The organism is Ramlibacter sp. (genome assembly GCF_035548915.1).
Lineage (GTDB): Bacteria > Pseudomonadota > Gammaproteobacteria > Burkholderiales > Burkholderiaceae_C > Ramlibacter.
In genome coordinates this window covers 1-56907 of the sequence record NZ_DASZSE010000053.1, presented here as the reverse complement: position 1 = coordinate 56907, position 56907 = coordinate 1, and the positions used below count along the sequence as shown (strand labels likewise).

Here is a 56907-nt window from a genome sequence, read left to right as displayed (position 1 = left end):
AGCGCAAACGCGCGGGCGCGCGGATCGCGAACGATGCGCGCATCGCGGCGGACGACATCCTTCGCTTTCCGCGCGGCGCGCGCGCGGGCGAATGCCTGCACGCGGTCTTCGAGTCGGCCGACTTCGGCGACGATTCATCCTGGCCGGATGCGATCGCGAGGACGCTTCGCACACGTCCACCGGCGCCGCGCGCGCAGTCCGGCGAGCTCGCGCCGATGGTGCGGCGCATGCTCGCCGACGTGCTCGCGGCGAGGCTTCCGGGCGGGCTCGTGCTGCGCGAGGTGCATGCGGACAAGCGCCGGGCGGAATTCGAATTCAGCCTGGCGACACCGGCACTGGACATGCGGCGAATCACCGCGGCGCTGCGCCGCCATGGCATCGCGGCGGGCAGCGGCACTCAGGCGCTGCAAGGCTATCTGCGCGGCTTCATCGACCTCGTGTTCGAGCAGGGCGGGCGCTTTCACATCGTCGACTGGAAGTCCAACTGGCTCGGCGCCGACGCGGCGGACTACTCGCCGCTGCGGGTGCGGCAGGCGATGGACGAAGGCGGCTATCACCTGCAGTACCTGCTGTACACCGTCGCGGTGCATCGCTGGCTCGCGCGCAGGCTCGCTCGCTACGACTACGACAGCCACTTCGGCGGCGTGTATTACCTGTTCGTGCGCGGGGTGCGGCCGTCGTGGGTGGCCGAAGATGGATCGGCCGCCGGCGTGTTCCATACGAGGCCGCCGCGCGCGCTGGTCGAGGAGCTCGACACGATGCTCGGGCGGCCGCGGGAGACCCGCGCATGAGCGCGATGCCCGAACGCGATCCGGCCCGCGACCTCGCCGACGGCTTCGCCGCGCAGGTGGCGCGCTGGGCGAAGGCGCATGAAGACGTCGCGCGTGCGGTCGCGCGCGAGCTGAGCCTCGCGACGAGCCGCGGGCACGTGTGCATCACGCTGGAAGAGCTCGTCGCGGCCGATGCGCAGCTCGCGCCGTCGCAGGCGCTGCGCGAATGCCTGCTCGCAAGCGGCGTCGCAGGCACGTCGCAGGCGCCGCGCGCCTTTCCCATCGTCGTGGACGACGACGGGCGCGTGTACCTGCACCGCTACTTCGACTACGAGCGTCGGCTGGCACGGCGCCTCGCCGCCGCTGCGCGAATGCCGGCTCGCGAGCCCGGTTCGGCCGCGCGCGAGCTGCTGGGCACGCTGTTCGCGGCGTCCTCTGCGACCAGCGAAACCGATTGGCAGAAGATCGCCGCGGCGCTTGCGCTACGCAACGGGCTCGTCGTGATCAGCGGCGGGCCGGGGACGGGCAAGACGACGACGGTCGTGAACCTGCTCGCGTGTCTGCTCGCGCAGGATCCGCACAGCCGCATCGCGCTCGCCGCACCCACGGGCAAGGCCGCGGCGCGCATGACGGAAGCGATTCGCCTGCGCTCGGATCATCTGCCGGCCGCGCTGCGCCAGCGCCTGCCCGAAGAGGCCTTCACGATTCATCGCCTGCTGCGCTTCCACCCGCGCCACGGCTTCGGGCATGACGCGAACGATCCGCTTCCGATCGACGTGCTCGTGGTGGACGAGGCGTCGATGCTCGATCTCGCGCTGGTCACGCGCCTGCTCGAAGCGGTGCCGCCGCGCGCGCGCGTCGTGCTGCTGGGCGACAAGGATCAGCTGTCCGCGGTGGAGTCGGGCGCGGTGTTCGCCGAGCTCTGCGCCGATCCCATGCTGGACGCCGCATGCCGCGCGCAGCTCGAAAAGCTTTGCAAGCTGCGTGCGGGCAGCATCGTCACGCCCGAGCCCGAGCAGGAAAGGGCGCTCGGCAACGCCGTGGTCTGGCTGCAGCGCAACTATCGCTTCGCGGCCGACTCGGGCATCGGCCGGCTCGCCGCCGAGATCAACGCGGGCCATGCCGATGCGGCTGTGGGATGGCTGCGCGGGGAGGGCAAGTCACAGAGGGTGCTCTGGGAAGAGTCTTCATCCGGCTCGCTCGCCGACGGCTACGCGGGCTACTTCGCGGCGGTGCTTCGCGATTGCCGCGACGTCGCCGCGGTGCACGCGGCTTTCGCGCGCTATCGCGTGCTGTGCGCCGTGCGCGAGGGGGGCGAGGGAGTCACGGCCGTGAACGCGTCGCTGGAGACACAGGCACGCGACGCGCTTGCCGAGGCGCCGGGGGCGTTTGCCGCGACCGAAGGTTCGGGCTGGTACACGGGGCGTCCCGTGATCGTCACGGTGAACGACTACGCGTTGAAGCTCTTCAACGGCGACGTCGGCATCGCATTGCCCGACGAGGCCGGCCAGGCGGCAGTCTGGTTCCCCGACGGCGCGAGCGGCTGGCGCGCCGTCGCGCCCGCGCGCATGCCCCGGCACGAGACGGCCTTCGCGATGACGGTGCACAAATCGCAAGGCTCGGAATTCGAAGAGGTGCTGGTGATGCTGCCCACGTATCGAAGCGCGGCGCTCACGCGGGAGCTGCTCTACACCGCGGTCACGCGCGCGCGCGAGCGGGTCACGGTACGCGCGACCGAGGACGCGCTGCGCACGGCGATCGCGCAGAAGGTGGTGCGTTCGAGCGGCTTGCCCACAAGGCTTTCGGAGGCGCTTGGCGCTTCGGGCAACGGGCCGGGTCGTCGTGCTGGCGCGCAGCGATGAAGAGTCGCGCCCGGACGCGCGCGCGGCCGATCCGGCATCTCACAGACGTGCGATGCGCCGCCGCAGCGGTGTCTCCAGGAATCGATACGTGAGCACGGACAATCCGACGATCGCGGCCGCCGCCGCCACGCCGGTCGCAGGTGCGATGGGCATGCCCCCGAAAGCCCACATGAGCAAGGGTACGTGCAGGATGTAGAGCGCATAGCTCGCATCGCCGAGGAGAACGAGCCAGGGATGCTCCAGCACCCGAGCCGCCGGGCCTTCGAGGCTTGCCGCGCCGTACACGACGAGCGCGAAGAGCGGCACGAGCGCCCAGTAGAGCCAGTGCCACCATGCAATCGCATCGCGCCAGCCCAGCAGAGCGAGCACGGCGGCCGCGCTCGCGAAGAACAGGGCCGTGTGGGTCGATGCGGCCTGCCGCGGGCCGAAGATGAACCACCGCGCCGTGGCCATGCCGGTCACGAACGAGGCCAGGTGAAAGGGCGGGAAGTAGCCGATGAACTTCTGCCCGTCGGCGCTCGTCATGTCGAACGCGTGCGGCAGCACGTGAACGATCGCGACGGAGGCGGCCAGCAGCGCCGCCGCGAGGGCGAACATCGCGCGGCGCGAGTGCCGGGCCGACCAGGCCGCGAGCGGCAGCATCGCGGCATAGAAGAACGCTTCGACCGAAAGCGACCACGCCGGCGCGTTCCACACCATCGACGCGGGGGGATACCAGGCCTGCAGCAGCGCCGGCGTGAGCACGAGCGCGGAGGCGGCCGCGTGGGATGAGACCGCGCCCGCGTTCACCTGCGTCCAGACGAAAGGCAAGGCGATCGCCAGCGCGAGGTAGTAAGCGGGAGCGAGCCGCGCCGCGCGCGCGAGCGCGAAGTCGCGCAGCCGCGTTTGGGGCGCGGCATCCTCGCGTTCGGGGCAGTACACGTAGTAGAGGACGAAGCCCGAGAGCACGAAGAAGAAGGTCACGCCCAGGTAGCCGGCCTGCAGCCAGCCGCGCAGCGGCAGCGGCAGCGCGGCGAGGTCGTGGCCCACCGCGAGGTGGAACAGCAAGACGCCCGATGCCGCGATGAAGCGAAGCGAGGTGAGCGCCGGCAGGCTGCGGCGCGGGTGGGCGGGCGTCATGCGGATGGGGATCGTAGCCCATCCGCACGCGCGGGCCGCCGGGGCTTCAGCCGCCTTCGGCTGCGTGCCTTCTGTGCGCGGGGACGCCGCCGGGCCCCGCACCCGCACCCGCACCCGCACCCGCACCCGTACCCGGATAGCCGCCCGTGGGCCAACTGCCCGCATGCTGCACGATCGTGTCCTCGGTCACCGCGGCGTCGCGCGCCTGCTGCAATTGCGCCTGCTTCTCCTGTGCCTTGTCGTACCACTTGCGCAGCATCTCCGCGGCCATCTCGCGCCCGCCCAGGCCGAACGCGAGTGCGAGGCCAAGCGCGATCGAGCCGACGATGGCGATGAAAAGCGCGTTCACGAGCTCGGTCGCGACGCCGATCTGGTGGATCGCGACCACGATCGCGAACGCCCACACGACGACCGATGCGAGCTTGGCGAGGAACTGCGCGTTGCTGAGATCGGCCTCCGCGGCCATGCCGCGCACGACGTTGCCGAAGCCCTTCGCGGCGAGCCCGCCGATCACGAGCACCACGAGCGCGACCACCACGTTCGGCAGCCACAAAAGGAGCTGCTGCAGCACTTCGGAGACGGCGGGCAGGCCGAGCGCGTCGAACGCGACGGCGAGCGCGACGAGGCGGACGAACCATTTCACGACGAGGCCGATCAGGCCCGCGGCATCGGTGGCCATGCCCATCTTCGCGACGAAGTCGGTGAGACCCGCGCGCGCCGCGAAGTCGTTGAAGCGGATGCGGCGCAGCACGGCCGTGATCGCCCGCTCGAGCACGGAGGCCACGAACCAGCCGATGAGGACGATGACGAGAAAGCCGATGATCTTCGGGATGGCCGAGAAGAAAAGGATCATCGCCGAGGCGAGCGACGTCATGAGCGCGTCGCTCCATTCGGTGATCTGGACGGGCATGCTTGCTCTCCCAACGTTGAGTGGCACTCGCCAATCGTCAACCGCTGGGGTTGGCAGGCGCGTCGGTGCGGTCGGAAGAAGCCTGTAGGAGAACGACGGCGTCACGCCGTCACTTCTGCACGTCGCCCACGCAGAGGTACTTCAGCTCCAGATACTCATCCATCCCGAAGTGCGAGCCTTCGCGCCCGAGCCCCGACTGCTTCACGCCGCCGAAGGGCACGTGCTCCGTCGCGATGATGCCGACGTTGATGCCGACCATGCCGTATTCCAGCGCTTCGCTCACGCGCGTGATGCGGCCGATGTCGCGGCTGTAGAAGTAGCTCGCGAGCCCGAACTCGGTGTCGTTCGCGGCGTCCACCGCCTCCTGCTCGGTCTTGAAGCGGAACACCGGCGCGAGCGGGCCGAACGTCTCCTCCCGCGCGCACAGCATGTCGCGCGTGGCACCCGCCACGACTGTCGGCTCGAAGAACTGGCCCTGCAGCTTTTTGCCGCCCACCACCACCTTCGCGCCCTTGCTCACGGCGTCCTGCACGTGGCGCTCCACCTTCTGCACGGCCGCGTCCTCGATGAGCGGGCCCTGCAGCACGCCTTCCTCGAAACCGTTGCCGACCTTCAGGCCTTTCACCTTCGCGGCGAATTTCTCGACGAAGGCATCGAACACGCCTTCCTGCACGTAGATGCGGTTCGCGCAGACGCAGGTCTGCCCGGCGTTGCGGTACTTGCTCGCGATCGCGCCGTCGACGGCCGAATCGATGTCGGCATCGTCGAACACGATGAAAGGCGCGTTGCCGCCGAGTTCGAGCGACAGCTTCTTCACGGTCGGCGCGCTCTGCGCCATGAGGATGCGGCCGACTTCGGTGGAACCGGTGAAGCTGATGTGCCGCACGATGTCGCTCGCGCAGAACACCTTGCCCACCGCGATGCTGTTCGCCGAATCGGCCGTGACGACGTTCAGCACGCCGGCCGGGATGCCCGCGCGCACCGCGAGCTCGGCCGCGGCGAGCGCCGTGAGCGGCGTGAGCTCGGCGGGCTTGATCACGACGGGGCAGCCGGCCGCCAGCGCGGGCGCGACCTTGCGCGTGATCATCGCGAGCGGGAAGTTCCACGGCGTGATCGCGGCGCACACGCCGATCGGCTGGCGGATCACCGTGAGCCGCCGGTTGTTGTCGAACTGGGGCAGCGTTTCGCCGTTCACGCGCTTGGCTTCCTCGGCGAACCACTCGACGAAGCTCGCGCCGTAGGCGATCTCGCCCTTGCCTTCGGCATAGGGCTTGCCCTGTTCGGCGGTGAGGATGCGGCCGAGGTCGTTCTGGTGAGCCATGAGCAGGTCGAACCACTTGCGCAGGACGATGCTGCGCTCCTTCGCGGTCTTGCCGCGCCATGCGGGCCACGCGCGGTTGGCGGCTTCGACCGCGCGTTCGGCTTCGATTTCGCCCAGGTTGGCGACGTCGGCGAGCTTCGCACCGTTGCTCGGGTCGTGCACGTCGAAGCGGGCGTCGCCGCGGACCCATTCACCGCCGATCAAGGCGTCGGTCTTCAAGAGGGAAGGGTCCTCGAGAAGGGCAAGGGGGGAAGTCTTCATGTCCATGATGCGAATCTCCGGCGAATGCCAAAGTCATACAGAGAAGAGGCGACCGGTGCGCGGGCGACCGATGCAGGCAGCCGTCTAGCATAGCGCGCCCGTCAAGACCCGCGGATGACGAGCCGAGGGTTGACGTAGAATCTGGTTGAATCAACCAATTCGCGAGGCCCGCCCATGGAAGCCGTCGGACTCTTCGAAGCCAAGACGCATCTGAGCGAGATCGTCGCTCGCGCCGAGGCGGGCGAAGAAGTCGTGATCATGCGGCACAACAAGCCCGTGGCCATGATCGTGCCTTACCTCGCGTCGCAGAACGGCCAACGCCGGGCACGCGCGAAGGCCGCGGTCAAGGCGCTTCTGAAGGCTTCGGAAGGTCGCACGCTCGGCATGGACTGGAAGGCGCTGCGCGACGAGGGCCGCGCGTGATCGACAGCCCCGAGTTCGTGCTGGACAGCTCCGTTGCGCTCGGCTGGATGTTCCGCGACGAGCGCGACCCTTACAGCGAAGCCGTGCTGCGTTCGCTCTCCGAAGGCGTCGCGGTCGTGCCGTGGCTCTGGCACAGCGAAATCGCGAACATTCTCTCGCGTGCGGTGAAGTACGGCCGCATCACGCTCGATGCCGCCTCGCACGCGCTCGACCTCGCGGCCGATCTCAGGATCGAAACCGCGAGCCTGCACGAACATGCCGGCTTCTGGATGTCGCGCGCCCTCGATTTCAGGCTCACGGCGCACGACGCCCAATACCTCGAACTCGCCCTGCGCCGCCAGCTGCCGCTCGCGACGAAAGACGACGAGCTGGCCGCCGCCGCGCAGGCCCATGGCGTGCTCCTCTATCAACCGTCCGCATCGTGACGAACCCTCCAAGACGAAAATCCCCGAGATGACCGCCCGCCCCCAGTTCACCGTCGCCGACATCCGCCAGACCTTTCTCGACTTCTTCCGGGAGAAGGGCCACACGGTCGTTGCCTCCAGCCCGCTCGTGCCCGCCAACGATCCCACGCTCATGTTCACCAACTCGGGCATGGTGCAGTTCAAGGACGTCTTCCTCGGCACCGACAGGCGCCCCTACGTGCGCGCGGCGTCCGTGCAGGCGTGCCTGCGCGCGGGCGGCAAGCACAACGACCTGGAAAACGTCGGCTACACGGCGCGCCACCACACCTTCTTCGAGATGCTGGGCAACTGGAGCTTCGGCGACTACTTCAAGAAGGAATCGATCGCCTGGGGCTGGGAACTCCTCACGAAGGTCTACGGCCTGCCGGCGGACAAGCTCTGGGCCACGGTCTACATCGACGACGACGAGGCCTACGAGATCTGGACGAAGGACATCGGCCTCTCGCCCGAACGCGTCGTGCGCATCGGCGACAACAAGGGCGCGAAGTACGCCTCCGACAATTTCTGGATGATGGCCGACACCGGGCCGTGCGGCCCGTGCTCGGAGATCTTCTACGACCACGGCCCCCACATTCCGGGCGGCCCGCCCGGCAGCCCGGATGCCGACGGCGACCGCTACATCGAGATCTGGAACCACGTGTTCATGCAGTTCGACATGCAGCCCGACGGCACCGTGAAGCGCCTGCCCGCGCCCTGCGTCGATACGGGCATGGGGCTGGAGCGGCTCGCGGCCATCCTGCAGCACGTGCACAGCAACTACGAGATCGACATCTTCAGGACGCTGATCGAAGCGGCGGCGCGCGCGACCGGCACGACGGACCTCGAAAGCCCGTCGCTGAAGGTGATCGCCGACCACATCCGCGCGACGTCCTTCCTCGTGGCCGATGGCGTGATCCCCTCCAACGAAGGCCGCGGCTACGTGCAGCGGCGCATCATCCGCCGCGCGATCCGCCACGGCTACAAGCTCGGACGGAAGGAGCCGTTCTTCCATCAGCTCGTGCCGACGCTCGTCGCGCTCATGGGCGACGCGTATCCGAACCTGAAGCAGGGCGAGCAGCGCGTGATGGAGGTGCTGAAGGCCGAGGAGGAACGCTTCTACGAAACGCTTGCCAACGGCATGGAGATTCTCGATGCGGCGCTCGACGGCGGCAGGAAGGAGCTCCCCGGCGACGTCGCCTTCAAGCTGCACGACACCTACGGCTTTCCGCTGGACCTCACCAACGACGTGTGCCGCGAACGCGGCGTGACGGTCGATGTCGCGGGCTTCGACGCCGCGATGGACCGCCAGAAGGCGCAGGCGCGCGCGGCGGGCAAGTTCAAGATGGACCGCGCGCTGGAATACACGGGCGAGGGCAACGTCTTCACGGGCTACGAGAAGCTGGAGGAAGCCGCGAAGGTCGTCGCGCTCTATGCGGAAGGGACGCCCGTCAACCAGCTCGAGGCCGGGCAGATGGGCGTGGTGGTGCTCGATACGACGCCCTTTTACGCGGAGTCGGGCGGGCAGGTCGGCGACCAGGGGATCATCGAATCGGCGGGGGCGAAGTTCGAAGTCGCCGACACGCAGAAGATCAAGGCCGACGTGTTCGGCCATCGCGGCATCGCGACCGGCGGCGTGCTGAAGGTGGGCGACGCGGTGACGGCGAAGGTCGACATGGCCCGGCGCCACGCGACGATGCGCAATCACTCCGTGACGCACCTCATGCACAAGGCGCTGCGCGAAGTGCTGGGCTCGCACGTGCAGCAGAAAGGCTCGCTCGTCGATGCCGACAAGACGCGCTTCGACTTCACGCACAACCAGCCGGTCACGCCCGAGCAGGTTCGCGAAATCGAACGGCGAGTGAACGCGGAGATTTTCGCCAACCGCGAGACGCTCGCGCGCATCATGGACATCGAGTCGGCCAAGGCCACGGGCGCGATGATGCTCTTCGGCGAGAAGTACGGCGACACGGTGCGCGTGCTGGACATCGGCACGAGCCGCGAACTGTGCGGCGGCACGCACGTGCAGCGCACGGGCGACATCGGTCTCTTCAAGATCGTGAGCGAAGGCGGCGTGGCGGCGGGCATCCGCCGCGTGGAGGCGGTCACGGGCGCGAATGCGCTCGCGTATCTGCAGTCGCTGGAGGATGCCGTGAATCGGGCCTCCGGCACGTTGAAGTCGGCGCCCGCCGAGCTGCAGTCGCGCATCGTGCAGGTGCTGGAGCAGGTGCGCACGCTCGAAAAGGAAGTCGCGGGCCTGAAGGGCAAGCTCGCTTCTTCCCAGGGCGACGAGCTCGTGAACCAGGCGGTCGACGTGAAAGGCATGAAGGTGCTTGCGGCGCGCCTCGACGGCGCGGATGCGAAGACGCTGCGCGACACGATGGACAAGCTGAAGGACAAGCTCAAGACCGCGGCCATCGTGCTCGCGGCGGTCGATGGCGGCAAGGTGCAGCTCGCCGCGGGCGTGACGGCCGACCGCATGGGCCGGGTGAAGGCGGGCGAGCTTGTGAACTTCGTCGCGCAGCAGGTGGGCGGCAAGGGCGGCGGCAAGCCCGACATGGCGATGGCGGGCGGCACGGACGCCTCGAAGCTGCCGGCGGCGCTGGAGTCGGTGCAGGGGTGGGTGGCGGAGCGAGTTTGATCGGTGCGCGGTATCGCGCACAGTGGAGCGATCTTGCTCAGCGAACGACTTTCCCCTCCGGCGTGATCGTCACGAGATCGATCGCGCGCACCGAATCGTGCACGCCCGCGCGCAGGTTGATGCGAAAGCCGCCCACGTCGTAGTCCGTCATCGCGGCCATGGCCCGCTGCAGGCTCGCCTTGTCGAGGTTCTTGCCGGCGCGGTGCACCGCTTCGGACAGCGTCTTGGCCGCGATGAAGCCTTCGAGGCTTTCGTACGAGGGCGTCTGGTCGGAGGTGTCGATGGCCGCGAGGTATTCCTTCACGATCGGGATGGCCGACTGCTTGGGCGAGGGCACGACCTGCGAGATGACGACGCCGCCGATGTCCTTGCCGAGCGCGGAAAAAAGCGGGTCGATGCCGACCACCGAGAAGTTCATGAACGCGCCCGCGTAGCCGGTCTTGCGCATCTTGCGGATGAAGGCCGCGGTCGTGTTGAAGAGCGACACCTGGATCACCGCCTGCGGGTTGGCCTTCAGCAGCGAGGCCACCGCGCCGTCGACCTTGTCGCTGTTGACGGGCACGAAGGCGACGCCCACGAGCGGCGAAAGCTTCTGTTCGGCGAGCGCCTGCTGCACCGCCGCGAGGCCGGCCTTGCCCATCGCGTCGTCTTCGGCGACCACCGCCATGCGCGTCTGGCCGAGCGTCGCGCAGTGCCGCACCATCTTGAACGCCTCGTCGGCGAGGCTCGGCCGCACGTGGAAGACGTTGGGGTGGGCCGCGTTGCGCAGCGCGTCGGAGGCGGCGAAGGGCGCGAAGAAGATCGCGCCTTCCTTCACGGCGACTTCGGCCCCGGCATCGCTGCTGGCCGTGCCGACGAAGCCGAAGAGGACGTCCGCGCCTTCGTCGAGCAGCTTCTTCGCGTTGGCCGCGGCCTTCTGCGCGCTGTAGCCGTCGTCGAGCTGGCGCAGCTCGAAGGTCCAGCCGGGGTTGGTCTTGCGCGAATTGAACGCGTCGAAATACAGCTTCGCGCCGCCCGCGAACGCGAGCCCGATCTGGTCGGCGGCGCCCGTGAGCGGCACCGATTGTCCGACCACGATCTTGCGCGTCTTGCCGCCGCCCTGCGCGAACGCGCCGCCCCAGCCTGCCGCCAGCGCCGCGGCCATGCCGCCCAGCACCTGCCTGCGTCTTGCGTTCACCCTACGCCTCGTCATCGCACACTCTCCTTCTCGCGTGACTGACGATAACCCAGCCAAAGGGTGCCCACAATGAGGGAATTTCGGGACTGCATGCGAGGTCCGCATGGGCCGATGCCGGCGTCTCAGGTCTTGCGGAACACCACGTCCCACACGCCATGACCCAGCCGGATGCCCCGCTGCTCGAACTTGGTGAGCGGCCGGTAGTGCGGCCGCGGCGCATAGCCGGGCTGCGTGTTGTGCAGGTGCGGCTGCGCACCGAGCACGTGCAGCATCTGCGAGGCGTAGTCTTCCCAATCGGTCGAGCAATGCACGTAGCCGCCGCGCTGCAGGCGCGCGGCGAGCACCGCCGCGAACGGCGGCTGGATCAGCCGGCGCTTGTGGTGGCGCAGCTTGTGCCACGGATCGGGAAAGAAGATGTGCACGCCCGCGAGCGAATCGGGCGGCACCATGTGCTCCAGCACGTCGACGGCGTCGTGCTGCACGATGCGGACGTTGCGCAGGTCCTGCTCGCCGATGCGCCTGAGCAGCGCGCCCACGCCCGGCGAATGCACCTCGCAGCAAAGGAAGTTCTTCTGCGGCATGAGCGCGGCGATGTGCGCGGTGGCCTCGCCCATGCCGAAGCCGATTTCGAGGATGACGGGCGCTTCGCGCTCGAAGACCCGCGCGAAGTCGAGCGGCTGCGGCGCGTAGGCAATCGAGAATCGCGGCCCGAGCGATTGCAGCGCGCGCGCCTGTCCGGCCGTGGTGCGGCCCGTGCGCAGCACGAAGCTGCGGATCGCCCGGGAGTGGGGCGCGCTCTGCGGCGCGTTCGGGTCTTCGTCGGTCATGCCGGAATTGTCCACGCTCCCGCCGCGCGTTCCAGCCATTCGGCCGCGCTTGCCGCGGGCACTTCGATGCCGAGCACGCGTCCCGCTTCACGCAAGGTCCGCAGCGGCTCGGAGACGTCGGCCGCCTGCGCGCCGTTTTGCTTCGAGAGCTTCTCGCCATCGGGCGCGAGCACGAGCGGGGTGTGCAGGTACTCGGGCGTCGCCACGCCAAGCGCCTGCTGCAACTGGATCTGCCGCGCGGTGTTGTCCGCGAGGTCCATGCCTCGAACGACGTGCGTGATGCCCTGGTCCGCGTCGTCGACGACCACCGCGAGCTGGTAGGCGAAGCAGCCGTCGGCGCGCTTCAGCACGAAGTCGCCGACCTCCCGCGCAACGTCTTGCTGCTGCTCACCGAGGCGGCGGTCTTGCCAGCGGGTCACGCCGTCGCGCACGCGAAATCGCCAGGCGCGCGGTTCGCGGCCCTGCAGGCCGCCGCGGCAGGTGCCGGGGTAGACGAGCTCTTCGTTGCGGCCTCGCGTGCGGCCGAGCGCCGCGAGCGCGCGTTCGATGTCCTTGCGCGAACAGGCGCAGGGGTAGGCGCTTCCCGCTGAAACGAGGCGCTGCAATGCGGCTTCGTACAAGGCCGTGCGCTGGGACTGCCACACGGGGGCTTCGTCGCTCACGAGGCCGCATGCCGCGAGCTGCGCGAGGATCGTGCGGGCCGCGCCGGGCACCGAGCGCGGCACGTCGACGTCTTCGATGCGGACGATCCACGTGCCGCCGTGAGCGCGTGCGTCGAGGAAGGAGGCGAGGGCCGCGACGAAGGAGCCGGCGTGAAGCGGGCCGGTGGGGGAGGGGGCGAAGCGGCCGCGATAAGTCGCGCGATTGGGGCCGCGATCAAGGCCGCGATCAAGGCCGCGATCAAGGCCGCGATAAGGCGCGCCAGAGCGGCTCGCGATGCCCCCACCCCCGGAAGCGCTCATGAAGGCTCCCGGTGCCGCGCAAGCAGCGCCTCGCGCGTCGCCGGGCTTTCGAGCTGCTTCAGCCACCACTGCAGGCCGCGTCCGCTCGTGCCGGTCGCCACGCGCCACGCGTAACTCAGGCGCACGTTGCGCGTCGGCCGTTCGACGCGCTTCACGACGAGCCGGCCCGTCTCCACGTAGGGGCGCGCCATCGGCTGCGGCAGGAAGCCGCCGCCCATGCCGCGCAGCTGCGCATCGAGCTTCGCGCGCATCGTGGGCACGGTGAACACGTCCTGCCCCGCGAGCAGGCCACGCGTGATCGGCGTGCCGCGCGAAGTGGAGTCCGCCGCGACGACTTGCCGGTGAAGCCGCAGCACTTCGTCCTTCAAGGGCTCCTTTGCGGCGGCAAGCGGATGATGCGGCGCCACCGCGTAGACGAAGGGCAGCTCGCCGAGCAGGTGACTGTGCACGCCCGGCGTGTTGCCGGGCTCGGCCACGACACCGAGCGCGAGGTCGGCCTCGCCCGAGATGAGCGCATCGAGCGTGCCCGAGAGCGTCTCGTCGCGCAGCCGCAATCGCGTGGTGGGCGCGAGGTCGCAGAAGGCCTGCGCGAGCTCCATCACGGTGGAGCAGGAGATGACCGTGTCCACCGCGATCGTGAGCTGCGCCTCCCACCCGGTGGCCACGCGCTTCACGCGATGCGCGACCGCATCGATCTCCCGCAGCAGCTGTTCGCCCGAACGCAGCAATTCGCCGCCGGCCGCCGTGAGCTTCGCCTGGCGCGAGCTGCGGTCGAAAAGCAGCACGTCGAGCGCGTCCTCGATCTGGCGCACGCGGTACGTGACGGCGCTCGGCACCAGGCCGAGCTCGCGCGCCGCGGCCGCGAAGCTGCCGGTGCGCGCCACGGCCTGCAGCAGCCCGAGCGCGTCGGGCGTGAGCGCCTCGCGGTGAGTTTGCATGGTCGCGGCTTGCACGTTCAAACGAATTGAATGATGCCATCAAAGCCGCGCCGCTGTCGGCGTTCGTGCGCGGCCCAAAATCGGCGGTATCGAAAGGAGCGCAACATGCTCGCCATCCGCAAGTCCCAGGACCGCGGCCACGCCGACCACGGCTGGCTCAAGTCCTTCCACAGTTTCTCTTTCGCCGGCTACTACGACCCCGAGCACATGGGCTGGGGGAACCTGCGCGTCATCAACGAGGACCGCATCGCGCCGGGCACCGGCTTCGGCACGCACGGCCACCGCGACATGGAAATCGTGAGCTACGTGCTCGCGGGCGAACTCGCGCACAAGGACACGATGGGCAACGTGAAGGGCATTCCGCCCGGGGACGTGCAGCGCATGAGCGCGGGCCGGGGCGTGATGCACAGCGAGTTCAACCATGCGAAGGACGAGACCACGCATTTCCTGCAGATCTGGATCGAGCCGAACGTAACGGGGATCGAACCCAGCTACGAACAGAAACGGTTCGACGATGCCGAAAAGCGCGGCACGCTGCGGCTCGTGGCGTCGCCCGACGCGGCCGAAGGCTCCGTCCTCATCCATGCCGATGCGCGTATCTACGCGGGGCTTTTCGACGGCGGCGAATCCGCCGAGCTGCGGATCGCGCCCGGGCGCAAGGCGTACGTGCATCTCATCCGCGGCGAGCTCGACGTGAACGGCAAGCATCTCGCGGCCGGCGACGCCGCCATGCTCGACAACGAATCGCGCGTGACCGTGTCCAACGGAAAGCAGGCCGAGGTCCTGGCGTTCGATCTCGCCGCGCAGTGAACTCATCGAAATCCGACAGGAGCAAACCATGAACTCGACCAGCACAACCCTCACCCGTCCGCGCGGTTTCTTCGGCGCCGACGAGCCGTTCGCCTCCGGCGAACTCACCGCGGCGCAGAACTGGCTGGCCCTCGCCGGCCGGCTTCTCATCGCCTACATGTTCATCCCCGCCGGCTGGGGCAAGCTCGTCGGCTTCGCGGGCACCGCGGGCTACATCGCATCCAAGGGCGTGCCGCTGCCCGAGGTGTGCGCGGCGATCGCGATCTTCTGCGAGCTCGGGCTCGGGCTTCTCATGCTCTTCGGATGGAAGGCGCGCTGGGCGGCGCTGGGTCTGGCGGTCTTCGTCGCCGTGATCACGCCCGTGTTCCACAACTACTGGGCCGCGCCCGAGGCGCAGGCGGCGATGCAGAAGATCAACTTCGACAAGAACCTCGCGATCATGGGCGGCCTTCTTGCGCTCGCCGCGTTCGGGCCCGGCTTCCTGAGCGTCGACGGGCAGCGCCGCAGGGGCTGAGCGCGGAAGGCTCCGGTACGATCAGGGGATGCGCGCCATCCCCGACATCGTCGTCGTCTACCACTCCGGCTACGGCCACACCCAGCGCATGGCGCAGGCGGTGGCCGACGGGGCGCAGGCGCGGCTTCTCGCGATCGATGCCGAGGGGAACCTCCCGCCCGAGGGGTGGGAGCTGCTCAAGGCGGCCGACGCCATCATCTTCGGCTCGCCCACTTACATGGGCAGCGTGAGCTGGCAGTTCAAGAAATTCGCGGATGCTTCCTCCAGGCCGTTCTATGCGTACGAATGGAAGGACAAGGTGGCCGCGGGCTTCACCAACAGCGGCGCGATGGCGGGCGACAAGTTCAACACGATCGTCGCGCTCTTCACGCTGGCGATGCAGCATGGGATGGTCTGGGTGGGGCTCGGGCTCATGCCGAGCAACCTGCGCACGGCGCGGCGCGACGACGTGAACTACGTGGGCGGCTACGCGGGCGCGATGTCGCAGTCGCCGGTGGACGCGAGCGCCGAGGCGATGTCCTCGGGCGATCTCGAGACCGGGCGCCTGCTGGGCGAACGCGTGGCGGCGGTCGCCTCGCGAATGAAAGGCTGATGCGCATGGACGAGCTGCTGCGCCTGCAAGGGCACGAGAAGGACCTGGGTGGCGGCTTCGTCGTTCGCCGCGTGCTGCCGGCCGCGCAGCGCCGCAGCGTGGGGCCCTTCATCTTCTTCGATCACTTCGGGCCGGTGACGCAAGAGCCCGGCACCGACCACGACGTGCGGCCGCATCCGCACATCGGCCTTGCGACGGTCACGTATCTCTTCGAAGGCGCGATGATGCATCGCGATTCGCTCGGGAGCGAGCAGCGCATCGAGCCGGGCGCGATCAACTGGATGACCGCGGGCCGCGGCATCGTGCATTCGGAACGCCGCCCCGACGACCTGCGCGCGCGCTCGTACGTCAATCACGGGCTGCAGCTGTGGACGGCGCTGCCGCTCGCGCACGAGGAAGACGAGCCGTCGTTCTCGCACACGCCCGCGGCCGCTATTCCCGTGGTGGCGGTGGGCGACGCGCAAGTCCGCGTCCTGGTGGGAGAGGCCTTCGGCGTGCGCTCGCCCGTGCCGGCGATCGGCCCCACGCTGTACCTCGACGTCGCGCTGCCCGCGGGCGGCGCGATGCATCTGCCCGCGCTCGCGGCGGAGATGGCCGTCTACAGCGTCGACGGCCGCGTGCATGCGGGCGAGGGCGCGCTCGAGCCGCGCGTGATGGGTGTGCTGCCGGCGGGGCAAGCCGTGGTGCTGCATGCCCCCGCCGGTGCGCGCCTCGTCGTGATCGGCGGCGCACCGCTCGATGCGCCGCGGCACATGTGGTGGAACTTCGTTTCCAGCCGCAAGGAGCGCATCGTGGCCGCGAGCGAGGATTGGCAGGCGCAACGCATGGGCCACGTCGCGGGCGAGACCGAATTCATCGCGCTGCCGCCCACCCGCTTCACGCCCCCCGAGCCGCTCTCCTGAATCGGGCCGACCTGAATCGGGTCGAGCTGTTGCCCGCCCGCGTTCGAACCGCTAAATTCGGTCGCACAAGACCAAGGAGCGCGCAAGCGCCGAATAACAACGTGTCGTGGGTCTGCCTGATAGGGGTGCTGCTGTGGTTTCCACTCGCTGCATGGGCCGACGCGCCCGTGATGCAGCTTTCGCCCTCCGTGCCGCAGCAGCCGCTGGCCGAGGCGATGTCCGTCGCCATCCTGCCGATTTCACAAGCTGTTGCGCAAGCGGCCGATCCCGATGCCCTGTGGAACGCGCCCGTCGCGATCACGACCGACTGGAGCGCCAATCGCTGGGAGGTGCGGCCCGGCGAGCGCGTCGTGGGCCGCATCGTGCTGCAGTCGGCGCGCCAGAGCGACGTGTGGGTGGTCGAGGCATCCGACGCCACCGTCGACCGCGTGCAGCTGTGGTATCGCGAAGCGGGCAAGCCCTGGCGCAGCGCCGAGGCGGGCGACCGCGTGCCGCTTGCGCGATGGCCCTTTTTCGGGCAGTTCCCCGCGTTTGCCCTCACGCTCACCGAGGCGCCGCTTCAGGTGATGGTCGTCGTGGAGAACGCGCAGCCCGAGGCGGTGCCGATCTGGCTGCGCACCGAGAGTGCCTTCGTGCAGGCGCGGCTGCTGCAGGCGAACTTCGCCGGCATCGCGATGGGCCTCGGGCTGATGGGCGCCGTCATGTGCCTCGTCGCGGCCATCACGTACCGCCGCCGCGCGAGCTGGATGCTCTTTGCGTATGCGACGTGGTCGCTTGCGACGGTCGCCTGCAACACCGGCTACACGGCCATCTGGTTCACGCCGCAGTGGCCGCAATTCAACGACGCAAGCAAGGACTTCACGCTGGTCGTGATGGGAGCGCTCCTTGTCACGCTCATCGCCGAATCGCTGGATCGGCTCGATGCGCTCGCGATCAAGCGCTGGGCGGTGATCGTGACCCTCCTGGCCGGCCTCGGCTATGCCTTCGTCCACGTCCTCGCGCTGCCCGGCTCGCTCAGGCCGCTCGTGCTCGCGTACTGGGAGACCCTCTGCTTTCTCGCGGGTGCGATCCTGTGCCTCGTGAGCTGGCTGAGGGGTGGGCGCTATCTCGTGCTGCCCGCGGCTGCCGTGGTGCTCTTCGGTGTGGCGATGGCGCTGCAGTACGACGCGTTCGATCTGAGCTCGGGGTTCGACGCGACGTCGCTCGCGGCGTCGCTTGCGCTTTTCGCGAGCGCGCAGGTCCTGAGGCACGGGGTCTTCATCCGCGAGCGGTACGGGCGCGACGTCCTCGGGCGGGCCGCGATCGCGGCCAACCGCGATCCGCTCACGGCGCTGCTTTCGTACCCGGGCCTGCAGCATGCCTACGAGTCGGCGAGGCTGAAGGAGGGCGCGGGGCGCGGGCCGGTTGCGCTCGTGGTGTTCTCGCTGCCGAGGTTCGACGACTGCAGCATCGATCACGGCTTCGTGCTCACCGAACGCGCGGTGGTGCGTTTCGCCGCGGCGCTGCAGCAGGTGCTCGGCAATGACTGGGCGATCGGGCGCCTTTCGAAGACGCGCTTCGCGGCGCTGGCCAACACGCGCGGCAGCCAGGACGAGCTGGTGCAGTGCGCCACGCGCATCCTGAGCCAGTGCGCGCGGATCGACGATACGCTGTCGCCGGTCAACGATTTCGATCTGCGCATCGTGTGCGCGATTCGCGGCAAGGCCGTGCCGTTTCGTGACGTATTGCGCGAAATGGAGGAGGCGGCGCAGGCGATGGAAGGCAACAAGCGGATCGCGACGGTGTGAGGGCGCGTGCCGCGGGCGCGCGCCGCGGCGGCGCGGGTGCGGCTGTGCGGGTGCGGGTGCGGGTGCGGGTGCGCGGGTGCGGGTGCGGGTGCGGCTGCCGGGTCTTGTCGCCTCCGCGGCCGGCGTCATCGCCCCAGCCTCGTCATTCCCGCGCGGGCGGGAATCCAGGGCGCCCCACAACACAACGCCTTGGATTCCCCCCTTCGCGGAAATGACGAAGGCGAATCACGCGCTCGTAAAATCCCACCATGTTCGTCCACCTGCGCCTGCACACCGAATTCTCCGTCGTCGACGGCACCAACCGCATCGAGGAAATCGTGAAGGCCGCGGCGAAAGACGGCCAGCCGGCGCTCGCCATCACCGACCTCGGCAACCTCTTCGGTGCCATCAAGTTCTATCGTGAAGCGCGCGGCGCGGGCGTGAAGCCGGTGATCGGCTGCGAGGTGCCCGTGCAGGGCTTCGGCAAGGACCCCGCGCACATCTCGCGCGTGCTGCTGCTCGTGCAGAACCGCCAGGGCTACCTCAACCTGTGCGAACTCCTCGCGCGCGCCTGGACCCTGAACGTCGTGAAAGCACAGGCCGTCTGCAAGGCCGAGTGGCTGCACGAACTGGGCGAAGGCCTGATCCTGCTCGCGGGCGCGCAGGCGGGCCCGGTCGGAGAAGCCCTGCTGCAGGCCGACGAGGCACGCGCGGCCGAAGTCGCCCTGCGCCTTGCCAGCATGTTCCCGCACCGGTGCTACCTCGAAGTGCAGCGCGCCGGCCGCCACGAGGACGAAGCCCACGTGGCCGCGACGGTGCAGCTCGCCGCGCGCCTGAAGCTGCCGGTGGTCGCGACGCACCCCGTGCAGTTCACGACCGAGGACGACTACGAAGCGCACGAGGCGCGCGTGTGCATCGCCGAAGGCGAGATCCTCGGCAACTCGCGCCGCGTGCGCCGCTTCACGCGCGAGCAATGGTTCAAGCCGGCCGCGAGCGTGCAGGCGCTCTTCGCGGACATCCCCTCGGCCATCGCGAACACCGTGGAGATCGCCAAGCGCTGCAATCTCGTGCTGGACCTCGGCAAGCCGCGCCTGCCCGACTTCCCCACGCCCAACGCGATGCCGATCGAGGAGTACTTCCGATACGCCTCGCACGAAGGGCTGAAGGACCGCCTGCTGCATCTCTTTGCCGACCCCGCGCAGCGCGAACGGGAGCGGCCGCGCTACGAGGAACGGCTCGAGTTCGAAATCGCGACCATCCTGAAGATGGGCTTTCCCGGCTACTTCCTGATCGTGGGCGACTTCATCAACTGGGCGAAGAACAACGGCTGCCCCGTGGGACCCGGGCGCGGCTCGGGCGCGGGCTCGCTCGTGGCCTACGCGCTGAAGATCACCGACCTCGACCCGCTCGCGTACAACCTGCTCTTCGAGCGCTTCCTGAACCCCGAGCGCGTGTCGATGCCCGACTTCGACATCGACTTCTGCCAGGGCAACCGCGACCGCGTGATCGAATACGTGAAGGAAAAGTACGGGCGCGACGCGGTGAGCCAGATCGCCACCTTCGGCACCATGGCCGCGCGTGCGGCCGTGCGCGACGTGGGACGCGTGCTCGACATGAGCTACACGTTCTGCGACGGCATCAGCAAGCTGATCCCGAACAAGCCGGGCACGCACATCACCATCGCCGATGCGCTTGCGCAGGAGCCGCAGCTCGCCGAGCGCTACCAGAAGGAAGACGAAGTCCGCACCCTTCTCGATCTCGCGCAGAAGCTCGAAGGGCTCACGCGCAACGTCGGCATGCACGCGGGCGGCGTCCTCATCGCGCCGGGCAAGCTCACCGACTTCACGCCGCTTTACCAGCAGCCCGGCAGCGACTCCGCGGTGTCGCAGTACGACAAGGACGACGTGGAGGCGGCCGGTCTCGTGAAGTTCGACTTCCTGGGGCTTGCGACGCTCACCATCCTCGAGCTCGCGAAGGACTTCATCCGCGCGCGCCACAAGGGGCAGGAAGACTTCGCGTTCGAGCGCGTCGCGCTCGACGATCCGCACACCTACCGGCTCTTCACCGACGGCAAGACCGAAGCGGTGTTCCAGTTCGAATCGCGCGGGATGCAGGGCATGCTGCGCGACGCGAAGCCCACGCGCCTGGAGGACCTGATCGCGCTGAACGCGATGTTCCGCCCCGGCCCGATGGAGAACATCCCGAGCTTTTGCGCGCGCAAGAACGGCCGCGAGGAAGTCGCGTATCCGCACCCGCTGCTGGAAGGCGTGCTGCGCGAAACCTACGGGATCATCGTCTACCAGGAGCAGGTGATGCAGGCCGCGCAGATCCTGGGCGGCTATTCGCTCGGCGGCGCGGACTTGCTGCGCCGCGCCATGGGCAAGAAGAAGCCCGAGGAGATGGCGCGGCACCGTGAGATTTTCCGGGAAGGCGCGGCCAGGAACGGCATCGACCCCGGCAAGGCCGACGAAATCTTCGACCTGATGGAGAAGTTCGCGGGCTACGGCTTCAACAAGTCGCATGCGGCCGCGTACTCGCTGCTCGCGTATCACACGGCCTGGCTGAAGGTCCACTACACCGCCGAGTTCTACTGCGCGAACATGACGGTGGAGCTGGACAACACCGACAAGCTGAAGGTGCTGTTCGAGGACGCCTGCAAGAACTTCGGGCTCGCGTTCGAGCCGCCCGACGTGAACCGCGGCGTCTACCGCTTCGAGCCCGTGAGCGACAAGGTGATCCGCTACGGGCTGGGCGCGATCAAGGGCACGGGCCACCTCGCGATCGATGCCATCGTGAACGCGCGGCAGGAAGGTGGCGCGTTCACTTCCCTTTACGACTTCTGCTGCCGCGTGGACCGCACGCGCATCAACAAGCGCACGGTGGAGGCGCTCATCAAGGCGGGCGCGTTCGATTCGCTCGATCGCAATCGCGCGTCGCTCGTGGCCTCGATCGATCGCGCATTCGATTTCGCGAACACGATGGAGGCGAACGCGCTGCAAGGCGGCCTCTTCGACATGGCGGATTCGCATGCGGCGAGCACGCAGGAGCCGGACCTCGTGGAGGCGACGCCCTGGGGCGTGAAGGAGCGGCTCGGCTTCGAGAAGACGGCGCTTGGCTTCTATCTGTCGGGCCATCTCTTCGACGAGGTCGCGCTCGAGGTGCGGCGCTTCGTGAAGCGCCGCATCGACGAGCTCGTGGACACGCGCGAGCCGCTCGTGCTGGCCGGCATCGTGAGCGACTGGCGCGTGATCAACGGCCAGCGCGGCAGGCTCGCGCTCTTCAAGCTCGACGACAAGACGGACATGATCGAAGCGGCGGCCGACGAGTCGGTGTTCGGTGCCCACAAGCACTGGCTGAAGGACGACGAGCTGGTCGTCGTGCAGGGCAAGCTGCAGCCCGATCGCTTCTCGGGCGGCTTCCGGCTGAACGTGAACAGCATCTGGGACCTCGCGACGGCGCGCTGCCGCTTCGGCAAGTATCTGCGTGTCGCGGTGAACGGCGTGGCGCCGGACGTGCAGCGGCTGGTGCGGGAGTTTCCGCCGAAGCGCGAGATGTCGGAGCAGGGCGAGCTCGTGCGGGGGCTGCCGGTGCGCATGTATGTGCAGCGCGATGCGGCCACGGTGGAGCTGCAGCTCGGCGAGCAGGCGAAGTTCTTTCCGAGCGATGCGGCGCTCGCGAGCTGGATGGCGCAGGCCGACCGCGGCGCGGCGCAGGTCGTGTACGAGTGAGCCGGCCGGGCCCTACCGCCCCACGAACCGGTGCGACGGCACCGTCGCATGCTGCGGCGCACGCCCGAGCTTTTTCTTCACGTACAGCTCCGCGCCCTTCTTCAGCTTCTCGGTGAACCCGAGCTTCACGTACATCCCTTGCGTCTGCCGCAGCGGCGTGAGCACGTAGCGCGACTCGGAGATGAAGCGCGTGCACTCGCGCAAGAGAGGCTCGAGGTGGCGCCGCTTGTTGCCTTCCCACTCGGTCATCCAGTCGTCTTCCAGGATGTTGTCCGACATCACGTTCAAGACGGTGCTCGTGGTGTTGTTCGCGAGGTAGTAGCAGCCCAGAAGCGGCGACACCTGAAAGATGTTGGAGGAGAGCTCGCGCTCCGGCGTGGTCGAGAGAATCTTGTTGACCGCCTTCATCTCCTTGTAGCGCGCGGCCATGATGATCACCTTCTGCAGCAGCTTCGCCACCGCCGCCGCCGCCGACACGGCCGGACCCGTCGCGCCGCCCAGGTCCGCGAAGAGCCCGGCGGTGGAGACGGCGAGCTGCGTCGTCTGGATCGCGGCGAGCGCCGCATGCTCGTCCCGGCTGTTGCGCAGCAAGAGGCCCACCGCGTCGCACGCATCGCGCGCGTTGCCCGGCACGAGGAACTCGCGCTGCTTTTTCGTCTTGCGCGACTTGTGCCAGTCCTGCGCCGCCTTGCCCCAGCTCTGGGCCGCCTGCGCGCCCGACTTCACCTGCTGCACGATCGGCAGCGCCGAACTCACGAAGTCGGTGAAGAACTCGACCCCGAGCTCCGCGATGATCACGTGCAGGTCGACGCTGTCGAAGACTTCCATGAGGAGCTTCAGCACCTTGTCGAAGCCCGGGACTTTCAGCAGGCGCGGAAAGTCGACGTCCGGGACGTGCAGCCCGCTGAAGTCGAAGCCGGACAGATCGATCTCGGGCAGGTCGACGTTCGGGACCGAGGGGAAGTTGATGTCGGGCAGCGTCACGCTCGGCAGCGACACGCGCAGGTCGATGCGGAAGAACTCCGGAAAGTGCACCTTCAGGTCGGGGAAGAGCAAGTCGAAGTCGATCGCGAGGATGCGGCTCAGATCGAGCATCAGCGACGGGAAGTTGAGATCCGGCCACTTGATCGCGAGCTGCCACGCGAGCGCGCGCAGGGAGATGTCGGGAAAGAGGTCCTTGTACTTGAGGATGCCCTTCAGGTTGAGCCGCACGGTGGGCAGGCTGAAGCCGGGGATCGAGCCGAGGCGCACGTCCGGGATCCAGCTCAGGTCCACGCCGGGCAGGCGCAGCGTGGGGATGCGCACGTTCACGAGGCGGCGCAGGTCGATGCCGTCGAAGATCTTCACGTTGAAGGACGGCATGTCGAGCTCGGGCAGGCCCACGCCCGGAATCGCGCCGACCTTTTCCTTGGCGGCCTTGGCTTCCTTCGCAAGCGTCTTGGCGTCTTCGACGCGGCTCTTGGCCACGAGCTGCGTGCCCGTGAACATCTGCCTCAGGGACTCCTTGCGTTCGCGCTGGATTTCCATGAAGGCGGCGCGAAGCTCGATCTCTTCCGTGAACGTCAACGGCATGCGAATGTCCCCCTCGACTGCTGGGTGCTCAATGACGGCTGAGCTCGCGGGCAATGATACAGGGGCGGACCGGGGCGTCAACGCGGTGGAGAAGCCGCGACTCCACCAGAAGTATGGAAGAGGGCGCGCGACGGCCGAATCCGTTGTGCGAAGCCGGGTACCACTTCATACTTCGCTGCAAGCCCGCCGCGCCCGCGGCCATCGGCTCGTCGTGAACCTGCTCTTTCAAGGGAATCCATGCACCCTGCAACTTCCGGCCGCCCGGATTTCGCGAATCTGCCGGACGCGCTCGTCGAACGCGTCGCGGATTTCCTCGGCACGCCCGCCGTGGGCGCGCTGAGCCTGGCGTGCCGCCGACATGCAAAAGCCACGCTCCCGCGCCGCATCAGACTTCTCGATGCCGACTACACGCGCGTCTTCAACCAGTACATGCGACTGAAGACGGAACACTGTGCTCTGCGGAGTGGGACAGCGAAGATCGATCCAACGGTCGATCGGATGGGGCGAATGCGCGCCGTCGGTGGCCAGGTTGCCGCGATCACACCCGCGCTGGACAGGCGCCTCGAATGCTGGGACCTGCTGGTCGAGCGCTCTTCGTCGGAACGTCTGCCGCCGCCAAGACTCACGTCGCCCGACGGCTACCTCGCCTCGGCTGACGCTATCGCGCGAACTCCCGCCTGAGCATTCGCGCTTCATCCGGGCGAAAGCCCGACCGCTCCATCGCATCCAGGACACGCCCCACCCACCGCGCGTGCAGCGGATTGCTCGATCGGGTGAGCGCCTCCAGCACCTCGCGGATCTCCACACCGACTGCGGCCAGCGCGCGCGAAAGGTCCTGCGCATCCAATCGTGCTTCGAGCACGGCGCAGACGATGGCCGCGGCCACCGTAGGATTGCCCTGGCTCAGCGCCGCCTGGGCGGCGGTGCTCCCGTCGTGACCCGCAGTGAAGAGCAGCATCTTGTCCGCGTGGGGCAACTGCGATGCGCCGACCATTCCCAGATGCGTGTAGACGATTTGCGCGATCCGGTCTTCGGGGTCCGCCGTGTCCGACGCGACGGCATGCAGCAGTGGCTCCCCGTCTTCGGAGCCCGCGGGGATGCGGGACTCCAGAAGCGCCAGACGCCGCGCCGGATCGATGGCGTCCGCCGGCGCCGACAGCATGTGCTCGACCAGCGTGAAGCATTCGGGCCCGCGGCAAAACGCGAGTGCGCCCGTGAAGGCCGTGAAGCCCTCGCTGCTTGCACCGAGGAGCTGGTGCAGTGCTTGCGCGTGAACCGACCCCGAATCATGGCGTGCCCGGGCGCTCTCGAGCACGCCGCGAACGACGTCCTGCCTGCCTTCCTGCATGCCCGCGAACAGCACGTAAGGCGCGAGCCGCTGCTCGGGCGGCACGAATTCGAGAAACTCCACGGGTAGCGGGGGCGGCTGACCGCCCTTTGCGAACACCGGGTAGAGCAGGCAGAACCGGGGCTCGTCGTCCGCCTCGAAGAGGTGGGCGATGTCGCCCGTGGCCATCCAGTCCTGCAGCCGCTTGCCGCTCAGCCTCGCGGGATCGGAATCGACCCGGCGCTCATGCAGCTGCGTTCCGAAGTTGAAGTCGAAGAAGTTCACCACGAATTCGACATCCTCGCGCGGGCCGCCGTCTTCGCCGGGACTTTTCACCAGCACCTCGAAGGCCATGGTGTGCTTGGGCGATTCCAGCAGGAACTGGCGCGACTCGCCCACCGCGAGGCCGCGAAAGAGTTTCGCGCACAGGTCGCCGAAGTGCTCCTGAGGGACGAGCGCTCGCGCACCGGCGGCGCGAATGCGCAGGTACTCGTCCTCCGTGTCCGGATCGATGTGCTGCGCAACCGCCTGCGCATCGACGAGGACGTCTTGCGGAAACGGGCGGCCGCCGGGCTGGCGGTGCTCGTACCGGCGGGTCGCCCACCACGTGGCGCCGTGCCGGCAAACGGCCTGGTCGCCGTCTCCGTACGTGCCCGCGCCATTGAGCTTGGTGGCCCGCGCCCGGGCCCGCAGCTCGGGGTCCTTCGCCTGATGGTCGTAGATCAGGCCGCCCAGCGTTCGCGTCTGCGGGGGGCCGTCCCGTCTTTCGTAGACGACTCTGGACTTCACTTGCGAGACGAAGGCGGAGTTCGCGTAGACGTCGGCGCCATGCCCCACGCGCACCTCCCACGCCTGAGGCTGGACCGTACAACGTATTTCGATCGTCGGCGGCGGCCCCGACTCCGGGGCGAGGGCCAGCAGATCGACGATCCCCTCCGGCGGGTCCGTGAGGACGAGATGCGCGAAATCCGGTCCGAGCGAATTCAGCCCCACGAACAACTTCCCCTCGCCGTCACTTGCGAGCCGGTGGCTCAAGTCCGCGGACAGATGCACCGAAGTGATCGCCTGACCGGCCTCGCGGCGCAGCACGCCCCAGATCGCGGGCACGTTGGCGAGCAGCAATGCGTGACTGGACGTCACGCCCGACAGATCGAGCTGCGGTGTCTTCACGCAGGCAATGAGCGCGTCGGCCACCGCGGCGGGGACGAGATGGGCGGCGATGCGGCGAAACTTCGGCAGCTTGAACTGCTGCTCCAGAAGGGTGGTGAGCTCCTCGCGAGGCGATCGCCGGGCGCTGTCAGCGGTCTGGTGGGCCGCAACGGCATCTTCTGGCACAGGCGACGCAACCTGAGACGAGGCATTGGCGCCACGGTGCACATCCACGAGGACACTCCTCGACAATCCTGGCTCACGCTCCCTGGCCTTGCGCATTGAAACATCAGTGGAGCGCCCACGCAACTGGACCCTGCGGATTCAATCCTTCGGCCGGAACTCCAGGATCACGGGCGAGGGGACGCGCCCGTCGGTGTCGCGAGGCAGCACTTCGGTCTTGTCGAGCGCGCGCAGGACCGCGTCGTCCCATGCCCCGACGCCGCTGGACTTCACGAGGCGCTTGCCGACGATCGTGCCGTCCGGCGCGAGGCGCACTTCCACTTCGGCCGTGGGATTGCCCCGCACGTCGTCGGCAAAGACGATGTTGGGCTTCACCCGCGCGCGCACGCGCGAGCCCCAGCTGCTCGAAGGCCCGCTCGAACGTGCGGCTGCGCCGGGCGAAGGCGTCGTTGCCGTGCCGCCGGCCATGCCCTGCAGGCGCTTCAGGTTCTCGTCGCGCAGCTTTGCGAGGCGCTCTTCCTGGAGCTTTTCCTTGCGCTTCTTCTCTCGCTCCTTTTCGCGTTCCTCCTCGAGCTTCTGGCGTCTTTCCTCGGCCAGGCGCTGCTGCTCCTGCTCGCGCTTCAGTGCCTGAGCGCGTTCGCGTTCGCGTTGCTCGCGCAGTTCCTCGTCTCGCGCGCGTTTCAACGCCTCGATTCGCTTCTGCTTGTCGCGTTCGAGGTTGATGTCCGGCTCGCGCGGCTTCGGGGGCTCGGGTTTCGGTTCGACCTTTTGCACGGGTTGCGGAGGCGGCGGTGGCGGCGCGATCTCCTTCGGTGCGGCCTGTTGCGGTACTGCCGACCAGAGTTCGGCTTCGGCCGAGACGTCCTGTGCTTCGCGCTGCCACCGCAGACCCCAGGTCAGGGCGACGAGGAGGAGTGCGTGCGCGAGCAAAGCCAGCAGGAAGCCTCTCACGAGCCCTGGCTGCGGGGGCGGTGCGAATTCGGAACGCTCGGCGGCGACGTCCATCTGCTGTCGTGTCCTACTTCGCGACCTGCACCGAGAGGCCGACTCGCTGCACGCCTGCGCGCTGCAGCGTATCCATCACCTTCACCACGGTTTCGTACTTCACGTTGCGGTCGGCGCTGATCACCACGGCTACGCTGCCCGCGGGCGCGGCGGCCTGAACCGCCCTCACGCGTGGCGCGATGTCGGCGAGTTGCACCGGGCCGGACTTGTCTTTCTGTTTCAGTTCCAGGTGTTCGTCTTTCGCGACGATGACCTGGATCACCTCGTCGGGCTGGCGGGCTGCTTTTCCGATCGAGGGGAGGTCGATCATGCTGGGTGTGATGAGGGGCGCGGTCACCATGAAGATGATGAGGAGCACGAGCATGACGTCGATGAACGGGACCATGTTGATCTCGTTGATCGTGCGGCGGCGTTGGCCGCGGTGGGCGACGGCGGGCATGTCAGTGGGGCCTGTGTTGGCGGCAAGGGGCAGAACCCCCGGAGAGGCGAGGGCCTGCGCTACTGCCCGTCATTCCCGTGAAAGCGGGAATTCGGTGCCGCGGGAATCCCTGGATCCCCGCGTTCGCGGGGATGACGGTGCATGGGGGGATGACGGTGCATGGGGGGATGACGGTGCATGGGGGGATGACGATGTATGGGGGGATGACGGTGCCTGCGTTCGCGGGGATGACGGTGTCTGCGTTCGGGGGGATGGCGATGTGTGGAGGGAGGTGGCAGTCGTGATATTCGAATTCGCCGCGTCCGTGGTTTGTCGACTGGCCGTGCCGCTGTGTGGTCCTTGCCGTGGGGCCGAGGTCAAATCGGCTGTCCGTGTTGGCTCCCCTCTCTTTCCCGCTGGGGAAGAGAGGGGCGGGGGGGAGAGATGAGGAAAGCGAGGTGCTGCCCTGCAGGGGCAATGGAACCCGAGTCCGAGACCGATGCGGAAGGCCCCGCGAGGTGCCGCCCTGCAGGGGCATTCGAACCAGGCACGGGTCCATACCGAACATGGCTCAGTGCCCCGAAGCCGAAGAGGGCGTCTGCGCCCCGAGGTTGCGTTGCAGGATGTTGGAGAACTCCTCGATAAAAGTCTCCAGCTTGATCGCGACGCGATCGATGTCGCGCGCAAAGCGGTTATAGGCGACCACCGCCGGGATCGCCGCGAAGAGGCCGATCGCCGTCGCCACCAGTGCCTCCGCGATACCCGGCGCGACAGTCGCGAGCGTCACCTGTTGCAGCGCCCCCAGCCCGGTAAACGCATGCATGATCCCCCACACCGTCCCGAAGAGCCCGACGTAGGGTGACACCGATCCCACCGAGGCGAGAAACGAGAGGTTCTGCTCCACCGCATCCACCTCGCGCTGGTAACTCGCGCGCATGGCCCGGCGCGCGCCGTCGAGCAGCGTCCCCGCGTCGCTGATGCGCCGCTCCCGCAGCTTCTGGTATTCGCGCATGCCGGAGGCGAAGATGCGCTCCATCGGCCCCGCGAGCTTCGCGTTCTGCGCGGCGGAGGCGAAGAGGTCGTTCAGGCTCGTGCCCGACCAGAACTCGCGCTCGAACGCGTCGTTCAGCGACTTCACCCGCTTCAGCGCGAAAAGCTTGCGAAAGATCGCCGCCCAGCTCGTGATCGACACGAGCACGAGCAGGAGCATCACGAGCTGCACCACCCAGCTCGCGCCCAGCACCAGTTGCACGATCGACAGGTCTTGATTCATGGGTACAAACGTTCCAGGATGGCCGGCGGAATCCTCCCCGGCTTCAGCGACGCGGCATCGACCCAGCCGATCCGGATGGTCCCCTCCGCGAGCAGGGCGCCGGCCGCGCGCAGCGACGCCCGCTGCGCGATTATCAGAGAGGCCCGGCCTGCCGATTCGAGCCGCGCCGTAACAAGAAGTTCATCGTCCAGCCGCGCGGGCCTCAGGAACCGCACCGCCGTCTCGCTCACGACGAAGATGCCGCCCGTCGCCTCGCGCAGGCCCGCCTGCTGCACGCCGAGCGAGCGCAGCCACTCGGTGCGCGCGCGCTCGAAGAACTTCAGGTAGTTCGCATAGAAGACGATGCCGCCCGCATCGGTGTCTTCCCAGTAGACGCGGATCGGGAACTCGAACATCGTCACCCGGCAAGCATCTCGCGCAGGCGCGCGGCCGCTTCCTCGAGGTGCGCGAGCGAACTCGCCGTGGAAAACCGCACGAAGCGCGATGTCTGCGCCGTGCCGAAGTCGCGCCCCGGCGTGACGGCGACGTGCGCGCGCTTCATCGCCTCGAACGCGAAGTCCCAGCTGTTGGCGACCCCGAGCTTCGCGAAGGCGGCAGAGACGTCGGCCCAGGCGTAGAAAGCGCCGTCCGGCGTGACCGGCACCTCGAGGCCCATCGACCGCAGCTCGGGGATGAACCAGTCGCGGCGCTTCCTGAACTCGGCGCGCCGCCGCTCGTATTCGGCGATCGATTCCGGCTCGAAGCAGGCGAGCGCGGCGTACTGCGCCACCGTGCTCGGGCAGATGAAGAGGTTCTGCGCGAGCCGCTCCAGGACGGGCACGAGCGGCTCGGGCGCCACGACCCAGCCGAGCCGCCAGCCCGTCATGCTGAAGTACTTGGAGAAGCTGTTGATGCTCACCACCCGGTCGTCGATCGCGAGCCCGGTGTGGCCGAAGGTGTCGTCGTAGGAGAGGCCGAGGTAGATCTCGTCCAGGAGCGTGATGCCGTCTTGCGACTGCACGAATTCGTGGATGCGGCGCAGCTCCTCGGGGTGGATCGACGTGCCCGTGGGATTCGAGGGCGAGGCGAGCAGCACGCCGCGCGTTTTTTCTCCCCAGTGTTCCCGCACCTTCGCCGCGGAGAGCTGATAGCGCTCGGCCGCCGTCGTCGGCACGAGCACGGGCGTGCCCTCGGCCGTCGCGACGAAATTGCGGTTGCACGGGTAGCTCGGGTCCGGCATCAGGATCTCGTCGCCCGCTTCGACGAGGGCGAGGCATACGAGCTGCAGCGCGGCCGACGCGCCCGCCGTGACGACGATGCGGTGCGGCTCGACCTTCACCGCAAAGCGATCCAGGTACCACTGCGCGATGCGATCGCGCAGCCGGTCGAGGCCGACCGCGTGCGTGTACTGCGTGCGCCCGTCGCGCACGGCGCGCGCCGCGGCTTCCTGCACGAGCGGCGGGGCCGTGAAATCGGGTTCGCCGATGTTCAGGAAGACCATCGGCCTGCCGCTCGCGGACACTTCGCGCGCGATCCGCGAGGCGGCCTTCGCGACTTCCATCACGTAGAAGGGTTCGACGCGCGCGGCGCGGCTTGCGAATTTCATCTTGCGACCTTCATGCGGCCCGACCTCGTCTCTTTTCATTTCACCTCACCTGGCCTCGCCTTGCCCGAGGCCCGATCGGCCTGCACTTCGGCCGGCCGCAGTGTCACGGCCAGCCCGCTCAGCACACCGTTCACATACTTGTGGCCGTCGGTGCCGCCGAACTCCTTGGCGAGCTCGATGCATTCGTTGAGCACCACGCGCCACGGCACGTCCGCGCAGTGCATGAATTCGTACGCGCCCATCCACATCACCGCGTGCTCGATGGGAGAGAGCTCCGCGAGCTTGCGGTCGAGAAGCGGCTCGATCAACGCATCGAGCTGCGAGGCTTGCGCGATGCAGCCGCGCAGGAGCGCGTCGTAATGCACCGAGTCGGCCTTGTGGAAGCCCGAGAGGGCGCGCGTGAAGTCGTCGATCGCCTGCGCTTCCTGCCGACCCACGATGTGCTGGTAAAGGCCCTGCAGCGCGAACTCGCGCGCGCGGCTGCGCGGCGGCTTGGCCGCTGACTTGCGAGGCGTCTTGGGCGGCGCCTTCTCCGGGGTTTTGTCCGGCGCCTTTTCCGGCGCCTTCTCCGGCACCTTCTCCGGCACCTTCTCCGGCGCCTTGCCCGGCGCCTTGCCCGTGCCCGCGCCTTCCTTCGTCGCTTCGCTCATCCGACCGCGTCCAGCAGATTGGCCATCTCGACGGCCACCCGCGCGGCGTCGCGGCCCTTTTCCTCCTGGCGGGCGATGGCTTGCGACACGTTTTCCGTCGTGAGGATGGCGTTGGCGATCGGCAGCTGGTAGTCGAGCGACACGCGCGTGACGCCCGCGGCCGACTCGTTCGCGACGAGTTCGAAGAGGTAGGTCTCGCCGCGGATCACGCAGCCGAGCGCGATGAGCGCGTCGTAGCCGCCTTTTTCGGCGAGCGCCTGCAGCGCCACCGCAATCTCGAGCGAGCCGGGCACGGCCACGAGGTCGATGTCCTTGCGCGCGACGCCCAGCGTCTCGAGTTCCGCCACGCAGGCCTGCGCGAGCGCGTCGGTGATGCCCTCGTTCCAGCGCGCGCGCACGATGCCGATCACGAGTTCGCGGCCGTCGAGGCGGTCGGCCTTGCCCTGGTCTGCGCCAAACATTCGAAAGTCCTTCGTCGTATTTTTCTTCAGCGCGCCCCGGGCGCGAGGTAGCCCGCGACTTCGAGGCCGTAGCCGGCCATGCTCGGCATGCGGCGCGGCGCGCCCATGAGGTTCATGCGGTAAGCGCCGCATTCGCGCAGGATCTGCGCGCCGACGCCATAGGTTCGCAGGTCCATGCGGCCGTGCTCGGGCGCCTGCGCGGCACGCGCCGTGCCCTGGAATTGTTCCACGAGCTGCTGGCCGCTTTCGCCGCAATTGAGCAGCACCGCGACGCCCTTGCCGTGCCGCGCGATGTGCTCGAGCGACGCGTCGAGGCTCCACGTATGCATGCCGCGGTTCACCTCGAGCGCGTCCAGCACGGAAAGCGGCTCGTGCACGCGCACGGGCACGGCTTCCTCGCGGCTCCAGCGGCCCTTCACGAGCGCGAGGTGCACGCCGCCGCTCGGCTTGTCGCGCCAGGCGTGCGCCATGAAGTCGCCGAACGCGGTGACGAGGGGGCGCTCGCCGATCTTTTCCACGAGCGACTCGGTGCGGCTGCGGTAGCCGATGAGATCGGCTATGGTGCCGATCTTCAGGCCGTGCTCGGACGCGAAGAGCTGCAGATCGGGCAGGCGCGCCATCGTGCCGTCATCCTTCATGATCTCGCAGATCACGGCCGCGGGCGTGAGCCCGGCCATGCCCGCGAGGTCGCAGCCCGCCTCGGTATGGCCCGCGCGGATGAGCACGCCGCCGTCCACCGCCTGCAGCGGAAAGATGTGGCCGGGCTGCACGAGGTCGCGCGCCTTCGCGTCCTTCGCGACGGCGGCCTGCACCGTGCGTGCGCGGTCGGCCGCGGAAATGCCGGTGGTCACGCCGGCGGCCGCCTCGATCGACACGGTGAAGGCCGTGCTCATCTTCGTGCCGTTGCGCGCCACCATGGGCGGCAGGTTGAGGCGCTCGCAGCGTTCGCGCGTGAGCGTGAGGCACACGAGCCCGCGGCCGAAGCGCGCCATGAAGTTGATCGCCTCCGGGCTCACGTGCTCGGCCGCGATGACGAGGTCGCCTTCGTTTTCGCGATCCTCCTCGTCGACGAGGATCACCATTCGCCCCGCCTTCATTTCCGCGACGATCTCTTCCACGCTCGAGATCGGCGTGGGGGAAAGTGGCTTCACGACCGCGCTCATTCGGCCGGCCTCCGCGCCGCGTGCCGCCGCCGGCTCATGTTCGCGCCTTCAGCATGCGCTCGACGTAGCGCGCGATCAGGTCGATTTCCAGGTTCACGCGGCTGCCGGGCTTCAGCGCATGAAGCGCCGTGTGTTCGACGGTGTGGGCAATGAGGTTGATGCTGATCTCCGAGGCCTCCGGCGTGTCCACCACCGAGTTCACGGTGAGGCTCACGCCGTTCACCGCGACGGAGCCCTTGTAGGCGAGGTATTTCGACAGCGGCCTGGGCACGGCGACGCGCAGTTCCCGGCTTTCTCCGACGGGCGCGAAGAGCGTGACCGTGCCGACGCCGTCCACATGACCCGCGACGATGTGCCCGCCCAGGCGGTCCTGCGCGCGCAAGGCCTTCTCGAGGTTGACGGCGCCCGTCTCGGCGAGGCCCGCCGTCTTGTCGAGGGATTCGGCGGAGATCTCGATGCAAAAGCGGTTCGCCTTCGCATCGAATGCGGTGACCGTCATGCAGGCGCCGTTGATGGCGATGCTGTCGCCCAGCCCCACGTCGTCCAGCCAGCCGGCGGGCGCGTCGATGTCGAGCCGCTTGCCATGCTGCGCGGAACTGCCGAGGTCGTGCACGGCGGCGATGCGCCCCACGCCCGTGATGATGCCGGTGAACATCCGCGCATTTTCGCAGGTCCGCCAGGAAGCCGCCCGCGGGGAGGCTTCCTCGATCATCCGAACGCGTCGCGTCCCGGGACGCGGGCGACCATGCGCAGGTCGTCACCGACGCGCCCCACGTCCCGCCATTGGAGTGCCACCGCGTCGCGAAGGGCCTCGAACGGCCCGATGTTCACCATCCCCCGTCCCTGCCCCATCAGCATGGGCGCGAGATACACGAGGAATTCGTCGACGAGGCCCTCCCGCACGAGCGAGCCGTTCAGCTTGAAGCCCGCTTCGACGTGCAGTTCGTTGATCTCGCGCAGCGCGAGGTCGCGCATCGCTGCCGCGAGGTCCACCTTGCCGCCTGCCCCCGGCAGCGCGACCACGGTGGCTCCGCGGCTTTCGAGCGCGGCGCGCCGCGCTCGATCGTCGACCGCGCAGTACAGGAGAACGGTGCGGCCCGGCCCGAGGACTTTCGCATCGAGCGGTGTTTCGAGCTTGCTGTCCACCACCACGACGTGCGGCTGGCGTGTCGCCGGCACGAGCCTCACGTCGAGCCGGGGGTCGTCCTCCAGCACCGTGCCGATGCCCGTGAGCACCGCGCCCGCGCGGGCGCGCCATGCGTGGCCGTCGGTGCGCGCCGCTTCGCCGGTGATCCACTGGCTGCGCCCGTTGTCGAGCGCGGTGCGTCCGTCCAGCGACGCCGCGAACTTCATTCGCACCCAGGGCGTGCCGCGCACCATGCGGCTGAAAAAGCCGAGGTTCAGCTCGCGCGACTCGTCCGCGCCCGGGCCGGTTTCGACCTGAATGCCCGCGGCGCGCAGCCGCTCGAAGCCCTGGCCGCGGACTTTCGGATTGGGGTCGCCGATCGACGCGACGACCCGCGCGATGCCCGCGGCCGCGAGCGCGTCGCAGCACGGACCCGTGCGGCCATGATGCGAGCAGGGCTCCAGCGTCACGTAGGCCGTCGCGCCTCGCACGTCGTGGCCGCGCGCCTGCGCATCGCGAAGAGCCATCACTTCCGCGTGCGCCTGTCCGGCGGGCTGGGTGGAGCCTTCGCCGAAGAGCCGCATGCCGTCGGCCGAGACGATCACGCAGCCCACGCGCGGGTTCGGTTCGGAAATGCCGACGGCGCGCTGTGCGAGCGCGAGCGCCTGCCGCATCCAGGAGTGTGCTTTCTCGTCCGCCATTGCGCAGCCGCTTCGGGTTTTCCTTCAGCGGCCGACGTTGGAGAACTCCACTTCCAGCCGCAGCCGCGAGCGTACCGCTTCGCTGCCGACCTTGCCCGGCGTGAACCGCGCCGACTGAAGGCTGTCGCGGATGGCCTGCTCGAAAGCGGGGTGGACGTCCGGCGTGTCGATGCGCACGTGGCGCACGGCGCCTGTTTCGTCGACGAAGACGCTCACCTGCACGCGCAGATTGACCGTTCCCTGCACCTCTTCGGGAAACGGGAAGTCGATGAGGCCCGTGGGCTCGGCCGGTTGCGTGAGCTCGCGGCGCGACAGGTAGCCCGCGAATTCGTCGCCCGTCGGGCCCGAGGGAACACCCGTTGCCGTGGCGGGAATGGGGCTCGCCGCGGCCGGGGGGGCTTGCGCGACGGACTCGGCTGCGGGCGGGGAGGGTGGTGGCGAGGAAGGTGGCGACGACGATGGCGCGGACACGCTCGCCGTGACGGGACGCACCGAGAATTCGAGCGTCGCGGCCATCGGCCGCGGCGCCGCGATCGGCGTGGGAACTGCGGGCCGGATGTTCGAGACCGCCGTCAGCAGCCCCGCATGCAATGCGCAGGCGGCCAGACACGCGAGGCCCAGCCGCGCGTGTCCGGTTTCATTCAGTCGGCCAGTTCGCGCCACGACGTGCGCTTCGGCGTGGTCCCGATGCCCGCCGGTGCGTTCTTCTCGGTGGCGAGCTTCGCGTCGCTTCGCGTGATGAGCGTCTCGGTGCTGCCGTCTTTCAGCTGCACGACCGTGAGGCCCTGCACGAGCACGTCGCCGAGCGTGTAGCCCGCATCCGTCTCGCCTTCGGCGGTGGAGCCGGTGGCGATGTTGAGGTTGTAGATGAAGGACGTGCCGCCCACCGAACACGTGTTGCTGTTGGGCAGGTTGGTGCCCAGCGTGAGGGTGCTCAGCACGAGCGCGGGGTTGATGCTGATGCGCTCGCCGGCCTGCGGGAAGTCACCGTACCAGCCGGCCTTCGCCGACCAGTCCACCGGATTGTTCGTGACGCTGCGCGTGCCGCCCGCGCCGGCCGTGAAGGTCTGCTGGACGAAGTTCGTGTTGCCGCGCACGGTCCCGTAGCTCGAGTTGGTGAGCGGGTCCTTGATGGCGTAGATCGATTGCACCGAGGTGTCGGAAAGGTCGCTCGTCCCCAGGTACTTGCCGGTGCCGACGTACACCACGGGGTAGCGGACGTTGTTGTAGATGATCTCGGCCACCGCGGGCAGCGTCGTGATCGGCTCGGCGCCGCCCGAAGGATTCGTGAGCTGCGCGAGGCGCAGCGCCGCGCCGTTCGGGGCCACGAGGTTGTCGATGTCGAAGCGCCAGACGTTGCCGAGCAGGTCGCCGCCGTAGAAGCGCTTGGCGGAGTTGTTCGTGTCGAGGTCCACCCAGTCCTGGATGCGCGACAGGCCGCTCGGCGTGCCGGTCGTGCCCGCCGGCGAGCCGCTGATCATCGTGTCCACCGTCGTGAGCAGGGCGCCCGTGTTCGCATTCAGCACGAAGAGGTGGCCGTTGCCGTCGCCCGGGCTCACGTTGTTGTAGCCGGAGCCGAACACCACGACCCAGGTGCCGTCCGCGCGCTTGGTGATGACCGGGTTGCCGTACGTGTAGCCCAGGTCGTTGGCGCTGTATTCCCAGAGCACCTTGGGCGCCGTCGTGTCCGTGACGTCGAGCGCGTAGTAGCTGCGGCCGCCGCCGCCCAGGCCGCCCACCACGATCGTCTTCCAGACGCCGCCCACGTAGATGTCGCCGATCTGCAGCGCGCCGTCCACGGAATAGCGGTGGTTGTCGGCATAGCCCGTGTCCGCGAGCTTGTAGAGGTTCGGGATCACGGCGGTGGGAATGTAGGCCCACAGCTCGTCGCCGGTCTCGCGCTTGAACGCGTGAACCATGCCGTCGTTGGCCGCCGCGAGCACGATGCCCTGGCGAGAGGCGTTGTTCGTCGCGAAGGTCGTGTAGTTGTTTTCCGTGTACTTGAACGACGGCTTGCCGATGAATAGCGGCGACGCGTTGATGATGTCGCCGAGGACGCCTTCGCGCGTGCGGTAGTAGGTAAGGCTCTGGTCGCCGCGCAGGTAGCTCACGAGGTTGCTCCCCGTGTTGGCTGCCGTCGGGTCCGCGAGCGTCGGGCATTGCACCGGGTTGCCGCTGCCGCTTGCCGCCGTCTTCGAGCAGAAGTTGGTGAAGCTCGCGGTCATGCCGTCGGTCGTGAGGTTGGCGTACGTGAAGTCGCGCGGGGTCGTGCTGCCCGACGGGTTCTTGTAGTAGATCTTGCGCGACGCGGGCGTCTTCAAGTTCAGCTGGCTCGCGGCCGACCACGTTGGCGCCGCCGAGATGGCGCCGCTGTCCGGATCGATCGTGTACGACAGCACGTCGCCGATCCACTTCTGCGTCGTGAACTGGGCGACGTACACCTCGTTGTCCCCCGCCACCGGGTGCAGCGAACTCGTGGACGCCGCCGAGGCGGAGCCGACCTTCGCGTCGATCTTGTTGAGCGCCTGCGAGAAGGCCGTGAGGAGCGACGCGGGATCGTTGGCGCTGAAATACTCGCCGCGTCCGTTGACGGCGGCGTGCCACAGGTCGTCGATGTTCTCGGGACTCTTGGTGGAGCCGGCGACCGGCCAGTTCTTGGCGCCCGTCACGATGTCGTAGAAATCGCCGGAGAGCTGCGTCGTGTAGTTCGGGTCGTAGCGCAGGATGCCGCTCACGCCCAGTCCCATCGTGAAGGTCGTCATGTGCTGCCAGGTCGCCTGGTCGCCGAACGAATGGAACGAGTCGCTCTTGTTGCCGGGCACGTTGTTCGTGCACACCTCGGTGCCGAGGGCGCCCGTGCAGTTGCTGAGGCTCGAGTCGCGCAGGTCGGTGTTGTAGTAGTAGGCGGCGATGTCCGCCAGCGAGTCGCTCGTGGAGTTGGTCGGCGAGCCGTCGAACATGGGCCGCAGCGTGCCCGTGCCGTCCTGCTGGCCGACGTTGGTGGAATTGTTCACCTTGAAGGGGCCGTAGTCCGACTCCTCGTCCTGCGTGTTCCAGTAGCCGTCGGTTTCCAGGATCGCGAAATTGCGCTGGCAGGAGTACTGCACCGGGTCCAGGGTCTGGCTCTTGGCCTTGTGCGCGAAGTACTGTCCCGCCTTGGAGAGCGCGGCGCGCAGCGGCGTGTAGCCGTTGGGCGACGCCGAATTGAACTTGGCGTAGAAGTTCGACTTCTGCGTGGCGTTGAAGTCGCGGATGTTGAGGAAGTCGTCGTCCTCGGACGTGTCGTCCTTGGAGATCGTGCTGTAGCCGATCCGGTACTTGTCCGTGATGTTCTTGAACGCGAGGCTCGCCGCGGTCTGCATCATCTGCATCCGCGTCTTGTAGTACTGGTACCAGTTCGCGTAGTTCTGCGCCTCGGCGACCGTGATGTCCACCTTCGTGAATACGCTGCTGCCCGGGGAGGAGCCGATGTTGCTGTTGCACTCCTTGTAGAACGTCGTGCTCGTGATCACGCCCGAGGAGTTGTAGGTGTACGAGAGCCGCTTCTGCGAGCCCGTGTACTTGTAGTAGTCGGCCGGATCCACCCATCCGTAGCCGACGCGGCCGGCCGTGAAGGAGCCGCTTCCGTGGACTTCGGTGACGGTGATCTTGAGCGCGCCGGTCGACTTGTTCCACGAGACCACCGTCCCGCTGATCCAGCGGGTCGTGTCGCCGTCCTGGTAGAACGTGACGTTGTCGATTTCGCTCGGGTCGTACCAGCTGCTCTTCTTGCTGCCGTTGGTGACCGTCACGGTGAGCGACCCCCCGACGGATGCCGGCATCGTGAGCGGACTCGAGAGGTTGCGCTTCGGGCCCGTCGTCTGCGCGATGGGGTTCGCGATGTACTGGCTCGAGTCCGCATTGGGCAGCGACGCCCCCGTGGAATCCACCGGCGGCGAGTACACCACCGAGGGGTTGTACGCCATGCCGTTGCACTGCGAAGCCGTCCGCCCGTACTTGGTGGTCGCGAAGCCCGCGTCGTCCGGCACGTAGTCGCGCGCCATCGACCCCGAGTCGTCCAGGATCACCATGATGTTCGGCTTGATGGCCGTCACCGACGACGTGAAAAGCGGCGAGCTCGCGAGGTCGGTCGTGGCGGCGATGGCGGTGGTGGCCACCGGCAGCGCCACGCAGGCGGCCGCCAGCGCGCGTGCGGCGCGGCGCAGGTATCGTGCAATTCGGGTCATGGCAGGCCTCCCGGTCTCGGTTCGATTCAGTAGTGCACCAGGGTCTCGGTGTAGACGACCGTGTTGCGGGGTCCCTCGGCGCGCACGAGGATGCGGTAGTAGGGGCTCGCGAGCGTGCTCGTGATGCGTCCGCCCGGCTGGAGCTGCCCGCGCTCGCGCGCCTCGCCGGAAGACGAGCCCGTGGCGGGCCGCATGCAGTGGTTGCCGCCGGTCGGCACGCCCACGGCGTCGCACAGGCGCGTGATCACCCACTGAATCTTGTTGCCGTTCACGTCGACGCCCGACTTCGGAGTGACATCGCAGATGTCGTAGCTGCCCGACGAAAGACCCTGGCAGTCGCCGGTCCAGTTGATCACGGGCCGCTTGTAAGTGGAGGATGTCTGGTTGCCCGAAATGTCGAGGCGGTCCTGCGCGGCCGCGTAATACCCGTTGGTCGGGTCGTCGTTGTTCAGCGTGGGCGTGTTGGCGAGCGGCGACAGCCACGCGAGCGCCTGTTCCGCGCCCGAGGAGGTCGCGTTCAGCGCGTCTTGCTTGAAGCCGAGGTTGCCCATGATGAGCGTGCCGGTGTCCACCGTGCGCAGAAGGGCCATCGCGCCGAAACCGATCAGGACGAGCGCGATCAGCGAAAACAGGAGCGAGACGCCCGACTGGCGCCTGCGTGCGCGGGGTGCGGTGGCGGCTTTCATCAGTTGTTCCAGAGCATGTTGCGCAGCGGCACGATCGTCTCGAAGACGCGGTAGCGGTAGTGCTTCCAGTCGGTGAGGGTGTCCACCTTCATCGCGAGGCACTTGCTCGAGCCGCAGGTGACCGTGCCCGCGATCGCGATGGCGCTGCCCACGTTCCAGAGCGGGTTGGACGCCGTCACCTCGTCGCGCTCGTACTGCGAGCTCTGGGCCACGACGGCGATGCGTATCGCCGTGACCTGCTGCCAGCCCGCGGCGGTCGTCGGGGTCGTGTTGTCCCAAGCATCCACCGTGCCGTCGGCGGGCACGGTCGTGTCCTTGCCGTAAAACGCCTGCAACTGCACGACGTTCGGGAAGAGTTCGACCGGGCCATCGAAGGTCGGCGTGCCGTTGGCCGCGATGCGCAGGGTGCGCACGGCGAGCGCGTTGTTGGCGTTGATGCTGAAGGTGACGTCCACCGGCTGGCCGAGGTTCACGATCACCGCGTCGGCGGGGTAGGTCTGCGTGGGAAAGCCGACCTTGTTCCAGTGCGCGGCGTCGTCCTCGCGCACGACGCTCACCGACGCGCCCGGATCGTCCGTCGCCTGGAACACTTCGCACGACGTCGTCGGGGTCGCCGAGACGGACGCGACCATCAGGTCACCCGCGAGAAACGGGTTGCCGCCGGAATCGTTCTGCGGCCCCTGCACGCTGCGCACGGCAGCGACCGGGAATGCCTGGCTCTGCGCGGAGATGCCGGGGTTGTAGCCCGGCGTCACGACGCGCAGCGGCACGGAAAACGACGTCTTGCCGCTGCCGAACACGCGGATCGTGTCGGGCGCGCCGGAGGCGCCATCGGTGATGATCACCGGCGCGAGCTGCGGCATGAAGCTCGTATAGGCGGCTCCATTGAAGACCGCGCTCACCGTGCACCCGAGCAGGTTGGGCGCCGCGGCGAAGCCGTAGCCGGCCGCTTGCAGCGTGCGCTGCAGCGTGTTGAGCGCGAGCGCGCCGTTGGTCTGCGCATCCGAGCCGGCGCTCGTGGCGCGTTTCTGGCCCTCGGAGGCGACCATGACCTGCGTGACCGCGAGCGTCGCGAGCAGGCCGATCACGATGCCCACCATGAGTTCGATGAGGCTGAAGCCTCCAGCGGCACGGCCTGGGCTCGCGAAGCGAGCGTCGCGGACGCTACTGGATCGACGTGACCATTGCATAGGTGCGTGTCCCTTCCACACTCGTGGACCAGGAAACCGAAACCGTCACGGTTCCGCCGTTGGTGGTGACCGTCCCCGCGCCGCTCGGCAAGGTGGCGGCGACTTTCTGGACCCAGTCGTTGCAGCGGGCGTTCGCGCTGCACGCGGTGGCGCCGCCGGTGTTCGAATACTGCGCGAGGTTCGACTTGTCCGCCCAGATCATGCCGACCAGCTCGTTGGCGAGCAGCATCGCCTCGCCGCGCATCTTCGCGGTGGTCTGCGCGCGCGTCATCGCGGCCTGCAGCCCGACCAGCCCGAGGACGCCGACCATGAAAATCAGCATGCCCACGAGGGCTTCGATGAGCACCATCCCCCGAACGTTTCGCGCTCGGGAGGGGGGTCGCCTGAATCTTTGCTTCATCGGTGCTTCCTCCTGCCTCAGATGCAGGCGCGCGTGTCGGGCGCCGTGACGTCGCGGTCGCACAGGCGCACGCTGCCGCTCGCGCTGATCTGCACTCGCAGCCTTCTGGCTGTCGCATCGGAATGGTTGATGTCGATCTGCGCGATCTGCGAGCCGGTGCGTACGACCTGGCCCGTGCCGTTGAAGCTCACGGAACTGGCCGCGTTGCCGGCCGAATCCGTGGCGGCCACGGTGAGGGCGCCCGCGCGCGGACCGGCCCCCACCTTGTCCACGATGCGCGGCGTGGTCGTGGGCGACGGGTCGGTCGAGCACTTGCCTGCGGGGTTGTCCAGGCTCACCACCCACGAACCCGACGCCGACGAGAGCGCGCAGGAGTCGCCGAGCGCACCCGCGTCCTTCGGGCTCACGAGCCAGAGCGTCACCACCTGGTTGCGCTTCAGCGCTTCGCCGCGCGCCTTCTGCACGCCGATTTCCACCGACTCCGCGAGCGAGCGCACGTTGGCCGAGCGGAACATCTGCGCCATCCCCGGTCCGACCAGCGCGATCATGATCGCCAGGATCGAGACCACCACCGCGATCTCGATCATGTTGAAGCCGCGCTGGCGCTTGCCTGTCAGCACTCGTCGCCCCGGATGAGCCAGCAGTTCTTCGAGACGGTGGAGCCCTTGAACTTCGTCGTGCGCTGCACGTTGGCTTCGTTGATCGTGTAGACGTGGCCCACCGCCTGGCTGTTGGAGCCGGTGGCCGTGAGCGTGTAGCCCGTGGCCGTGCTCGTGCACGCGTAGGTGAAGTTCTTCGCGCCCGAGGGCACGAAGGTGTTCCAGCTCGGCGCGTTCGCACCGTTGGCGCAGTTGCCGCCGGTGCCGTAGTTGCGGTAGTCCTGGAAGTACTGCTCCATCTTCACGCGGTAGTCGCCCATCGCGCCGAAAGCCTCGGGCAGCTGGCCGCGGCGGATGTAGTCCCGATAGCTGGGCAGGGCGATCGCCGCGAGAATGCTCACGATCGCGATCGTGATCATGATCTCGATGAGCGTGAAACCCCGGGCTCGGCGGGACGGCTGCGGCATCGGACAAGCAAACACGCGGACCTCCTCGGTCGTTTTGAACGAACGAATCCTAGTTCACGTCCGTGCGAGAACGGCCAGCGGCCCGCCGGGCGGGTCTCGCGCGGCGATGGGCGGCTGCCTTCGCGGCGAAGGGCCCGTCGTGCATAGTTCACAGCGCCTCGTCGCAAGGCGGCACACTGGACTTCGGGCCTTCGAAGACATGATTCGCGGCCATGAAAAGAAACAAAAGACCACACCCGCTTGCGGCTTCGCCGCGCCGCCGCGCGATGCGCGGCCACACTCTGTTCGAAGCCGTGACCGTGCTCGGTATTCTCGCCGGCGCGCTCGGCATGGCGGGGCCCGCGCTGGGATCCATGCTCGCCTCGGCGCGGCTTGGCGCCGGCAGCGAGATGATGCTCGCCAATCTGCAGCTCGCGCGCGGCGAGGCCATCAAGCGCAACGCGCGCGTCGTCGTGTGCCCCTCGGCCGACGGCCTGACCTGCTCGAGCTCGATCGACTGGGAAAACGGGGCCATCGTGTTCCAGGACACCAACAACAACGGCGCGCGCGACCCCGCGGAGCCGCTCGTGTCGCACCAGCAGCCGCTGCCTCCGGGCACGCACGTGTCGGGCAATTCGACGCTGGGCAGCTACGTGTCCTATGCGCCGGACGGGCAGGCCCGCCACGTGGGTTCGGGTGCGTTCGAAGCCGGCACGCTCACCCTCTGCCATCCGGGCGCGGCGCCCTCGGAGGCGCGGCAGATCGTGATCAACTCGGGCGGGCGGCCGCGCACGCAAAAGCTCGTGGTGCCGCAATGCTCATGATGCCGATGCCGATGCCGATGCCCCGCAAGCCCGCTCGCCGCCGCGCCGAACGCGGCGTCATCCTCGCCGAATCGGCCGTGCTGCTCGCGGTCGCGACGACGCTCGCGTCGCTGCTGTTCGCCGCTTCGGGCGTCGCCGCCTGCCCGTCGAAGGACGGCGCCGCGTGCGCCGCGTCCGGCGGCTGGGAGCAGGGGTGGATCGCCTTTCGCGACACGAACGGCGACGGCGCGCGCGGACTGTCGGAGCGCGTGATCTACCGCATGCGGTCGATGCCCGACGCACCGCGTGCCGCGGCCGCGCTCGATGCGGCCGCGAGCTACCTGCGAATCTCGTCGACGACGGTCTTGAATTCGTCGACGTCCTCGAAGCTGCGGTAGACGCTCGCGAAGCGCACGTACGCGACCTTGTCGAGCTTTTTCAGCTCGCGCATCACGAGCTCGCCGATGCGCGAGCTCGCGATTTCGCGCAGCCCGAGGTTGAGGAGTTTTTCCTCGATGCGTTCCACCGCGTTGTCGACCTGGTCGGTGCTCACCGGGCGCTTTCGCAGCGCGAGGCTCATCGAGGCGAGGAGCTTCGCGCGCTCGTAGTCGATCCTGCGGCCGTCCTTCTTCACGACCGCGGGGAAGGTGACGTCGGGCCGCTCGTAGGTCGTGAAGCGCTTTTCGCAGTGCGCGCACTGGCGGCGCCGCCGGATGAAGTCCCCGTCTTCGGCAACGCGCGTCTCCACCACCTGAGTGTCCGCATTGCCGCAGAAAGGGCATTTCATGGTTCGGCCTACTTGTACACCGGAAACCGGCGAGTGAGCGCGCCGACCTTCTCGCGCACCGCGGCGAGGTGGCCTTCGTCGCGCGGGTTTTCGAGCACGTCGGCCACGAGATGGGCGGTGAGCCGCGCTTCCTCCTCCTTGAAGCCGCGCGTCGTCATCGCGGGCGTGCCGAGCCGCACGCCGCTCGTCACCATGGGCTTTTCCGGATCGTTCGGAATCGCGTTCTTGTTGATCGTCATGTGCGCCTGCCCGAGGACGGCCTCCGCATCCTTGCCGGTAATCCCCTTCGGCCGCAGGTCGACCAGCATCACGTGGCTTTCGGTGCGGCCGCTCACGATGCGCAGGCCCCGCTCGGTGAGCGTCTCGGCCACCACGCGCGCATTCGCCACCACCTGCTGCTGGTACGTCTTGAAGCCCGGCGAGAGCGCTTCCTTGAACGCGACGGCCTTGGCGGCGATCACGTGCATGAGCGGGCCGCCCTGCAGGCCGGGGAAGATCGCGCTGTTGATCGCCTTCTCGTGCTCGGGCTTCATGAGGATGATGCCGCCGCGCGGGCCGCGCAGACTCTTGTGCGTCGTGGACGTCACGACGTCGGCATGCGGCACGGGGTTCGGGTACACGCCGGCGGCGATCAGGCCCGCGTAGTGCGCCATGTCGACCATGAAGATCGCGCCCACGTCCTTCGCCACCCGGGCGAAACGCTCGAAATCGATCCTGAGCGAATACGCCGAAGCGCCGGCGATGATGAGCTTCGGCCTGTGCTCGTGCGCCTTGCGCTCCATCGCGTCGTAGTCGATGGCTTCGTTCGCGTCGAGCCCGTAGCTCACGACGTTGAACCACTTGCCGCTCATGTTGAGCGCCATGCCATGCGTGAGGTGGCCGCCTTCGGCGAGGCTCATCCCCATGATCGTGTCGCCGGGCTTCAGGAACGCCATGAAGACAGCTTCGTTCGCCTGGGCGCCGGAGTGCGCCTGCACGTTCGCCGCGGGCGCGCCGAAGAGGCGCTTCACGCGCTCGAGCGCGAGCTGCTCGGCGATGTCGACGAATTCGCACCCGCCGTAGTAGCGCTTGCCGGGGTAGCCCTCGGCATACTTGTTGGTGAGCTGCGTGCCTTGCGCCGCCATCACGGCGGGCGAGGCGTAGTTCTCGCTCGCGATCAGTTCGATGTGCTCTTCCTGGCGGCGGTTTTCCGACTGGATCGCCGCCCAGAGCTCGGGGTCGGTCTCGTCGATGAGGATGTTGCGGTCGTACATGGCGTGGTGTGCTGTGTCGGCAGTCCCATGAGGCGGTGGTCCCTGTCTTTCCGAGCGATCGGGCCGCAATGCGAGGCCACGACGAGCTGCGGGAAGGGGGCTGCCCAGGCGAACGGCTGAACGCCGGCCCGGAGCCGGCGGTGCGCTTCCCAGTGGTTGAGGCCCACGTCAGCGCGCCGGATACGGCGCGCCTATCGCCAGTTGCGCACGGTCGCTAGTTTATCCGAGAGCGCTCAGGAAAGCGTCACCGGCGGCTCGCCCGAGGTCTCGGGCATCGTGGCGGGCGCAAGCGGTGCCACGGCCCGCACCGGAGGCGGCGGCGGCAGCGGCACGTGCTGGCCGGCGGCGACTTGCTGCAGCTTCGAATGTTCGGCCAGCACCTTCTCCGCGTAGCCGCCGTCGTCCCCGAGCTGGGCCGCGCCCACGTAGAACTTGAGCCCCGCCTGAACGGAGCCGGCGCGCTGGATGCACTCCTGCAGCACCTTCACGCCCACGCGAAGGTTGGTGACGGGGTCGAAGGCCGCGAGCTTGCCGCCGAAATTCTCGTACTTGTCGCTGTGCACGACGGTCATCACCTGCATCAGGCCTTGCGCGCCCACCGGACTCTGCGCGAACGGGTTGAAGCCCGACTCGACGGCCATCACGGCCAGGATCAGCGTCGGGTCCATGCGCGTGCGGTGGCCGATGTCGTAGGCCGCGGCCACGAGCGCGGAGATCGGCTCGGGCGCGACGTGGTACTTGCGGCTCAGCCAGTAGGCCACCGCAGCCTGCTGCCGCGGCAGCTCGGTCGGATTGCGCGCCGTGGCGCGGTCGATCGCCTCGGGCTCCGGCTCGAGGCCGAGCGTGGCCGCCTGGCGCTGGTGCAGCCACTCGCCCAGCCGCATCTCGCCGGCCGCGCGCAGGTCGGGCCGCGCGGCGAGAGTGATCGCACAGAACGCCACGGCGAGCCCGAGGAGGGCGAAGCCGTTGTGCGTGATCTCGAAAAATCCCTGGGCAACGTCGGATGCGAACACTCGCAGGCCCCGGGCCAATTTTCCTAACGCCGTCATTCGCATGTCCTTTCTGCGCGCAAAGCCGGACGCGTCACCCCGCCGCGATGCGATGCGGGTTCACGCCGTCAGACTCCTCGTTTCGGATTGGTACGCCATCGATTGGCGCGAGCCCTTGTCGTCGGGCCCTTCACACCGCCTCGATCGGCTTCGCCGATTCGGCAGCGGGTTCGGGTTGTCCCTAGTGCTGTGGCCAGGGACGGGCGAATTCTAGGGGCGGCCCAAATACGAGGTCAAGAATAATGACTGGCCGATTCATCGCGAAAGTTACATGAAGGGCGCTGAATTTACGCCAAGGCTCTGCCGTTTGGCTGTCGGAAGCGCTCGCGCGCGCATGTCGGAACGCGCCGACCGGCAAGAGGGCCTTCAGGGCGTGCTACAAATCGCATAGCGAGATGGCGAGCAAACTCCCAGGCGGCCGCAGGAGTGAGCGAGTCTCGCGGCGGTCTCATGGGACGCGGGCCGGCGTTTGGAGGCGCTCGATCGGACCGTTCGTCGGGCCGCATGTAAGTCACAAGAATTGAAATTTCGATCGGCCTCTCCAATCGGGCCTCCATCCGGGTTGTCAAGCCAAACGCGCCAATCGCGCGCCTTCGCGTCATTGAAAAGAAGGATTTGAAATGCGCGCCGCACTCACCTAAGTTAGGGGAGCCCGAGCGATCGGGCACAGCCGGTAGGGCCACTTCGGTGGCAGCCCCGGCCCCACTTGGAAGCAATCGTTGCTTCCTGCGCAACCAGAAAGCCGGGATGTGCTTTTTGGCTGCGGACCCCGGCGGAGGTGCTCGCGCATTTCCGCCCAGCCCGGCAGGCGGCTTGCGGCTACCTGGCCGGGCTTTCTATTTCTTCTTCTTTTTCCAGCGAACCGCGCGGCCGGCCGACAGCTCGCATGCACGGCCACCGGCGGCGGCCAAGAGCAGCGAGAATGAAAGGGCGAGAATAAACCGGCGAGAATAGGCGTTTCGCCCCCCGGCACCCGGGGGGCTTGTCTTTGCCCGATCCATGAATCCGCTGTGAGTACCCTGAAATCTCCCGAAACCCAGTCGCTGGACGCGCTCACCGGTGGCGCCTTCTCGGCTCCGACCTCCGGTGAACGCGCGGCGCGCGTGCGCGAATGGATGGCCGCCAACCCCAGTGTCGAGCAGATGCACGAGGTGTTCCGCGAGCTGAGCGCGCGCGATAAGGGCGCGGCGCGGCCGCTGCGCGAGAAGCTCGATGAGATCAAGCGCGCCCGCGGCCAGGAAGCCATCGCCGCGGAATGGGCCGAGAAGGCGCGTGCTCTCATCGCGCAGCCGCGCCTGAACATCGCGGATGCGCTCGCCTGGCAACGCGACGCCGCCAAGGCCGGCGCGCCCCTCAGCCGGGAGCCGCTCGCCTCGATCAAGGGCGCGCTCGCCGATCGGGTGAAGGGCATCGAGGACTTGCAGCATCGCGTGCAGGTCCAGCGCGAAGCCGCCGTGCTCCTTGCACAGCGCATCGAGGTGCTTTCCACCAAGCCGTGGCAGGACGCGCAGGCCGCCGCCGAAGCGCTGCAGGCCGATGTGCCGCAGTGGCAGGCGCAGGCCGAGGCGCTCGTGCAGGATGCGAACTGGCCGAGCATCGAGCCGCGCTTTCCGCCGCTGCTCGAAGCCTCGCGCGGGCAACTGCAGGTCGTGTGGGACGCCTTCCGCGCCGCGCTCGCACAGGCGATCGCGGCCTCCACCGACGCGCAGGCGCCGCTGCCGCCCGTGCCCGTCTGGGCCGATGCGTTGCGGCAGGCGCGCGGCGTTGCGGCCGAAGCCGCGCCGAAGCCCCCGAAGCCCCGCGTCGACCCCGAATTGCGCGCGAAGGCCAACCAGGCCGTGGGCGAAGCGCTCGCGCGGCTCGAGCAGGAGATCTCGCAGGGTCACGGCAAGGCGAGCGCGGGCGCGGCCGGCGCGCTGCGCAACGCGCTGAAGGAACACGGCAGGCTGGTGGACGACCGCATCGAGAGCCAGGCGCATGCCGCGCTCGCCGCGGCCACCGAGCTCGAGGGCTGGCAGCGCTGGCGCGCGGACCAGTTGCGCCAGGAACTGGTGGCGCAGGCCGAGGGGCTCTTCGAGGTTGCCCCAGCGCCCGCGGAAGGATCCGAGCCCGAGCCCCCGAAGCCGAAGTACGGCGGCCGCAAGATGCAGGAGCATCTGCGCGCGTTGCGCGAGCAGTGGAAGCTCGTGGACCAGGGCGGGCCGCCGAACCACGCGCTGTGGAAGCGCTTCGACGAGGCCTGCAACCGCGCGTACGAAGTGGTCCAGCACTGGCTCGACAAGGTGAAGAGCGAGGCGGCGGAAAACCGCGGCAAGCGTCTCGCGCTGGTCGAAGAGTTGAAGGCGTGGGCCCAGGCGAATCCGCAACCGGCCGACGGCGACTGGAAAGCCTTCAACCGCGCGCTGCACCAGTTCGCCGACCGCTGGCGCGACGCGGGCCATCTGAGCGAGAAGGCCTTTGCGGAGATGCAGCCCCTCTGGAAGGATGCGTACACGGCCGCGAGCGCGCCGCTCGAAGCCGCCCAGCGCGAAAGCGTGGAGCGGCGCCAGGCGATGATCGGCGAGGCCGAAGCGTTGGGCGCCGCGCCCATGCTGCGCATCGATGCCGTGAAAGCGCTTCAGCAGCGCTGGCAGGCCGAGGCGCAGGGCGTGCCGCTCGACCGCAAGCAGGAGCAGCGCCTGTGGGATGCGTTTCGCAAGCCGATCGACGATGCATTCAATCGCAAGACGATGGAGCGCGAGAAGGCGGCTGCCGCGCTCGGCGAGCACGATCGCCGGGTGCTCGATGCTTCGAAGGCGCTCGACGCCGCGACCGCAAGCGGCGATGCGCAGAAGATTCGCGCGGCCATGACCGCGCTGGAACACGCCATGAGGGACCAGGCCGCGGGTCCTGCGGCGGCAGCCGCGGCTGGGGCCGCCGGTCCTGTCGCGGGTGCGGGTGCGGGTGCGGCGCCTTCCGCGGCCGGCGCGCAGGAGGGAGCAGCCGAGACCGCTGAATCCGCCGGCGCCGCCGACGCCGCTGACGCCGCTGACGCCACAACCGCCACGGCCGAAGGCGAGGCTGTCGCGGGAGAGGTCCGCAGCGAAGCCGCGAGCGCGCCCCCCAAAGCCGCGCCGAAGCCCGTGGTGGCGGTGCGGGGTGACGACAGGCCCGGTGCGAAGCGGGCCGATCCGATGCCAGCCATGCGCGGTGGGCGCGGCGATCCGCGCCGTGGCCCGGGCGGCCCGGGTCGTCCGGGCGGCGATCGCTTCGGCGACCGCCGCGATGCCGCTCGTCCCGGCGGGCGGGACGCAGGCCGCGATGGCCGGCGCGACGACCGTCGCGAGGATCGCGGCCCGCGCCTCGGCGATGTCGCGTTCCGAGCTCAGCGCGACGCGCTGGAGCATGCCCAGGCGGCGCTGCGCCGGCTCGCGGCGCAGGCGCACGGCGAAGCATTGGGACAATTGCTTTCGGCGTGGGAGCACCGTTCGGGCGAGGAAGTGCCGTCGCTGCACGAGCTCGGCCGGTCCGTCGGCGCGCCGGTGCGCACGAGCTGGGTGCAGGCGCTGGCGGCTTCTCCTTCGGGCGATGCCGGCGACGCGCTGCTTCGACTGGAGATCGCCGCCGACGTGCCCACGCCGGCCGAGCAGATTGCCGCGCGCCGCATGCTGCAGCTTCAGCTGCTCACGAAGCGGGGCGAGCCGTCGCCGCAGCAGACGTGGGGGCAGGACGTCGCGCGGCTCTTCGCGACCGGCTTCGAGGCGGGCACGGCGCGTCGAATGCAAAACGCGTTGAAGGTGCTCTTACGTGGCTGAGGTGCGCGGCTAAGGTGCGCGGCTGAGGTGCGCGACTTGGGGCGTGGGCAAAGCGATGGCGCCGGCGCGTTGGCCGGCGCCGTTGTCGGGTCAGGGCGTAGCCTGCGTTGCCGCGACGTGGATCAGAACGCCTCGGTTGTGGGGCAGGAAGGCCGGGTTCATTTCGGCGTCGCGCATGCATTGCGCCACTGTGTCCCTGACCGTGCCGTCGCCGTGCTGGCCCACGATGAACTGGACTGTGTCGTCGAGGTCGTCGGCGTGCAGGCGAAACATCGCTCTGGCCATCGCGCTCGACGCACCGCTCGGGCGTCCCACCCAGTCTTCCATCGGTCGGGCAAGGATGCTTTTCATATGGAAGTCCAGCATCCGGATTTCGGTGCCGTCCGCGCTCATCTCGCGGACAAGCCCCAGCTTCTCGTCGAACACTCCCGAAGCGACGCCCCATCTCAGAATGTCCGCGCCGAAGTCGGTGGCGGGGTCGTCCTGACATGCATCGATCAGCGAGATGTAGATGCGAGGGCTGGGAGCCGGCATTTCCCGGAAGAGGTCCACCGCGAGCCGGGGGCGTCCACCCGTTCCTGCCGCGCGGATCAGCGCCCCGTAGACCTTGTCCGTACGGGCGACGCCGGCCGCTCGCATCCTCTCGTCCCAGACGAAAGCTCGTGCAGGATTGGGTCCGCGCGCGGCAGCATCCGCAAGCAGCTCGAATGCCGCCGGATCCGGACTCAGCAAGGGGTTGGCCTCGTACGCGCACCGCCATTTGCGGGCAAATCCATCGGCTTCTTCGAAATCGCCCCCGTTCTCGCAAGCCGCGACGACGCTTGCGTAGTGAATTCCAAGGAATTGGCCGCCGGTTCTTCCGTCCGCGGACCTGGAAGCGGCGACATCGAACCACCGGATGGCTTCGCGGAATCGCCCTGTCTTCGCACAGGCATAGAGAAGCTGCCCGTAGAGTCTCATGTGAGGCTCGAATTCGCGATTCCCGACGGGGTCGCGATCGGCCTCGCGAATCATCTCCTGCAGATGCTCCGCCGCCTTCGCTACCTCGAACTTCGCTGCCCACGCCGTGACGAGATGTGAGCGGCTCGCGTGATTCGGGCTCCAGCCGGCGAGATTCATTTCTGAACAGTAGCGTTCGGCGAGTTCCGTTTCACCGGCCTCGGCGCATCCCGAAATCAGGATGTCGAACGTGACGTCCGAGGGGCGACACGTCTCTTTCATTTTCTCCATCCATCGACAGGCTTCGCCGACAGCTCCCGCCTTGATGTGCGCGAGGATCAGGTTGCTGTAGGCCCGCTCTCCGGGCGCGATCTGCGCCTGTGCCATTTTGTCGAACCAATGACGCGCGCCGGCGGGATCGGCGGGATCGGCGTGCGCGTGTGCCGAAATCATGACTTCATAGACCGCGCCCTCCGGTCGCAGGTCGGGCCGCGTCCGCGCGTCGAATTCGAGCTCGTCGAAGAGTCTGCGCGCCGCGCCGACGTCTCCCCGTTTCGCGAACGCAGCAAGCAGGACGTGGTAGTCCACCTTGTCCAGGCGCAGTTCGGGCCTGCGGGCGCAAGCCTGCCTTCTTTCTTCGTGATAGTGAAGGGCGCCCTCCAGGTCCCCGCCGGCGATGCAGGCGCGGCCGATCGCGATGTAGGCGCGGCTGTCCACCAGCAGGTCGCGCCGCTCTTCGGCGTCGTGCTGGAGAAATGCAAACAGGCGCCGGGCCAACGGAGTGTCACCGTTTCTTTGACACGCTTCGATCATCGCCCTGTACTGTTCGTCATCGGGGTGAAGTTCACGCTGTCCGCCGGCCGCTGCGCGCCATCGCTCGAAGCACTCCAGTGCGCAACCGCCCTGGCCGGCATAGATGTGCGCGATCACGAGGTTGCACCACATGCGAGCGTCCGGCCGCGCCTGCGGCCGGCGCAGGCCCTCGCGGCTGGCCTCGTCGAACCAATGCTTGGCTTGCGCAAGATCGCGCTTGGCAGCGGCCGCGACCAACATGCCGTAGGTGCCAGCGTCCGCCGGGCAGCCGGCGGTGCTCAGCTGCGCGAGGAGCAACCTGGCCCGGTCGGGATTCACGTTGCCGTTGCACCTGTGGAGATAGGCGGTGACCACGTGTGGGCTCAACGGCGCTTCGACGGACATCATTGCCTCGACGCAATGCCAGGGCGCATCCTCGCCGCGAGCCGTTGCGATGCACTTCGTGGTGACGCGCTGAATCTTGTCGACGCTCGCCGCGCCTCGCGCGAATTCGCGACACACCCCGGCGTTCGCAGCGGTGGGCCGGCCACCCACGGACGTACGCCGGTGTTCGAAGGCCGGAACCTTCCGAACGCAGCCGGTGTCGTCAACCGAGCGATGCCGTTGAGGGGGTTCGGGGCGGGGCCTCTTGCCGGCGCCCAGCGTGCGATCCACGCTCCGTGAATCTTCGGGGTTGCCGGCTCGGCCGGTGTGAATCGTGACCAACGCGTGCAATCGATGCTCCTTCCTCTCCGATTCGCCGGAGAGCTCCCCCATGCGTAACGGATGCTCGCCATTGGTTCAACGAGCCGGCCACGTCGCCGCCCGACGGAAGACATCAGCGTCGCGTCGAGACGAAAGGATGTGGCACTTGCGTTGCGCTACCGGACGGGATGAAAGAAGCCGTCGAACAGCTGCGTGAGCCGGGGAAATTCCATCGGGAAGCGGCGGGGATCCACGAAATACGCCTCGCAGGCCACCGCGAAGAATTCGTCGATCGCCGTCGCGCCGTACGGATCGAGCCACGTCGCCGCCCCGCCGAAGCGTTCCGCGATCACGACCTTTTCACGAAAGGCCTCGTACTCCGCGGCCATCACCGCGAGCCACGCTTCGCGCGCCGCGCGCGACGGCAGGGGCGGGCAGCCGTCGGACGCGCCGTCGCGCATGTCGATCTTGTGGACGAATTCGTGGATCACGACGTTGTAGGGCTCCTGCGCCGAAGCCCCCGCGGCCGCGACGTCGCGCCAGCTGAGCATCACCGGCCCGCGCTCCATCGCCTCGCCCGAGAGCACCTCGTCGTATTCGTGCACCACACCCGCTTCGTCCTGCACGGTGCGCTTCGCGACGACTTCGTCGGGATGCACGACGACGCCGACGAAATCGTCGTACCAGTGCAGACCCAGGTGCAGCACCGGCAGCACGGCCTGCGCCGCGATCGCGAGCGCGACTTCATCGGTTATCGCGAAGCCGTTCGCGCCGTGGAATTCCTTGGCCGCGAGAAACTGCGAAGCGAGTTCGCGCAGACGTTCGAGCTCATGCGCGGGCCTGCGCTTCAGAAACGGATAGGCTGAAAGCGTCGCGTCCCACTGCGCATCGGGAATGGCGCGCCCCTTGGGACGGCGGCGAAACCAGCCGAGCATCACCAGGCCATCACGAGATCGGCACGCGGCGCGCCCCCGACGCATCGAGCCGCAGCAACTCGCCCGGCGACCCATCGCGCGCTTCGTCCCAGTCGGCCAGCACGATGCGCTCGCGCCCGCCCGGCAACGCGTGTTCGCGCGGCCGATGCGTGTGGCCGTGGATCATCGTGCGCGCGTCGGCCGCCTCGAGCCACGCGGCGGCCGCGGCTTCGTCGACCTCGCCGTACACCTCTTTCGCCGCGGCGTGCCGCGCCGCGCTGCGTTCGCGCAGCGACTTCGCCATCGCGCGGCGCTCGACCAGCGGATGCGCGAGCATCGTCTGCCGCCACTTCGGGTCGCGCACTTCGGCGCGGAACTTCAGGTAGTCGGTGTCTTCCAGGCAGAGCTGGTCGCCGTGCGTGAGGAGCCAGCGTTGGCCGGCGAAATCGAGCACCGTGGGGTCGTCGAGCAGCGTGACGCCGCTCGCCTGCATCAGCCCTTCGCCGACGAGGAAGTCGCGGTTGCCGTGCATGAAGAAGACGGGCCGCAAGCGCGATGCGGCCTGAAGCACGCCGGCGCAGTCCGCGTCGAAGCCGGGCTCGCTCGCCGCGTCGTCGCCGACCCACACTTCGAAGAGGTCGCCGAGGATGAAGACGGCATCGGCCCGGGTCTCAGCCATATAGCGCCGCCAGGCTTCGAACTTCGCCGGCTCGGACGCGTGCAGGTGCAGGTCGGAGATGAACTCGAGTGTGCGCCACGCGGGCGGGGCGACGAGCTCCTCGATCGGCGGCACCGAAACGGGAGGCAAGACCGAAGGCCTCAGGCCGCGACGGCCTTTTCGATCACCACGTCGTCGAGCGGCACGTCGTCGTGGAAGCCCTTTCTGCCCGTCTTCACGGCACGGATGCGATCCACGATGTCCTGCCCGGCCACGACCTTGCCGAAGACCGCGTAGCCCCAGCCCTGCGGCGTCTTTCCCGTATGGTTGAGGAAGTCGTTGTCGGCGACGTTGATGAAGAACTGCGCGCTCGCCGAATGCGGATCGTTCGTGCGCGCCATCGCCACCGTGTACTTGGCGTTCTTGAGCTGGTTGTCCGCTTCGTTGCGCACGGGTGCATCGGTGGGCTTTTGCTTCATGCCCGAGTCGAAGCCGCCGCCCTGGACCATGAAGCCGTCGATCACGCGATGGAAGATCGTGCCGTCGTAGTGGCCCTTCTTCACGTAGCTCAGAAAGTTGGTGACCGTCTCGGGCGCCTTTTGCTGGTCGAGTTCGAGCGTGACGACGCCGTAGCCCTTGATGTGCAGATCGACTTTCGGATTGTCCATGGCGATATGTTCCTTCCCTGGTTACTTCAGCACGGTGGCCGAGGTGATGACGATGGGTGTGACCGGCACGTCGGCATGCATGCCGCGATTGCCCGTGGGAGCCGACTTGATCTTGTTCACGACTTCCATGCCGCTCACGACCTTACCGAAGACGGTGTAGCCGTCCTTGCTCGCGGTGGGATCGAGCCGGCCGGAGTTGTCGACGACGTTGATGAAGAACTGGGCCGTGGCGGAGTTCGGATCGTTCGTTCGCGCCATCGCGAGGTAGCCCACCTGGTTGTGCAGGCCCTTGGCGAGCGCGGCGCGCCCTTCATGCTCGATCGGCGGGCGCGTGGGCTTTTCGGACATCTTCTCGTCCATGCCGCCGCCCTGGATCATGAAGCCGTCGATCACGCGGTGGAAGATGGTGCCGTTGTAAAAGCCGTCCTTCACGTATTGAAGGAAGTTGGCCGCCGTCTTCGGCGCCTTGTCGGGATAGACCTCCACCACGATGTCGCCCGCGGTGGTGGCAAGCTTCACGCGCGGCTCGCCCTGCGCGGCGGCAGCGCAGGTGCCGAAGGCGAGTCCTGCCGCGATGAACGCGGCCACGCCGGCCGCGATGAGTCGAGCGGCCGTGCGCCGCGTCGTTTGGTTCGTCACCCGATCACTCCTTCGAAGAAGATCTTCCATTGCGCGCCGAGGCGCATCCAGTATTGCCGGCGGATCGACGCCACGCGCGAGCCCGCGGCGGCTTCGGAGAAGGTTACCACCATGGTGTCGGCCGAGTCGGTCCAGCGCAGCAGCGAAACATCCTTCAGCTGCAGGTCGTGGCCCCGGATGCGCTCGAGCTCGCCCGTGAGGACGGGACGCCATTCGGCGAGCGTCTTGCCGTTGCCGGAAAAGCCGCTTTCGTAGAAGCCGAGGATGCGCGCGACGTCGCCGCTCGCCTTGGCCGAGCGCCAGGCCTGCAGCACCTCGTTGAAGCGGCGCGCGTCGTATTCCACGGCCTGCGGCGACACCCAGCGGATGTTCTTCGTGATGACGACGGGCGTCGTGCGCAGCTCCACGGTGCGGATGATGCGCAGCAGGTCCGGATTGGCGAGCACGATGCAGCCGTCGGTGGCCTTCGGCGCCCGCGAATACTGCGTGGGCGGGGTTCCGTGCAGCCAGATGCCGCTGCCCGTCCGGCCCTGGCGCATGTCGTACGGATTGGGGTAATTGATGGGAAGCGCGCCCGCGCCGTAGAAATCCTTGAGCGTCTTCGGGTCGAGGTTGGTCGTCACGTAGTAGACGCCGAGCGGGGTGCGCAAGTCGCCTTCGGTGGACTTCTCGATGCCGAGCTTGCCGACGGAGATGTAGTAGTCCCCGATGAGCTTCAGCCCCGTGCCCGTGTTCTCGAAGAGGTAGAGGCGGGCGCGCGACGTATCGACCGCGATGGCGTGGTGGTTCGCCGCCGAGAGCTGCACGAACTGCAGGGGAATCGCGCCCGGCGGCGGCCGTTCGCGCAAGGCTCGCATGCGCAGCAGCGATTCCTCGCGCAGGTCCGTGAGGCTCTGCCCGGCGAGCCTGGCCGCGGCGTCCGGCACGTCGCCGAGCGTGCGCACCGGCTTGGCATGCGCCATGAGCAGATCGCCGTACACGAGTTGCGCCAGCTGGAAGTTGGGGTGATCGCGCACGAGCGCCTCGGCCTGCCGCAGCGCCTCGCGAACGTTCGCCTGGCCGATGAGCCGGTAGACCGCGATGAGCCGCGCCTCGGCCTCACCGTCGTGCGGCACGACGGCGCGCAGCGGCGCCGAAGCGCGGTGACGCGCGGCCGCCTTGTTCGCATGCCGGCTTTCGGCGTGCTTCGCGTGGTGGACCTGCGCGGCGAACGCGGGCGCGGGCGCCTGCGCGGCGCACGCGAATGCGCACACGACGAAGAACGCGAAGCGCTCCGCGAAGAGTTGCCATGCGCGCCAAGGGTGCGACTGCACGTTCACGATGCGCCTGGAAGGGCGCGCTGCCATGTCAGGCGCCCGTGCTTTCCCGCACGATCACCCAGCGGTCGCCGGACTTCACCATCTCGAGCGTCTTGCGGCTGGAGACGTTGAGCGCGTCGGCCGAATAGGCCTGTTTGAATTTCGCCGTGGCCTTGTTGCCGTTCACGACGACGTGCAGGTCGCTCACCTTCACGCTGATGTGCGACTTGCCGACGATGCGCGCGCGGCGTTCTTCCTCCCAGGCCTTGCGCGACTGCTTGCCGGGGGGATCGAACTCCTTGCCGTAGGCGCCGAGGTAGGCGCCCATGTCCCTCGAGGACCAGGCGGTGGCCCAGGCCTGCACGGCGGACTCGACTTCGCGCGTGGCGTTGCCGCTCGCCGCCGCAGGGGAGGCAGCGGGGGCCGCGGATGCGACGGGGGGCAGCGCCGTCGCGGGCGGCGCTGCCGGGGTCGCGACCGGGGCG

The 56907-nt window shown here is 68.3% G+C and carries 51 protein-coding genes and 1 riboswitch (1 of these 52 only partly in view); of the genes, 15 read left to right on the top strand and 36 right to left on the bottom strand.

Annotated elements, in window-relative coordinates; translation table 11 throughout:
• Both recB and recD read left to right on the top strand, forming a co-directional pair.
• Positions 1-791, top strand: the end of a protein-coding gene (gene recB, locus VHA82_RS23915; RefSeq protein WP_325547923.1) for an exodeoxyribonuclease V subunit beta. It extends 2866 nt beyond the left edge of the window; only the last 791 of its 3657 coding nucleotides appear in the window; the start codon falls outside the window, past its left edge; it ends in the stop codon at positions 789-791.
• Complete coding sequence (gene recD, locus VHA82_RS23910) at positions 788-2632, top strand: exodeoxyribonuclease V subunit alpha (protein WP_325547921.1); 1845 nt, start codon at positions 788-790, stop codon at positions 2630-2632. Before recB ends, recD begins: the two co-directional genes overlap by 4 nt.
• A gap of 39 nt (positions 2633-2671) precedes the next feature.
• On the opposite strand, the gene VHA82_RS23905 is transcribed toward recD, so the two are convergent.
• The 3 genes from VHA82_RS23905 to VHA82_RS23895 all read right to left on the bottom strand — a co-directional run bounded on the left by VHA82_RS23905 (position 2672) and on the right by VHA82_RS23895 (position 6249).
• Entirely contained in the window at positions 2672-3751 is a 1080-nt protein-coding gene (locus VHA82_RS23905; RefSeq protein WP_325547919.1) for an acyltransferase, read from the bottom strand.
• Positions 3752-3797: 46 nt separating this feature from the next.
• Positions 3798-4661 (bottom strand): mechanosensitive ion channel family protein, encoded by an 864-nt coding sequence (locus VHA82_RS23900; RefSeq protein ID WP_325547917.1) that lies wholly within the window; start codon positions 4659-4661, stop codon positions 3798-3800.
• A 109-nt stretch (positions 4662-4770) separates the two neighbouring features.
• Positions 4771-6249: an NAD-dependent succinate-semialdehyde dehydrogenase gene (locus tag VHA82_RS23895; protein WP_325547915.1), complete on the bottom strand. Its 1479-nt coding sequence runs from the start codon at positions 6247-6249 to the stop codon at positions 4771-4773.
• A gap of 168 nt (positions 6250-6417) precedes the next feature.
• Between VHA82_RS23895 and VHA82_RS23890 the strand changes: the two genes are divergently transcribed.
• The 3 genes from VHA82_RS23890 to alaS are packed head-to-tail and all read left to right on the top strand — an operon-like array spanning position 6418 to position 9747.
• Complete coding sequence (locus VHA82_RS23890) at positions 6418-6666, top strand: type II toxin-antitoxin system prevent-host-death family antitoxin (protein ID WP_325547913.1); 249 nt, start codon at positions 6418-6420, stop codon at positions 6664-6666.
• Positions 6663-7091, top strand: coding sequence for a type II toxin-antitoxin system VapC family toxin (locus VHA82_RS23885; protein WP_325547910.1), 429 nt, complete (start codon positions 6663-6665; stop codon positions 7089-7091). Before VHA82_RS23890 ends, VHA82_RS23885 begins: the two co-directional genes overlap by 4 nt.
• Positions 7092-7119: 28 nt before the next feature.
• Positions 7120-9747: an alanine--tRNA ligase gene (alaS, locus tag VHA82_RS23880; protein WP_325547907.1), complete on the top strand. Its 2628-nt coding sequence runs from the start codon at positions 7120-7122 to the stop codon at positions 9745-9747.
• Positions 9748-9784: 37 nt separating this feature from the next.
• Here alaS and VHA82_RS23875 read toward each other — a convergent pair whose 3' ends face one another.
• From VHA82_RS23875 to VHA82_RS23860, 4 genes are all read right to left on the bottom strand, one after another.
• Complete coding sequence (locus VHA82_RS23875; RefSeq protein ID WP_414708694.1) at positions 9785-10939, bottom strand: ABC transporter substrate-binding protein; 1155 nt, start codon at positions 10937-10939, stop codon at positions 9785-9787.
• A 107-nt stretch (positions 10940-11046) separates the two neighbouring features.
• Positions 11047-11751, bottom strand: a complete 705-nt coding sequence (gene trmB, locus VHA82_RS23870; RefSeq protein ID WP_325547905.1) for a tRNA (guanosine(46)-N7)-methyltransferase TrmB — start codon at positions 11749-11751, stop codon at positions 11047-11049.
• A complete protein-coding gene (gluQRS, locus tag VHA82_RS23865; protein ID WP_325547902.1) occupies positions 11748-12713 on the bottom strand; it encodes a tRNA glutamyl-Q(34) synthetase GluQRS in 966 nt (321 codons plus the stop codon). The genes trmB and gluQRS overlap by 4 nt, the downstream gene beginning before the upstream one ends.
• Positions 12710-13651, bottom strand: coding sequence for a LysR family transcriptional regulator (locus tag VHA82_RS23860; RefSeq protein ID WP_325547900.1), 942 nt, complete (start codon positions 13649-13651; stop codon positions 12710-12712). Before VHA82_RS23860 ends, gluQRS begins: the two co-directional genes overlap by 4 nt.
• A gap of 105 nt (positions 13652-13756) precedes the next feature.
• Here VHA82_RS23860 and VHA82_RS23855 point away from each other — a divergent pair, with 105 nt between their 5' ends.
• The 6 genes from VHA82_RS23855 to dnaE all read left to right on the top strand — a co-directional run bounded on the left by VHA82_RS23855 (position 13757) and on the right by dnaE (position 21963).
• Complete coding sequence (locus VHA82_RS23855) at positions 13757-14461, top strand: pirin family protein (RefSeq protein ID WP_325547898.1); 705 nt, start codon at positions 13757-13759, stop codon at positions 14459-14461.
• Between the two features lie 28 nt (positions 14462-14489).
• Positions 14490-14975 (top strand): DoxX family protein, encoded by a 486-nt coding sequence (locus VHA82_RS23850; protein WP_325547896.1) that lies wholly within the window; start codon positions 14490-14492, stop codon positions 14973-14975.
• Between the two features lie 37 nt (positions 14976-15012).
• Positions 15013-15567: a flavodoxin family protein gene (locus VHA82_RS23845; RefSeq protein ID WP_325548006.1), complete on the top strand. Its 555-nt coding sequence runs from the start codon at positions 15013-15015 to the stop codon at positions 15565-15567.
• Positions 15568-15572: 5 nt separating this feature from the next.
• Positions 15573-16469 carry a pirin family protein gene (locus VHA82_RS23840; protein ID WP_325547894.1) on the top strand — a complete coding sequence of 299 codons (897 nt, stop codon included), beginning with the start codon at positions 15573-15575 and terminating at the stop codon, positions 16467-16469.
• Between the two features lie 101 nt (positions 16470-16570).
• On the top strand, positions 16571-18256 hold the full coding sequence (locus VHA82_RS23835; RefSeq protein ID WP_325547891.1) for a 7TM-DISM domain-containing protein: 1686 nt from the start codon (positions 16571-16573) through the stop codon (positions 18254-18256).
• 248 nt (positions 18257-18504) lie between these two features.
• Positions 18505-21963 (top strand): DNA polymerase III subunit alpha, encoded by a 3459-nt coding sequence (gene dnaE, locus VHA82_RS23830; protein WP_325547888.1) that lies wholly within the window; start codon positions 18505-18507, stop codon positions 21961-21963.
• 12 nt (positions 21964-21975) lie between these two features.
• Here the strand turns inward: dnaE and VHA82_RS23825 are convergent, their stop codons facing one another.
• Positions 21976-23535, bottom strand: coding sequence for a hypothetical protein (locus tag VHA82_RS23825; RefSeq protein ID WP_325547886.1), 1560 nt, complete (start codon positions 23533-23535; stop codon positions 21976-21978).
• A gap of 237 nt (positions 23536-23772) precedes the next feature.
• Between VHA82_RS23825 and VHA82_RS23820 the strand changes: the two genes are divergently transcribed.
• Positions 23773-24216, top strand: coding sequence for a hypothetical protein (locus tag VHA82_RS23820; protein ID WP_325547884.1), 444 nt, complete (start codon positions 23773-23775; stop codon positions 24214-24216).
• Here the strand turns inward: VHA82_RS23820 and VHA82_RS23815 are convergent.
• The 18 genes from VHA82_RS23815 to VHA82_RS23730 all read right to left on the bottom strand — a co-directional run bounded on the left by VHA82_RS23815 (position 24194) and on the right by VHA82_RS23730 (position 42144).
• On the bottom strand, positions 24194-26197 hold the full coding sequence (locus VHA82_RS23815) for a ShET2/EspL2 family type III secretion system effector toxin (protein ID WP_325547882.1): 2004 nt from the start codon (positions 26195-26197) through the stop codon (positions 24194-24196). The genes VHA82_RS23820 and VHA82_RS23815 overlap by 23 nt on opposite strands.
• 138 nt (positions 26198-26335) lie before the next feature.
• Entirely contained in the window at positions 26336-27199 is an 864-nt protein-coding gene (locus VHA82_RS23810) for an energy transducer TonB (protein ID WP_325547880.1), read from the bottom strand.
• 13 nt (positions 27200-27212) lie between these two features.
• A complete protein-coding gene (locus VHA82_RS23805) occupies positions 27213-27638 on the bottom strand; it encodes a biopolymer transporter ExbD (protein WP_325547877.1) in 426 nt (141 codons plus the stop codon).
• Positions 27639-28188: 550 nt separating this feature from the next.
• Positions 28189-28890 (bottom strand): protein TolQ, encoded by a 702-nt coding sequence (tolQ, locus tag VHA82_RS23800; protein ID WP_325547875.1) that lies wholly within the window; start codon positions 28888-28890, stop codon positions 28189-28191.
• Positions 28887-29285, bottom strand: a complete 399-nt coding sequence (ybgC, locus tag VHA82_RS23795; RefSeq protein WP_325548004.1) for a tol-pal system-associated acyl-CoA thioesterase — start codon at positions 29283-29285, stop codon at positions 28887-28889. Before ybgC ends, tolQ begins: the two co-directional genes overlap by 4 nt.
• Before the next feature lie 2 nt (positions 29286-29287).
• Positions 29288-30475, bottom strand: coding sequence for a pyridoxal phosphate-dependent aminotransferase (locus tag VHA82_RS23790; RefSeq protein ID WP_325547872.1), 1188 nt, complete (start codon positions 30473-30475; stop codon positions 29288-29290).
• A gap of 35 nt (positions 30476-30510) precedes the next feature.
• Complete coding sequence (gene nusB, locus VHA82_RS23785) at positions 30511-31125, bottom strand: transcription antitermination factor NusB (protein ID WP_325547870.1); 615 nt, start codon at positions 31123-31125, stop codon at positions 30511-30513.
• On the bottom strand, positions 31122-31586 hold the full coding sequence (gene ribH / locus VHA82_RS23780) for a 6,7-dimethyl-8-ribityllumazine synthase (protein WP_325547866.1): 465 nt from the start codon (positions 31584-31586) through the stop codon (positions 31122-31124). Before ribH ends, nusB begins: the two co-directional genes overlap by 4 nt.
• 26 nt (positions 31587-31612) lie before the next feature.
• Positions 31613-32749: a bifunctional 3,4-dihydroxy-2-butanone-4-phosphate synthase/GTP cyclohydrolase II gene (gene ribBA, locus VHA82_RS23775; protein ID WP_325547864.1), complete on the bottom strand. Its 1137-nt coding sequence runs from the start codon at positions 32747-32749 to the stop codon at positions 31613-31615.
• 34 nt (positions 32750-32783) lie between these two features.
• Entirely contained in the window at positions 32784-33404 is a 621-nt protein-coding gene (locus VHA82_RS23770) for a riboflavin synthase (RefSeq protein WP_325547862.1), read from the bottom strand.
• A gap of 53 nt (positions 33405-33457) precedes the next feature.
• Positions 33458-34576 carry a bifunctional diaminohydroxyphosphoribosylaminopyrimidine deaminase/5-amino-6-(5-phosphoribosylamino)uracil reductase RibD gene (gene ribD / locus VHA82_RS23765; protein WP_325547860.1) on the bottom strand — a complete coding sequence of 373 codons (1119 nt, stop codon included), beginning with the start codon at positions 34574-34576 and terminating at the stop codon, positions 33458-33460.
• A 24-nt stretch (positions 34577-34600) separates the two neighbouring features.
• Positions 34601-35239 (bottom strand): energy transducer TonB, encoded by a 639-nt coding sequence (locus VHA82_RS23760; protein ID WP_325547858.1) that lies wholly within the window; start codon positions 35237-35239, stop codon positions 34601-34603.
• Positions 35218-38802, bottom strand: coding sequence for a pilus assembly protein (locus VHA82_RS23755; RefSeq protein ID WP_325547856.1), 3585 nt, complete (start codon positions 38800-38802; stop codon positions 35218-35220). The genes VHA82_RS23760 and VHA82_RS23755 overlap by 22 nt, the downstream gene beginning before the upstream one ends.
• Positions 38803-38828: 26 nt before the next feature.
• Entirely contained in the window at positions 38829-39488 is a 660-nt protein-coding gene (locus VHA82_RS23750; RefSeq protein WP_325547853.1) for a hypothetical protein, read from the bottom strand.
• Entirely contained in the window at positions 39488-40678 is a 1191-nt protein-coding gene (locus tag VHA82_RS23745; RefSeq protein ID WP_325547851.1) for a PilW family protein, read from the bottom strand. Before VHA82_RS23745 ends, VHA82_RS23750 begins: the two co-directional genes overlap by 1 nt.
• Positions 40653-41027 carry a pilus assembly protein PilV gene (locus VHA82_RS23740; protein ID WP_325547849.1) on the bottom strand — a complete coding sequence of 125 codons (375 nt, stop codon included), beginning with the start codon at positions 41025-41027 and terminating at the stop codon, positions 40653-40655. Before VHA82_RS23740 ends, VHA82_RS23745 begins: the two co-directional genes overlap by 26 nt.
• 68 nt (positions 41028-41095) lie before the next feature.
• Positions 41096-41698, bottom strand: coding sequence for a GspH/FimT family pseudopilin (locus tag VHA82_RS23735; protein WP_325547847.1), 603 nt, complete (start codon positions 41696-41698; stop codon positions 41096-41098).
• Positions 41692-42144: a type IV pilin protein gene (locus VHA82_RS23730; protein WP_325547845.1), complete on the bottom strand. Its 453-nt coding sequence runs from the start codon at positions 42142-42144 to the stop codon at positions 41692-41694. The genes VHA82_RS23735 and VHA82_RS23730 overlap by 7 nt, the downstream gene beginning before the upstream one ends.
• Positions 42145-42356: 212 nt before the next feature.
• Here VHA82_RS23730 and VHA82_RS23725 point away from each other — a divergent pair, with 212 nt between their 5' ends.
• Both VHA82_RS23725 and VHA82_RS23720 read left to right on the top strand, forming a co-directional pair.
• Positions 42357-42947, top strand: coding sequence for a GspH/FimT family pseudopilin (locus tag VHA82_RS23725; RefSeq protein WP_325547843.1), 591 nt, complete (start codon positions 42357-42359; stop codon positions 42945-42947).
• Positions 42938-43324, top strand: coding sequence for a hypothetical protein (locus VHA82_RS23720; RefSeq protein WP_325547841.1), 387 nt, complete (start codon positions 42938-42940; stop codon positions 43322-43324). Before VHA82_RS23725 ends, VHA82_RS23720 begins: the two co-directional genes overlap by 10 nt.
• On the opposite strand, the gene nrdR is transcribed toward VHA82_RS23720, so the two are convergent.
• The 3 genes from nrdR to VHA82_RS23705 all read right to left on the bottom strand — a co-directional run bounded on the left by nrdR (position 43264) and on the right by VHA82_RS23705 (position 46015).
• Entirely contained in the window at positions 43264-43713 is a 450-nt protein-coding gene (gene nrdR / locus VHA82_RS23715) for a transcriptional regulator NrdR (RefSeq protein ID WP_325547839.1), read from the bottom strand. The two genes, VHA82_RS23720 and nrdR, sit on opposite strands and share 61 nt — an antisense overlap.
• 8 nt (positions 43714-43721) lie before the next feature.
• The gene (gene glyA, locus VHA82_RS23710) at positions 43722-44966 is read right to left on the bottom strand and encodes a serine hydroxymethyltransferase (RefSeq protein ID WP_325547837.1); all 1245 of its coding nucleotides are present in this window, start codon (positions 44964-44966) and stop codon (positions 43722-43724) included.
• A gap of 95 nt (positions 44967-45061) precedes the next feature.
• Positions 45062-45181: riboswitch (ZMP/ZTP riboswitch) on the bottom strand.
• An 18-nt stretch (positions 45182-45199) separates the two neighbouring features.
• Entirely contained in the window at positions 45200-46015 is an 816-nt protein-coding gene (locus tag VHA82_RS23705; protein WP_325547834.1) for a lytic transglycosylase domain-containing protein, read from the bottom strand.
• A 1010-nt stretch (positions 46016-47025) separates the two neighbouring features.
• Here VHA82_RS23705 and VHA82_RS23700 point away from each other — a divergent pair.
• Positions 47026-49809: a DUF349 domain-containing protein gene (locus tag VHA82_RS23700; RefSeq protein WP_325547832.1), complete on the top strand. Its 2784-nt coding sequence runs from the start codon at positions 47026-47028 to the stop codon at positions 49807-49809.
• Positions 49810-49899: 90 nt separating this feature from the next.
• Here VHA82_RS23700 and VHA82_RS23695 read toward each other — a convergent pair whose 3' ends face one another.
• From VHA82_RS23695 to VHA82_RS23665, 7 genes are all read right to left on the bottom strand, one after another.
• A complete protein-coding gene (locus tag VHA82_RS23695; protein WP_325547830.1) occupies positions 49900-52215 on the bottom strand; it encodes a hypothetical protein in 2316 nt (771 codons plus the stop codon).
• A 206-nt stretch (positions 52216-52421) separates the two neighbouring features.
• Entirely contained in the window at positions 52422-53180 is a 759-nt protein-coding gene (locus VHA82_RS23690; protein ID WP_325547828.1) for a M90 family metallopeptidase, read from the bottom strand.
• Positions 53181-53190: 10 nt separating this feature from the next.
• Positions 53191-53967, bottom strand: coding sequence for a UDP-2,3-diacylglucosamine diphosphatase (locus tag VHA82_RS23685; protein WP_325547826.1), 777 nt, complete (start codon positions 53965-53967; stop codon positions 53191-53193).
• Between the two features lie 11 nt (positions 53968-53978).
• Positions 53979-54485 (bottom strand): peptidylprolyl isomerase, encoded by a 507-nt coding sequence (locus VHA82_RS23680; protein ID WP_325547824.1) that lies wholly within the window; start codon positions 54483-54485, stop codon positions 53979-53981.
• 21 nt (positions 54486-54506) lie between these two features.
• A complete protein-coding gene (locus VHA82_RS23675) occupies positions 54507-55124 on the bottom strand; it encodes a peptidylprolyl isomerase (protein ID WP_414708693.1) in 618 nt (205 codons plus the stop codon).
• The gene (locus tag VHA82_RS23670; RefSeq protein ID WP_325547822.1) at positions 55121-56470 is read right to left on the bottom strand and encodes a L,D-transpeptidase; all 1350 of its coding nucleotides are present in this window, start codon (positions 56468-56470) and stop codon (positions 55121-55123) included. The genes VHA82_RS23675 and VHA82_RS23670 overlap by 4 nt, the downstream gene beginning before the upstream one ends.
• A 1-nt stretch (position 56471) precedes the next feature.
• The coding region (locus VHA82_RS23665; protein ID WP_325547820.1) for a nuclear transport factor 2 family protein at positions 56472-56907 on the bottom strand (436 nt) is incomplete at its 5' end.

Coding starts and splice junctions, on each gene's coding strand:
- recD (WP_325547921.1), top strand. CDS start 788: ATGAGCGCGATGCCCGAACGCGATCCGGCCCGCGACCTCGCCGACGGC.
- nusB (WP_325547870.1), bottom strand. CDS start 31,125: ATGAGCGAAGCGACGAAGGAAGGCGCGGGCACGGGCAAGGCGCCGGGC.
- trmB (WP_325547905.1), bottom strand. CDS start 11,751: ATGACCGACGAAGACCCGAACGCGCCGCAGAGCGCGCCCCACTCCCGG.
- VHA82_RS23755 (WP_325547856.1), bottom strand. CDS start 38,802: ATGACCCGAATTGCACGATACCTGCGCCGCGCCGCACGCGCGCTGGCG.
- VHA82_RS23690 (WP_325547828.1), bottom strand. CDS start 53,180: ATGCTCGGCTGGTTTCGCCGCCGTCCCAAGGGGCGCGCCATTCCCGAT.
- VHA82_RS23805 (WP_325547877.1), bottom strand. CDS start 27,638: ATGCCCGCCGTCGCCCACCGCGGCCAACGCCGCCGCACGATCAACGAG.
- VHA82_RS23810 (WP_325547880.1), bottom strand. CDS start 27,199: ATGGACGTCGCCGCCGAGCGTTCCGAATTCGCACCGCCCCCGCAGCCA.
- dnaE (WP_325547888.1), top strand. CDS start 18,505: ATGTTCGTCCACCTGCGCCTGCACACCGAATTCTCCGTCGTCGACGGC.
- VHA82_RS23705 (WP_325547834.1), bottom strand. CDS start 46,015: ATGACGGCGTTAGGAAAATTGGCCCGGGGCCTGCGAGTGTTCGCATCC.
- VHA82_RS23725 (WP_325547843.1), top strand. CDS start 42,357: ATGAAAAGAAACAAAAGACCACACCCGCTTGCGGCTTCGCCGCGCCGC.
- ybgC (WP_325548004.1), bottom strand. CDS start 29,285: ATGTTCGAGTTCCCGATCCGCGTCTACTGGGAAGACACCGATGCGGGC.
- nrdR (WP_325547839.1), bottom strand. CDS start 43,713: ATGAAATGCCCTTTCTGCGGCAATGCGGACACTCAGGTGGTGGAGACG.
- VHA82_RS23745 (WP_325547851.1), bottom strand. CDS start 40,678: ATGCAATGGTCACGTCGATCCAGTAGCGTCCGCGACGCTCGCTTCGCG.
- VHA82_RS23790 (WP_325547872.1), bottom strand. CDS start 30,475: ATGAAATTCGCAAGCCGCGCCGCGCGCGTCGAACCCTTCTACGTGATG.
- VHA82_RS23670 (WP_325547822.1), bottom strand. CDS start 56,470: ATGGCAGCGCGCCCTTCCAGGCGCATCGTGAACGTGCAGTCGCACCCT.
- VHA82_RS23895 (WP_325547915.1), bottom strand. CDS start 6,249: ATGGACATGAAGACTTCCCCCCTTGCCCTTCTCGAGGACCCTTCCCTC.
- gluQRS (WP_325547902.1), bottom strand. CDS start 12,713: ATGAGCGCTTCCGGGGGTGGGGGCATCGCGAGCCGCTCTGGCGCGCCT.
- VHA82_RS23825 (WP_325547886.1), bottom strand. CDS start 23,535: ATGCCGTTGACGTTCACGGAAGAGATCGAGCTTCGCGCCGCCTTCATG.
- VHA82_RS23900 (WP_325547917.1), bottom strand. CDS start 4,661: ATGCCCGTCCAGATCACCGAATGGAGCGACGCGCTCATGACGTCGCTC.
- VHA82_RS23860 (WP_325547900.1), bottom strand. CDS start 13,651: ATGCAAACTCACCGCGAGGCGCTCACGCCCGACGCGCTCGGGCTGCTG.
- VHA82_RS23740 (WP_325547849.1), bottom strand. CDS start 41,027: ATGGTGCTCATCGAAGCCCTCGTGGGCATGCTGATTTTCATGGTCGGC.
- VHA82_RS23875 (WP_414708694.1), bottom strand. CDS start 10,939: ATGACGAGGCGTAGGGTGAACGCAAGACGCAGGCAGGTGCTGGGCGGC.
- ribBA (WP_325547864.1), bottom strand. CDS start 32,749: ATGAGCGCGGTCGTGAAGCCACTTTCCCCCACGCCGATCTCGAGCGTG.
- VHA82_RS23905 (WP_325547919.1), bottom strand. CDS start 3,751: ATGACGCCCGCCCACCCGCGCCGCAGCCTGCCGGCGCTCACCTCGCTT.
- VHA82_RS23855 (WP_325547898.1), top strand. CDS start 13,757: ATGCTCGCCATCCGCAAGTCCCAGGACCGCGGCCACGCCGACCACGGC.
- ribD (WP_325547860.1), bottom strand. CDS start 34,576: ATGGCGGACGAGAAAGCACACTCCTGGATGCGGCAGGCGCTCGCGCTC.
- alaS (WP_325547907.1), top strand. CDS start 7,120: ATGACCGCCCGCCCCCAGTTCACCGTCGCCGACATCCGCCAGACCTTT.
- VHA82_RS23750 (WP_325547853.1), bottom strand. CDS start 39,488: ATGAAAGCCGCCACCGCACCCCGCGCACGCAGGCGCCAGTCGGGCGTC.
- VHA82_RS23840 (WP_325547894.1), top strand. CDS start 15,573: ATGGACGAGCTGCTGCGCCTGCAAGGGCACGAGAAGGACCTGGGTGGC.
- VHA82_RS23730 (WP_325547845.1), bottom strand. CDS start 42,144: ATGCCGCAGCCGTCCCGCCGAGCCCGGGGTTTCACGCTCATCGAGATC.
- glyA (WP_325547837.1), bottom strand. CDS start 44,966: ATGTACGACCGCAACATCCTCATCGACGAGACCGACCCCGAGCTCTGG.
- VHA82_RS23820 (WP_325547884.1), top strand. CDS start 23,773: ATGCACCCTGCAACTTCCGGCCGCCCGGATTTCGCGAATCTGCCGGAC.
- tolQ (WP_325547875.1), bottom strand. CDS start 28,890: ATGAATCAAGACCTGTCGATCGTGCAACTGGTGCTGGGCGCGAGCTGG.
- VHA82_RS23890 (WP_325547913.1), top strand. CDS start 6,418: ATGGAAGCCGTCGGACTCTTCGAAGCCAAGACGCATCTGAGCGAGATC.
- VHA82_RS23770 (WP_325547862.1), bottom strand. CDS start 33,404: ATGTTCACCGGCATCATCACGGGCGTGGGGCGCATCGCCGCCGTGCAC.
- VHA82_RS23680 (WP_325547824.1), bottom strand. CDS start 54,485: ATGGACAATCCGAAAGTCGATCTGCACATCAAGGGCTACGGCGTCGTC.
- VHA82_RS23720 (WP_325547841.1), top strand. CDS start 42,938: ATGCTCATGATGCCGATGCCGATGCCGATGCCCCGCAAGCCCGCTCGC.
- ribH (WP_325547866.1), bottom strand. CDS start 31,586: ATGTTTGGCGCAGACCAGGGCAAGGCCGACCGCCTCGACGGCCGCGAA.
- VHA82_RS23850 (WP_325547896.1), top strand. CDS start 14,490: ATGAACTCGACCAGCACAACCCTCACCCGTCCGCGCGGTTTCTTCGGC.